Here is a 55,455-nt window from a genome sequence, read left to right as displayed (position 1 = left end):
TGGCGACGTGATCGGCGATTATCGCATGCCGGGACTGGCCGAGCCGGGGACGCGCTTCGCGTTCCTTGATCAGGCGCACTATTCGATGGTCAAGACCACGACTTTCAACGGCGTGCCGCTGCCCTCGATCTGGCTGTGGGACAGCGAGAGCGATGCCCTCGAGAAGGTGAAGGGTTTCACTTACGAGGACTTCCGCGACCGGCTTTCCTGAGGCATGCTGCCTGCCGATAATAATGTGGGCGGGAGAGTGCGATGGCGGGCGAGCTGCTCGATGGGGTGACCAGCGATCCGGTGCGAATGGGCTGGATGCAGGGTTCGCCCCCGCCGAAGGACAAGCTGCTGCTGGCCTCGCGCGCTGATCACATGCGCTTTCCGATGATCCGTTGGTCCTATTCCAACATGCGCCAGTTCGTGCCTTCGCGTCGGGTCGCTGCGGGTGGCGAGGGCCGGCCATTCGAGCGGGCGATTGACGAGCAGTTGGCGCAGGTCAGCTTCGTTCCACTGAATGACGAGGTGCCGGTTACGCTGGAGCAATCGCTCACGCAGGCTTTCACCGACGGCATTCTCGTCCTCCATCGCGGCAAGGTGGTGTTCGAGCGCTGGTTTGGTGTGACCGGGCCAGAGACGCGACACATCGCCTTCTCGGTGACCAAGAGCTTTGTCGGCACCATTGCCGAGATGCTGGTGGAGGAGGGCAAGCTCGATCCTGCGGCAATGGCGTCCGATTACCTGCCCGAACTTGTTGGCAGCGGGTTTGGCGATGCGACGGTCCGGCAGGTGCTGGACATGACCACCGCGCTCGATTTCTCCGAAGACTATGCCGATCCCAATTCGGGCATCGGCGCCTATAGCGCGGCGCTCGGGCTGACGCCGCGTCCGGCGGACTATGCCGGGCCGATCGATCTTGCCTCATACCTGCCAGCGATCGGAAATGCCGGGGAGCATGGGGTCGGCTTCACCTATCGCACGCCCAACACCGAAGTGCTGGCGTGGATGATCGCGCGGATCGAGGGGAAGCACTTTGCCGATGTGCTGAACGAGCGCCTGTGGCTGCCGCTGGGTATGCCCGGCGATGCCGATCTGATCGTCGATCAGGCGGGCACAGCCTTTGCCGGGGGCGGGCTGAACCTGCGGCTGGAGGACCTTGCGCGGTTTGGCGAGGCGATGCGGCTGGGCGGGCTGGGAGTCATTCCCGAAGCCGTGGTGCAGCGCGCGACGCACGGCGGAGATCCTGCGCATTTCGACCGCAATCGCTATCCGCAGCTGCCGGGCTGGAGCTATGGCAGCCAGTGGTGGATCAGCAACAACAACCGTGGCTGCTTCTCCGCGCGGGGCATCCATGGGCAGACCTTGTGGGTCGATCCGGCGGCGGAAATGACGGTTGCACGATTCGCATCGCACCCGACAGCCGCCAACGGCGCCAACGATCCGCTCTCGTTGCCAGCCTGGGCTGCGCTGGCTGAACGCTTAAGTTCCTGATTTTCCGCGATCTGTCTGGAATTGTTTCATTTTCCTGACAGGTCTTTTGGGCAGCGTTATTTTCACTTGAGATTCATGCGCAGGGCCTTATTTACCCCCTCTCGCTGCCCCATGGGGACTTCCAAACCGCAAGGCAGCTTCGTTCAACGTTCCGTTTGGGGGTCCCTTGAGTTGCACATCCATCCTGACGCACTGGCTGTAGTTCGCGCCTCCGCGCCTGAACAACCCGCCATTTTGAACCGTCCGCACGCCGCCGCGCGCGCTGCCCGCTTCTTCGTCGAGAAGTTTCCGGGCAAGTCGCTGTACGCGGTGAAGGCCAATCCGTCGGCTGATCTGCTCCGTGTCCTGTGGGATTCGGGCGTGACGCACTATGACGTCGCCTCGATCGCGGAAGTGCGCCTGGTGCGTGAGACGCTGCCCGAAGCCGTGCTGTGCTTCATGCATCCGGTGAAGGCTCCGGCGGCGATCCGTGACGCCTATCACAGTTATGGCGTGCGCGTGTTCAGCCTCGATTCGATCGAGGAACTGGAGAAGATCAAGGCAGCCACTGCCGATGCCGAAGGCAACGTTCCCGAAGATCTGACGCTGTGCGTGCGCCTGCGCGTCTCTTCGGAGTATTCGGAGCTGAGCCTTGCTTCGAAGTTCGGCTGTGATCTGGCCAATGCCGCGGAACTGCTGCAGGCGACCCGCCAGGTGGCGGACTCGCTGGGCGTGTGCTTCCACGTCGGCAGCCAGTCGATGAGCCCGCATGCCTATGTGCAGGCGCTGGAGCGCGTCCGCGCGGCGATCGTCGATGCTTCGGTTCTGGTCGACATCATCGACGTCGGCGGTGGCTTCCCGTCGATCTACCCGGGCATGGAACCGCCGCCGCTTGAGGACTACTTCGGCGTGATCGACCGTACCTATGAATCGCTGCCGGTTTCGTACTCGGCAGAGCTGTGGTGCGAGCCGGGCCGTGCGCTGTGTGCGGAATACAACTCGATGATCGTGCGCGTTGAACGCCGCCGCGGTGCCGAGCTGTACATCAACGACGGTGCCTATGGCGCGCTGTTCGATGCGGCCCATGTCGGCTGGCGCTTCCCGGTGCGCGTGCTGCGCGACGAGGTGGCCAACGATGTCGAGACCGAGATCGAGATGGAGCCGTTCAGCTTCTACGGCCCGACCTGCGACGACATGGACCACATGGAAGGTCCGTTCGAACTGCCGGTGGACATGAAGGTCGGCGATTACATCGAGATCGGCATGCTCGGCGCTTATGGCGCGGCGATGAAGACGGCGTTCAACGGCTTTGGCGCGACGGAAGTGTTCGAAGTGACCGATGAGCCGATGTCGAGCCAGTACCGTGGCGACCGCCGCGATCCGCGCGTGTCGGACAACGTGGTTTCGCTGCGCTGACATTGGCTGTGGTTGCGTGAATTGGAGAAGGCCCTGCCGCGAGGTGGGGCCTTTTTCGTTGCGTCAGAACCCGACGAACCTCGCAGCCTCCTCTACGCTCTTGCGGTTGCTCACCACGGCGTTGGCGGGGAAATCCGGATCGGGCCAGCCGAGGGCCACGGCCTTCATGATCACCTGATCGTCAGGGATGCCCGCGTGTTCGCGCACGACGGGGGATTGCATGATGCCTTGCGAGTTGATCACGCAGCCAAGGCCGCGCGACCAGGCGGCGTTGACGAGCGCAGTGGTGACCGCGCCGCAATCGAAGGCGGTGTCGTCGCTGCCGGACAGTTCGCGGTCGTAGGTGACGATCACGCAGACCGGCGCGTCGAACTGGCGGAAGCCGCGCAGGACCCAGTCCTGGCGAGCGGGGGCGTCGTCACGGGCAATGCCCATCGCGCCGAAAAGCTGCTTGGCAACTTCGACCTGCCGATCACGGTGGACGCCAGCGAAGGGGCTGCCCTTGCGGAATTCGCGGCTGTCGGGCTCGCCTGCGAGGATGCGTTCGGTGTTGCCCTTGCGAATGCGGTCGAGCGGCTCTCCGGTGACGACGTGGAAGTGCCAGGGCTGGGTGTTCATCGAGGTGGGCGAGCGCATTGCCATGGTCAGGATTTCCTCGATCAGCGCGCGCGGTACGGGCTTTTCGAGATAGCCGCGGATCGAGCGGCGACCGAGGACCACTTCGTCGTAGGACGGAACCGACATGCACTCTCCCGAAATTTAATTGGTCGGTTAAGGGTAGCGCGGCGCGTGTGAAAGGCAAGCCCAACGAAAAAGCCCTCCCGGACGAGGGGAGGGCTTTTCAGCTTCCGAAAGCGCCGGATCAGGCGGCCTTCCGGATTTCCAGTTCCATGCGCTGCCAGATCTCGACCAGCGCCTCGGTCAGCTCGTCCATCATCGCTTCGGTGTGCGAGGGGCCGGGGGTAAAGCGCAGGCGCTCCGTGCCACGCGGGACGGTGGGGAAATTGATCGGTTGCACGTAGACGCCGTATTCGGCGAGCAGGATGTCGGCGATCTTCTTTGCCCGCACCGGATCGCCGACCATCAGCGGGACGATGTGGGTCGTCGACGGCATGACCGGCAGGCCTGCTTCGGCAAAGGCCTGCTTGAGGTAGGCGGCGGCGGCCTGCTGGCCTTCGCGCTCCTCGCTCGAAGCCTTGAGGTGGCGGACCGAAGCGAGGACGCCTGCGACCAGCACCGGCGAGAGCGATGTGGTGAAGATGAAGCCGGGGGCATAGGAGCGGATCACGTCGATGATCTTGCGATCGGCCGCAATGTAGCCGCCCATGACGCCGAAGGCCTTGCCCAGCGTGCCCTCGATGATGTCGATGCGGTGGGCCGCTTCGTCACGATCGGTGATGCCGCCGCCGCGTGGGCCGTACATGCCGACGGCGTGGACCTCGTCGATGTAGGTGAGGGCGTTGTACTTCTCGGCAAGGTCGCAGATCGCGTGGATCGGAGCGACGTCGCCGTCCATCGAATAGACGGATTCGAACGCGATCAGCTTGGGCACGTTCGGATCGGTCTCGGCCAGAAGCTCCTCGAGATGCTCGACGTCGTTGTGACGGAACACCTTCTTTTCGGCGCCCGAATTGCGGATGCCCGCGATCATCGAGGCGTGGTTCAGTTCGTCCGAGAAGATCACGCAGCCCGGCAGGATCTTGGCGAGCGTCGACAGCGTGGCGTCGTTCGAGACGTAGCCGCTGGTGAACAGCAGCGCGCCTTCCTTGCCGTGCAGGTCGGCCAGTTCGGCCTCAAGCTCGATATGGTAGTGCGTGTTGCCGCCGATGTTGCGCGTGCCGCCCGAGCCGGCGCCGACGTTGTGCAGCGCCTCTTCCATGGCGGCGATGACCTTGGGGTGCTGGCCCATGGCGAGGTAGTCGTTCGAGCACCACACCGTGATCGGCTTCGGGCCGTTATGGCCGGCAAAGCAGCGCGCGTTGGGGTAGGCGCCCTTGTTGCGGAGGATGTCGATGAAAACGCGGTAGCGACCTTCGGAGTGCAGACGCTCGATCGCAGAATCAAAAATCTGATCGTAATTCACCCCGCCGCTCCTTCCTGCAACGAAAGCGCATCCGCGCTTCCGAGGCCCGATCCCGTTGGGCCACCGGCGAATGGGCGGCTTCTACGCCTGTTCAATTCGCATTGCCAGCAGGATTTGGGGTAACTGCCCGAAAGTCGGAGCTATTTGGTTTCGGCGAGCTGACGCAGTTCCTTTGCCATGGCGATCCCGTTTGCATCGCCGTTCGCTGCAAGCCAGTCCGCATCGTGCGACGGCACGATGACGAGGTCCGGGTTCTTTTCTTTCAGGGCCTTGAGGCCCTTGAGCCAGCCGATCACGGCGGGCCGGTCCTCGGGCGCAAGCCAGTCGGCGACAAGGCGCGAGCGTGGCGTGGGAATCTCCGCGTTGACCGAAAGCGAGACGGTATCGCCTGCGAACAGGTACTCGCGCCCCGATGCCAGCCGTACGTAGATCATTTCCGAAGCGGGCGTGTGTCCCGGCGCCTGGATGAGGACAACGCCCGGGGCGACCGCCTCGATCGGGCCAAGCTTGCGAGGCTGGTCGAGCAGGCGGGCGTTCTCGCGCCAGAGGCCGTTGATGTTGCCCACCATGCCTTCCGAGACGACCGCCTTGCCGACGATGCTCTCGAACCGGGGATGGTCGAGGAAGCCGCCGACGTGATCGACGTGGGCGTGGGTGAACAGGATCATGTTTGCCTGGTCCATCCACCGGTCGACCAGAGCGCGGGCGCGACGGTCATAGAACTTGAAGCCCATGCTGTGCGCGTCGGCCTCTGACAGGCCGGGGTCTATCACGATGCCGCCGCCAGCGGTCTCAAGCCGCCACGTGATCACGCCGGAGGTGACCTGGCGCAGCCCCGTCCCGGCTGCCAAGGCCGCACCCGGAATATGGCGCAGGGCCATCGGCGCGAATGTCACGGCGGTGGGCTTCTCGCCGGGAAGAGCATCGGCAGCGCGGCGGATCGCGGCAATGTCGATGGTCCGCGCGGGGGCGTTCGCCGGCCCTGCGTTGACCAGCAGCCAGTAGTAGCCGAGCGCCAGCAGTGCCAGCAGCACGATCATGAACTTCGAGATCTTACCCAAGGCGCGTCCCCCGATCGTGCATTGCGGTCAAAACGTCTCGACCCGTTCAAGTCCCTGCGCCGCCAGTGCAGGCCGGAGCGAGTCTACATCGTCCCCGCCGCGGGTGAACAGCGCAAGGTCCGGCTTGTCGCGCTGCCATTGCTGGCCCTCGGTGAGGTAGGCGATCCGGCGGGCGATACCGTCCGAGCCATCGATGAAGCGGACGCCGCGGCCGAACGCGCGGTCAAGCTCTTCCTGCACCAGCGGGAAGTGCGTGCAGGCCAGCACGACCGTGTCGATGCGGTCTCCGCCGGGCTGGTCGCGCAGGGCCTGTGCGGCCTGCGCGTAGATGGCTTCGTCGACGCTCTCGCCGCGCAGCTTGGCTTCGGCTGCGGCGACCAGTTCGGGCGCGCCGTGGCGCAGGAGCAGCTTGTCGTGCGCGAATTCTGCCTCGAGCCGGTCGACATAAGCCTGCCGAATGGTCGCCTTCGTGCCGAGCAGACCGATGACGCCGGTCCTGGTCATGGCGGCAGCCGGCTTGATGGCGGGAACCGTGCCGACGATCGGCACCTCCAGGACCTCGCGCACCGCAGCGAGCGCGATGGTCGATGCGGTGTTGCAGGCGATGCAGACGAGGCGCGGACGCAGGCGCTCGGTCAGGCGGCCGAGCAGGCCGGACACGCGCGCGGCGATCTGCGCCTCGGTCTTGTCGCCATAGGGCAGGCCGGCATTGTCGGCGACATAGATCACCGGGGCCTGGGGGAGGGCCTTGCGCACCTTGGCGAGCACCGACAGCCCGCCGACGCCCGAATCGAACAGAAGCAGAGGCGCGGCGGGATCAGGGGAAGGTGAAGGCGTCATTTACCGGGCTTGTATCGGGAATGGCGGCAAAATGGGAAGTGGCCTCTTTCGCTTTTGTGTCCGGAGAGGATATGAGCGGCCTGTGGAAACGCTTATGCCCTTGCTCGTCGGCTATCTGCTCGGCTCCGTGCCCTTCGGCCTGATCCTCACGCGCTTGACCGGAGGCGGCGATCTGCGCGCCATCGGCTCTGGCAACATCGGTGCGACTAATGTGCTGCGCACCGGCAAGAAGGGCGTGGCGGCGGCGACGCTGCTGCTGGACATGGGCAAGGGGCTGGCAGCGGTCCTGATCGCCCGCCATTTCTGGCCATCGGCAGAGCCGCTGGCGGCGCTCGCGGCGGTGCTGGGGCACTGCTTCCCGCTATGGCTCAAGTTCAAGGGCGGCAAGGGCGTGGCGACGATGATGGGGATATCGCTGGGCCTCGCCTGGCAGATCGGGCTTGCCTATGCGCTGGTGTGGCTCGGCGTGCTGTTCGCCAGCCGCATTTCCTCGCTTGGCGGGATGAGCGCGGCGGTTGCGGCGCCGATTGCAGCACTCGCCCTGGGCTTCACCGCCTATGTGCCGGTGCTGGCATTGCTGGCGCTGCTGGTGCTGTTCCTGCACCGGGAGAACATCGCCCGCCTTCGCGCCGGAACCGAACCCAAGGTCGGCAGCAAGAAGTGAGCGAGGCGGCGCAGGCCACGCTTTCGCGAGACGAGGCCTTCGCCCGCATCCGGCTGCTGCGTTCGCCCAATATCGGGCCGGTCAGCTACAACCAGCTTTTGCGCCGGTTCGGCACGGCGAGTGCGGCGCTCGAGGCTTTGCCCGATCTGGCAGCGCGCGGCGGGGCGCCGTACCGGCCTGCTCCGCCAGAGCGGATCGAGCGGGAGATCGCCGCGCTGCGCAAGGTGGGCGGGCGCTATCTGTTTCATGACAGCGCGGATTATCCCGTGCTGCTGGCTGAACTCGACAGTCCCCCGCCGATCCTGACCGTGCGGGGCGACACTGCGCTTCTGCAGCGCCCCTCGATCGCCGTGGTCGGCGCACGCAACGCCTCGGCCGCGGCGGTGAAGCTCTCGCGCGATTTTGCCACGGCGCTGGCGGGGCAGGGTTACGCCGTGATTTCCGGACTGGCGCGCGGGATCGATGCGGCGGCGCATCGCGGGGCACTGGCGGGGATGGGGGATGGCGGCGGCACTGTGGGCGTGATCGCCAGCGGCATCGACGTCAGCTACCCGCCCGAGAACGTCGAACTGCAGGAGCAGGTGGCAACCGAGGGCCTGCTGATCGCCGAAATGCCACCGGGGACCGAGCCTCTCGCGCGCCACTTCCCGCACCGCAACCGCATAATTGCCGGTCTCGCCACCGGCACGCTGGTAGTCGAGGCTGCGCCCAAGTCCGGCTCCTTGATCACCGCAAGGCTGGCGGCTGAGGCGGGGCGCGAGGTCATGGCCATTCCCGGCTCACCGCTCGACAGTCGCAGCCACGGCTGCAACCAGCTCATCCGCGACGGGGCGATTCTGGTGCAGCGGCCGGAGGACGTGGTGGAACTGCTTGTCGGCTTCACCGGCCAGCCACGCTCGACCTTCCGCGAACATGCGCCGGAGTATGGCGCGGGGGCAGAAGATGAGCCGGTGGATGTGGCCGGACTTCTGACGCTGGCTCCTGTCGCGGTAGACGAACTGATCCGGCAGAGCGGGGCAAGCGCAGGGGCGGTGCAGATGGCCTTGCTCGAATTGGAACTGGCGGGCAGGTTGGTCCGTCACGCAGCGGGACGCGTTTCGCTCGCGGGGTAGAACAGAGGACAAGGCACCGTATGCAAGGACAGATCAGGGTTTCGGCGGGCGAAATCTTCGGAGCCATCAGTGAGCTGGCCAGGCGCCACGTCGGAGTCTGCGCCCTGGCTGCGGGCTTCATGACGGTTTTGCAGGTCATCCTCGATCTCGTGCTGGGAGAGGGCGAAGGCGTGGCTTTCGGCACTTTCATTGCCGGCATCGTGAACTTCTTCGTCACCTATCGCGTGACCGAGCAGATCCTGCGCAGCGAAGGCCTGATGACCGTGTGGTCGCGGTCCTACGGCGCCATGTTCGGGGCGAACATCCTGACCACGCTGGGCGTCGGCCTCGGTTTTGTCCTGCTTTTCGTGCCCGGGCTCTATCTCCTTGCGCGCTGGTCGATGGTTTCGCCGATCATCGTGGCGGAGGGCGTGACGGCCAGCCAGGCTCTATCGCGCAGCTGGGAGGCGACGCGGAGCAGCGTGTGGTCGATTGCCGTCGTCTATCTCGCCTATGTCCTGTTTTTCGTGATGCTGCTTGGCGGGATCGGTGTGGCCTCGGCGGCGACGGGCGCTGAAGGGCAGGGGGTCGCCTCCTCGCTCGTGATCAACGGGGCGGGGAGCCTTCTGGGGATTGCCGGCATCCTGATCGCCGTGGCGGTCTATCGTTCGCTTGCTGCCGGCGGGGCGCAGTATGAGGACGTGTTCGCCTGACGCCACTTTCTTCGGCAGCCCGTCGTTACCCTTGACGAACCGCGCTGCCAGTCCCCACCCTCGCGCACACGTACACGTAAGGACTGCTTTTCATCGCCATGCAGCTTGTCATTGTTGAATCCCCGGCCAAGGCCAAGACCATCGAGAAGTACCTCGGCCCCGGCTACAAGGTTCTCGCCTCCTACGGTCACATTCGCGATCTTCCGGTCAAGGACGGTTCTGTCCGCCCGGACGAGGATTTCGCGATGGACTGGGAGCTTTATGGCGACAAGCAATCGCGGGTGAAGGCGATCAGCGACGCGGCCAAGGATGCCGACCGCCTGATCCTGGCGACTGACCCTGATCGCGAGGGCGAAGCAATTTCGTGGCATGTCAGGGAGTTGCTGAAGAAACGTAAGGCGCTTCCGAAGGAAGTGGAGCGTGTCACCTTCAACGCGATCACCAAGCAGACGGTGACCGAGGCGATGCAGCGGCCGCGTGAACTCGATCAGGATCTGATCGATGCCTACCTCGCCCGCCGCGCGCTCGATTACCTGTTCGGCTTCACCCTGTCGCCGGTGCTGTGGCGCAAGCTGCCCGGCGCGAAGTCGGCAGGTCGCGTGCAGTCGGTGGCGCTGCGCCTGATTGTCGAGCGCGAGCGCGAGATCGAGGCGTTCAAGGCTCAGGAATACTGGTCCGTCATCGCGCGGCTCGAGCAGGGCGGCACCGAGTTTGCCGCGCGCCTCGTCAAGTTCGACGGGCAGAAGCTCGACAAGCTGACGCTGGGCGACGAAGGCGCTGCAATGAAGGCCAAGGCCGTGGTCGAGGCCGGGACGTTCCGCGTCGAAGAGGTCGAAACCAAGCCGACCCGCCGCAATCCCTATCCGCCGTTCACCACCTCGACCCTGCAGCAGGAAGCGGCGCGCAAGCTTGGCTTCTCGGCCAGCCACACCATGCGGGTGGCGCAGACGCTCTATGAAGCGGGCGCGATCACCTACATGCGTACCGATGGCGTGCAGATGGACCCGAGTGCGATCTCGGCTGCGCGCAAGGCCATCTCGGACCGCTATGACGGGCATTACCTTCCGGAAAAACCGCGTCATTACGAGACCAAGGCCAAGAATGCTCAGGAGGCACATGAAGCGATCCGGCCCACCGATTTCTCGAAGGACCGCTATGGCTCGGGCGACGAGGCGCGGCTTTATGATCTGATCTACAAGCGCGCGATGGCCAGCCAGATGGCATCGGCAAACATCGAACGTACCAGCGTCACGCTGCGCGACGGCACCGGCAAGCACGAACTGCGTGCGACTGGGCAGGTGGTGAAGTTCCCCGGCTTCCTCGCCGTCTACGAGGAAGGGCGCGACCAGAAGGCCGATGGCGACGACGAGGACGGCAGCCTCCTGCCATCGCTGAACAAGGGCGACACTCCGGCCAAGCGCGGCGTTGACGCAACGCAGCACTTTACCCAGCCACCGCCGCGCTATTCGGAAGCCAGCCTGGTCAAGCGGCTCGAGGAGCTCGGCATCGGGCGTCCTTCCACGTATGCTGCGACGCTGCAGGTCCTGAAGGATCGCAACTACGTCCGGACCGAGAAAAACCGTTTCTTTGCAGAGGAATCCGGGCGACTTCTCACGTCGTTCCTTGAGCGCTTCTTCAACCGCTACGTGGCCTATGAGTTCACGGCGGGCATGGAAGAGGAACTCGACGACGTTTCCGGCGGCCGGGCCGAATGGAAGAAGGTGCTCGCCGAGTTCTGGCGCGACTTCAAGCCCAAGTCCGACGAGGTGATGGAGAAGAAGCCGAGCGAGGTGACCGCCGAGCTTGACGAATTCCTCTCCGACTATCTGTTCCCGCCGCGTGAAGACGGCAAGGATCCCCGCCTGTGCCCCAAGTGCGAGGCGGGCCGTTTGTCATTGCGCGGTGGCCGTTATGGCGCATTCGTCGCCTGCTCGAACTACCCCGAGTGCAAGTACACCCGCAAGTTTGCCCAGCCCGGCGGCACGGATGGCGACGGCGGTGAGGACGGGGTGCTTGGCAAGGACCCGGTGACCGGGGAAGACGTGGTGCGCAAGGCCGGGCGCTTTGGCCCCTACATCCAGCTGGGCGAGGGCAAGGAAGCCAAGCGTGCGTCCATCCCCAAGGATGTTCTGGAGCAGTTGGGGGGCGAACTCAATCTGGAGTGGGCGCTCAAGCTGCTTTCGCTCCCGCGCGAGGTTGGCACGCACCCGGAAAGCGGCAAGCCGATCACGGCCAGCATCGGGCGTTATGGCCCTTATCTAGCCCATGACGGCAAGTATGCCCGCCTGCGTTCGACGGCAGAGGTGTTCGAAACCGGCATGAATGCCGCCGTGATGCATCTTGCCGCTGCGGCGGCAGGGGCGGGCGCACGCGGGGCGCGCACGGCTGCGGAGCCGCTCAAGGTCTTCGGCGCCCATCCGACTTCGGGTGGCGAGATCAAGCTGATGGCCGGGCGCTACGGCCCCTACGTCACCGATGGCACGACCAACGCCACGCTGCCCAAGGACAAGCAGCCTGAATCGCTGACGCTCGAAGAAGCCATCGTGCTTATCGACGAACGTGCGGCCAAGGGCCCGGCCAAGGGCAAGAAGGGCGCGAAGAAGGCTCCGGCGAAGAAGGCAGCGCCCAAGAAGGACGCTACCAAAAAGCCGGCGGCCAAGAAGGCACCTGCGAAGAAGGCGGCAAAGTCCGCCGAATGAACGGCTGACCGGCCGCGCTCAACGGCGCGGCCGGTAGAGCCAGTATTCCTTGTTGCCCAGTGGTACGCGGGCGTAGCGTTCGTAGTTGCGGGCGAGATCGGCCTTGATCATCCGCCGCGTGTCCATGTTCGGCAGGTAGAGCTTCTTGTGCGGCCCGCGCATGACGATCACGTCGGGCTTGCTGGCGAGGATTTTCGCGAGTTCCGCTGACGGATCGACGCCGATTGCCGGGGCCTCGATGTAGGTGTTGAGGTGGTTCGGGAAGATGCGCGTCGTCGGCAGGCAGCTGTTGGTGGTGCGATAGAACGCCATCTCGCCTTCATAGATGAACAGGCAGCCGCCATGCATCTCCTGCGCGATTGCGGCGTTCATGGCTTCGTACTGCCGCGTGGTGCCGTGCTGGTTGTACTGATAGGCCATGACCACCACGCCGGCCACGGCGCCGAAGCCGAGCAGCAGGCGCCCATACCAGCGCTCGCCGTCCCTGGTGCGGGCGAGGGCCGGGGCGGCCAGAACGGCCAGGGGCATGAGCAGCGGCGAGACGTAATGATCGTACCACGTCCCCAGCAGCAGGAATCCGGAGACCGCAGCGATTGCCCACACGCGCAGGACGCGCAGGCTTGCCGCACTGGCGGAAGTGCCGGTATCGAACACCTTCGGTGCGCGGAAGATGGCCAGCCAGAACGGCGTCAGCACAACCACTTCCTTGGCGAGGCGCCACCACGATCGCCAGCCATCGGAACCGCGCTCGAAGATCGAGACGAAATTGGCATAGACGAAGGCGTCGAGCTGACCGAGCTTGGCATACCAGGCAAGCGCGGCCAGCGTCGGCAGCAGCGCGATGGCGATCCACAGCGCTGCGGTTCCCGCCAGCTTGCGCCATGACCACACATCGGCAAAGCCCCGCGCCAGAAGGATCAGGCCAAACGCCGCGCCTTCGAAGATCACGGTGTACTTGATCTGGATGGCGAGCCCGAGCAGCAGCATGACGAGGCAGCCGCGCCAGATCAGCGGCGGGTGTTCGGGGCGCTTGACGCTGTCGACCACGCCCCACGCCGCCATCGCCACGAGCAGGTTGTAGAATACCGGTGCCTGACCCATCCCGGCGTTGAAGATGGGCATGAACAGGATATAGGCCGCGCCAGCCTGCCACGCTGCCGCCGGTGTGGCGATCTCGCGGGCGATGCGGCTGATGACCATGGCGGTCAGCGTGAAGCTGAGCCCTGCGCCGATCTGGTAGGCGATCACCGGATCAAACGGCAGTGCTGCCAACCCTTCATAGAGCAGGAACAGCCCGATCGGCTTGCGGTCCCAGATATCGACATAGACCGTCGCGCCCTCGCGCATACGCTCCGCCACGAACAGGTAGAACTGCTCGTCGATATGGACGACGGGATTGCCGAACAGGAAGCTGCGGGTGATCAGGAACAGCGCAAGAAAGCCCAGTGCCTCGATCAGCCACAGCGGAATGGCGCCAAGCTTGCCGGAAGCAGTGGCAGAGAACCGGCCGTCCAGCGGGCCGGTTGCCACCGCCGCCGTCACGCTGCCAGTTTCGCTCATGCTCGCACTCCGTCCACCATTGCACCCGGGACGTTAACGGGCGAACTGCCCGTACCCTTCGCGCGAGCGACGCTAGAACGGCAATGTGAACGGCGAATTTCGGTTCCATGCCGCATTGCAGCAAGGATGCTGCATTGCGGCAAGTGGTCCGATTAAGGCGGTGAAGCGTTTTAAGTGCGGGGAAATCAGCTGAGGAACTTGGCCAGCCCCGCTGCTGCAGCCTCATGTCCCGCCCGATTGGGATGGATCGGAATGCCATCGCCCGCAGGCGCCGTCAGACCATTGCTCCAGGGTTCTGCCGAGCAGGGGGCATGGCTTTTCGACAGGGCAGAGAAGCGGAACACTTCGGCTCCTTCTTCGCGCGCGACTTTTGCAGTCAGCTTGACAAGACGCTTGGCTGCCGCCTGGCTCTGCTTCATGCGCTCATTGCTGATCGGCACGGCCGCGCATGTGCCCTTTGGCGGAAGCACGGTGATGTAGTCCACGAACACGACGCGGGCCTGAGGCGCGCGTGTCCGCACTTCGCGAACGATGCGGCGCATGCGCTCTTCATCGCCCTTCCACACGTCATCACCAATCTCGCGCCACTTCTGGCACCGCGCATCGGGCGTGGCCATCTGCTCGCAAGCAGCGGCAAAGATGTTGCCGACGAAGTTCACGTCATTGCCGCCGATGGTGACCGTTACCAGCCTGGTATCGGCAGTCACGCTTTCGATCTGTGGCGGAACTTCATTCCAGGGGCCGAGGACATGCTCGGTCGTGGCGCCGCTGCAGGTGGCGTCGATCAACGAGAGCTTCAGCCTTGCCGCGAGCAGGTTCGGGTAGTTCAGCGTGCCACGGCCGCAGCGCGGCGGTGTGCCCGGCGTGTTCGGTCCGACACCGGGTCCTGCGGCGAACGAACTGCCGAGCGCAACGTAACGCGCACCCTCTGGCAGTGGCGCGGGTTTGGCGAGGGCGGGAGTCGCGGCAAGCGCGAAGGCCGCCAGGGTCCAACGCATCACTTCACCCACTCCAGCCCGATCTCTTCGTAGATTTCCTTGGCGTCGGCCCAGCGCTCGTCCACCTTGACGTGGAGGAAGAGGTGGACCTTGGTTTCGAGCAACTGCGCCAGTTCCTTGCGCGCGGCCTCACCGATCGCCTTGATCTTGGCGCCGCCTTTGCCGAGCACGATCGGGCGCTGCGTCTCGCGGGCGATGACGATCTGCTGGTGGATCTCGATCGAGCCATCCTTGCGCGTCAGGTACTTTTCGGGCCGCACGGTGCTGTCGTAGGGCAGCTCGTCATGCAACTGGCGATAGAGTTGCTCGCGGGTGATTTCGGCCGCCATCAGGCGCTCGCTGGCGTCCGAAACCTGATCCTCGGGGTAATGCCACGCGCCTTCCGGCATGAGTGCGGCGAGGCGCTGCTTGAGTTCCGGCACGCCATCGCCGGTCAGAGCCGAAACGAAGAACACCTCGTCGAATTCGGCCTCCTGCGTCAGCGCCTCTGCCATTACGAGCAGCGGCTCCTTGGGCGTCGAATCCACCTTGTTGAGCACCAGCAGCTTGCGCTCCGGACGGCCTTTCAGGGTTTCGAGGATGGGCTCGAGATAATCGCGCTTCTTCTTGCGGGCATCGACCACCAGCAGGATCGCGTCAGCCTCGTGCGCGCCGTCCCACGCTGCGCTGACCATGGCACGGTCGAGCCGACGCTTCGGTTCGAACAGACCGGGGGTGTCGGCCAGGATGATCTGCGCTTCACCTTCGAGCGCTATGCCCATCAGGCGCGCGCGCGTCGTCTGCGCCTTGGCCGAGACGATCGCCACCTTCTGGCCGACGAGCGCATTGACGAGGGTGGACTTGCCGGCGTTCGGTGCGCCAAGGACGGCCACGAGGCCACATTTTTCGGTCATTATTCCAGTTCTTCAGAAGAGTTGCGGCCATCTTAGGCCAAAAGCGCGTTGGCCGCTAGTTGGGGGGGCAGGATCGGCTCAGCCGTAGGCTTGCATGAAGGCACGCGCAGCCGAGGTTTCGGCTTCCTGCTTGCTGCTGCCGGTAGCACTCGCGCTGCCCACGCCCTTGACTTCGACCGCCACGGTAAACTTGGCCGCATGGTCCGGCCCTTCGCGCGCGACCAGCGTGTAGACCGGCGGTTTGCGGCGATTGCCGGCCGCCCATTCCTGCAGCGCTGCCTTGGGATGCTTGCGCTGGCCGGTGCCGGAAGCCATCGGCTTGGTCCACAGCTTGCGCACGAAGGCGCGGGCTGCCTCGAAGCCGCGCTCGACGAACAGCGCACCGATCAGCGATTCCATCACGTCGCCAAGGATGTTATCGCTCCTGGCGCCACCATCGTCGCGCGCCTGCTTGCCAAGGCGGATATGGGCCGACAGGTCGATCTCGCGCGCAACGTCGGCGCAAGTCTCGCGGCTGACCAGCGCGTTAAGGCGCTGCGACAGCTTGCCTTCGGCGGCATCACTCTTTTCGTGCAGCCATTCGGCAATGACGAGGCCAAGTACGCGGTCGCCCAGGAACTCGAGCCGCTGGTAATCGCGGGCGACGCCCATCGAACCGTGCGTCAGCGCCTCCGCCCAGAGGTCGGGGCGGGCGGGCGCTTCGCCGGTCAGCGTGGTCAGATAGGCCAGCGTTTCTGGGGAGAGCGCGCTCAGAACGTGCCCCCGATGCGGTTCCAGCGTGCAGCGGTGAACCAGGTCCACGGCAGGAACCAGTTGGCGCTGCCATCGGTCGACCACATCATGATCGTGGCACGGCCGACCAGATTTTCCTGCGGGACGAGGCCGATGCCGCCGCCTTCCATTGCCGGGAAGCGGCTGTCCATCGAATTGTCGCGGTTGTCGCCCATCATGAACAGATGGCCTTCCGGCACGACCACCGGCACCGTGTTGTCGGCATCGCGCTGGCCAAGGTCGAGCACGTTGTAGCTCTTGCCGCCGGGCAGGGTCTCGCGGAACTGCGGGTAATGGCAGGTCTGGCTGCCATCGGCCTCGGTCACCACGAATTCCGGCGAGATGCAGTCGGTGTTGGGGCTCACCGGAATGACGAAGTCCTCGACCTTTACCTTCGGCACGGCCGTCCCGTTGAGGTGGAGGACACCGTCGATCATCTGCACCGTATCGCCCGGCAGGCCGATCACGCGCTTGATGTAATCGACGTCATTGCCGGGAGGCGCCTTGAAGATCGCGATGTCGCCGCGCTCGGGCTGGCGGGCGAAAATGCGCTTGGGCAGCAGCGGCGCGCTGAACGGCAGCGAATAGCTGCTGTAGCCATAGGGCCACTTGGCGGCGAGCAGGTAGTCCCCGTTCTCCAGCCGTGGCAGCATCGATTCCGACGGGATGTTGAACGGCGAGAAGATGAAGCTGCGGAAGATCGCGACGACCAGCACCAGCTTGATCAGGAAGACCGGGAAACTGTCCTCCTTCTTTTCCTTCTTTGCAGAAGGTGCAGGTGGCGCTTGGTCTGCCGGTGTCGGGCTGCTGGCTTCGGGCGTGTCGTTCATCGTCGCGGTCATGTTGCCAGCAAGGCCCTTCGTCAAGTGTGTTGTTGGTCTAATACAGTAGCCGAAATACGTCTGCGCAGCTTGCCGATGGATGAACAGCGTGCTTGGCGAGGGGCCTGCTAGCGGGCATTAGAGCCATTACGCAGTTGCGAAAGGATGAGGTTGGACATGTCGGCAGGCGAGGCAGAACAGTATTGGACCGCACTTCAAGGCCTGCCAAGGCCGACGCTGAAGGACCTGTTCGCTGACTCCGGGCGGCTTGCGCGCTACTCTACCACGATCGACCTGCCGGGCGGTCCGGTCATATTCGACTGGTCCAAAACGCACCTTTCGCTTGAAGTTGATGCCCTGCTCGGCGCCGTTGCGGCCGCGATGGACCTTGAAGGCCGCCGCGATGCGCTGATCTCTGGCGAGAAGATCAACAACACCGAAGGCCGCGCCGCCGAGCACACGGCACAGCGCGGCATCGGCAAGGATACCAGCGTCGAGGAAGCCGAGGCGCTTCACGCCCGCATGCGAATGCTGGTCGAGGCGATCCACGAGGGCGCGCTGGGCGAGGTGAAGAGCCTGATCCACATCGGCATCGGTGGTTCGGCACTAGGGCCGGCGCTGGCCATTGACGCCCTGACGCGCGATGGTGCCAAGGTTGCGGTCCATGTCGTCTCGAACATCGACGGTTGTGCGCTGGAAGCGGCGATGAAGGCCTGCGATCCCGAAACGACCCTGATCGCAGTGGCATCCAAGACTTTCACCACAACCGAGACCATGACCAATGCGCACTCGGCGCTGGAATGGTTGCGCGAGGGTGGCGTGGCTGATCCCTACGGCCGCGTGATCGCGCTGACTGCATCGCCCGAAAAGGCGGTCGAGTGGGGCGTGGACGAAACCCGCGTGCTGCCGTTCTCCGAGACTGTCGGCGGGCGTTATTCGCTGTGGTCCTCAATCGGTTTCCCGGTTGCCATGGCGCTAGGCTGGGACGGTTTTGCCGAATTCCTCGACGGCGCCGCGGCGATCGATCGCCATTTCATTGACGTCGATCTGGCCGAGAACGTGATTGTCCGCGCCGCCTTTGCCGACCTCTATTACACGCAGGTCCGTGGCTGCCAGACGCGCGCCGTCTTCGCCTATGACGAGCGGTTGAAGCTCCTGCCCGACTATCTCCAGCAGCTCGAAATGGAATCGAACGGCAAGCGCGTCCTGGCCGATGGTACGCCGCTGACCCGCCCGAGCGCGCCCGTGACGTGGGGTGGCGTTGGCACCGATGCCCAGCACGCCGTGTTCCAGCTGTTGCATCAGGGCACGCATCTGATCCCGGTCGATTTCCTTGCGGTGAAAACGCCGGGCCATGACCTTGATCCGGCGCATCATGAGATTCTGCTGTCCAACTGCTTCGCCCAGGGCGCCGCGTTGATGGCGGGCAAGGCCTCCGATGATGGCGCGCGCGCCTATCCGGGTGATCGTCCTTCGGCGACGATCCTGTGTGAGGACCTCAATCCCGCCACGCTGGGCGCGCTGATTGCATTCCATGAACACCGCACCTTCGTTTCGGCGGCGATGCTCGGGATCAACCCGTTCGACCAGTTCGGCGTCGAACTCGGCAAGGCAATCGCCAAGCAGATTGAGGCCGGTGGCGGCGAGGGCTTCGATCCTTCGACCGAGGCCCTGCTGGCCGCGGCGGGCATTGGGGGCTGATCGTTCGGTCAGCTAACAATATCGCCGAAATGCCTCTGGTCTTGCGCAAGGCCAGAGGCCATATGCTCCTGCGATACAAGGAGTGCATATGGTAAAGCAGGTATCCGGGCGGGACTTCGACTACGATCTCTTCGTGATTGGCGCAGGTTCGGGCGGCGTCCGCGCGAGCCGCATCGCGGCCAGCCATGGTGCGCGGGTTGCCGTGGCCGAAGAATATCGCGTCGGCGGGACCTGCGTGATCCGGGGCTGCGTGCCCAAGAAGCTGCTCGTCTACGGTTCGCACTTCGCCGAGGAATTGCAGGACGCGGCCAACTACGGCTGGACTGTCGAGAAAATGACTTTCGACTGGCCGACGTTACGTGACGCGGTCCTCAAGGATGTCGACAGACTCAATACCGCCTACACGAACACCCTGGAAAACAACAAGGTAGAGCGCTTTCTCGAGCGTGCCACCGTTGCCGGACCGAACCTCGTGCGCCTCGCCTCGGGCCGTGAGATCAGCGCGAAGTACATCCTCATCGCCACCGGTGCCTGGCCGGTCATGCCCGAGTTTCCGGGCAGCGAGCATTGCATTACCTCGAACGAGGTATTCCATCTCGAGAAGCTGCCCAAGCGCGTGGTGATCTCCGGCGCGGGCTATATCGCGATGGAATTCGCAGGCATTTTCAACGCGCTGGGCTGTCACGTAACGGTGGTCAACCGCAGCGAGACGATCTTGCGCGGCTATGACGAATCCCTGCGCGATCGCCTGCTCCAGATCACCATGGCGCGCGGGATCGAGTACAAGTTCAATTGCCCGTTCGACCGCGTCGAGAAGCGCGAGGATGGTTCGATCGACGTGTTCCTCGGCAAGCAGCCCGATCCGATCCACGCCGACGTGGTGCTGGTAGCGACTGGGCGTCGGCCCAAGACCGATGGTCTGGGCCTTGAAAATGCTGGAGTTACATTGGGTTCGGCGGGCGAAATTCCGGTCGACGATCATGGCAAGACATCGTGTGACAGCATCTACGCCGTCGGTGACGTAACGAACCGGGTGCAACTGACCCCCATCGCGATCCGTGAGGGGCAGGCTTTTGCCGACCGTGTTTTCGGGGGCAAGGAGACGTCGGTCAGCTATGATTGCATCCCCAGCGCGGTGTTCTCGCAGCCGCCGCTGGCGGGCGTGGGCCTCACGGAAAGCCAGGCGCGTCAGGCATTTGGCAGCAATATCAAGGTCTACTCGTCCGACTTCCGCCCGATGAAGAACATCTTCGGCCATCGTCCGGAGCGCGGGCTTTACAAGATGATCGTTGATGCCTCGACCGAGAAGGTGCTGGGGATCCACATGATCGGGCCGGACAGCCCGGAGATCCTGCAGGCGACGGCAATCGCGGTGAAGGCGGGGCTGACCAAGGCGGATTTCGATGCGACGGTGGCCTTGCACCCCTCGATGGCGGAAGAGCTTGTTCTGATGCGATAATCCGTAAAGTTGCCCGTTTTCCAACTCTCGCAGGCAAACGGGCAACTCCCCCCTGACTCACCGGCAACTCTGCCGGACTTGAGGTCAACTGTCGGGGGGTAGAACGGTGGCGATTTGCAACCGGACGCGTTGACGCTATCCTCTGGCCAAATCGGTCGGTGGGGAGAGCGGAAAAATGGCAGGCACGGTCCTCGTTTCAGGTGGCAGCGGCTACATCGCCGGGTTCCTCATCCGCCAGCTTCTGGCCGAGGGCTGGACCGTCCACGCCACCGTCCGCTCGCTCTCTCGCGAAGCGCAACTGCGGCCGCTGTTGGGCGGGTCCGCGGAGACGCTGCGCTTCTTTGCCGCGGACCTGACAGCGGACGCCGGGTGGGCCGAGGCGATGGCCGGGTGCAGCCATGTTGCGCATGTCGCCTCGCCGTTCACCACGACGGCGCCCCGCCACGAGGACGACCTGATTGTCCCGGCGCGCGAAGGGGTGTTGCGGGCGTTACGTTACGCTCGCGATGCCGGGGTGACGCGGTTCGTGCAGACCTCTTCCGTCGCCGCGATTGCCTATGGCCATGGCAAGGGCGTGTTCGAGTTTACCGAGCAGGACTGGACCAATCTCGAGGGCGAGGATGTCTATGCCTATGTGAAGTCCAAGACCCTTGCCGAGCGCGCGGCGCGGGAGTGGGTGGCGGCGCAGGGTGGGGGCATGGAGTTCGTCTCGGTCAACCCGGCGGCGGTGCTGGGGCCGGTGTGGAGCGATGACTTCTCGCCATCGATCGAGGTGGTCAAGCAACTGCTTTCCGGGGCTTTGCCGGGTTGTCCGGACCTGGGCTTCGGGCTTGTCGACGTGCGTGACGTTGTGGACCTGCACGTGCGGGCGCTGACCACGCCGGGGATCGCAGGCGAGCGCTTCATTGCCTCGGGACCGTTCCTGAAGATCGTGGATGTTGCCAAGGTGCTGAAGGAACACCTCGGGCCGCAGGCGCGCAAGGTGCCGACGCGCCGGCTGCCCGACTGGCTGGTGCGGACGGTGGCCCTGTTCAATCCGGTGATCCGTCAGGTAACGGGCGAACTCGGCAACGTGCGCGGCGCGAACTCTGCCCACGCGCAGGAGCGGCTGGGCTGGGCGATGCGACCGGTGGAGGAATCGATCCTCGACTGTGCCCGGAGCCTGATCGAGCGGGGCGTGGTGAAGGTCTAGATCCCGGCGAACCACTGGTAGCCGGAATGATCCTCCCAGTAGCCGCCACCGCCGCCGTAGAGTCCGGCCAAGGTTTCGACCGCCTCGATCTTCATGACGTACTTTGCCTGCTTGTACCCGAGTGCGCGCTCGACGCGCAGGCGGATCGGTGCGCCATGGCCGACGGGCAGGGGCTGGCGGTTCATGGTGTGGGCGAGGATGGTCTGCGGGTGCAGGGCATCGATCATGTCGATGCTCTCATAGTAGGGCTTGCCTGAGAAATCGTCTGCACAATGGAAGACAATGTATTGTGCAGATGGGGAAACTTGTGCCTGACGCAAGAGCAGGCCGAGCGGTACTCCGGTCCATTCGCCGATCGCGCTCCACCCTTCGACGCAATCGTGGCGGGTGATCTGGGTGCGCTGCGGTGCGGCCTTGAGCTGGGCAAGGGTGAGGCTGAACGGGCGGGCGACCTTGCCGCCGATCTCCAGCCTCCAGTCGGCGAAGTTGCTGGCCATGTGCGCCTGATATTCGGGCGAACCCGGCAGGCGATTGCCATTCATGCGGAACTTCGGGGAGATGTCAGCGCGGGTGAACTCGGGCGCCAAGGCGTTGCGATCGGTGACCAGCCGCTGGCCGGACAGCGTGGCTTTTTCGCCAAGAGTCAGCACTTTGCGCACCGTGGGCGAGGTGGTGATCTTCTCGCAACCGGCGAGCAGCAGGCCACTTGCGCCAACGAGCGCGGTGCGCCGCGTGATGATCGTCATGGCTTTGGCCTCCGCTCGGCGGGCAATCGGTACCAGCCGGTGATGATCGAGCGCAGTTCATTGAACGGCCCTGCGAGCAGGACCATCAGAAGATGGATGAAGATGAAGGCTAAGAAGCCTGTTGCACAAAGGAAATGTATCGAACGAGCAGACTGCCGCCCCCCGAAAATGTCGAGAAGCCACGGGAAGGCGGCGTTGAGCGTGGGCGACATGGTCATGCCGGTCAGCACCACCAGCGGGATCAGCACGAAAATCACGCTGAGGTAGGCGATCTTCTGCAACGGGTTGTAGGCCTTGGCCGCTTCGCCAGTGGGGAAGCGCAAGTGGGCGTGTTCCTTGATGTCATGCCACAAGTGGGAGAGCTTGCGCTCTTCACGCGTCAGCGCAAGATCATGCGACAGGTGTCTGGAAAACAATGCATAAATTACGAAACCGGCAATCGAAACGACCAGCACCCACGCGAAGAAGAAGTGCCATTGGCGGCCCTCGGCGAGGCTGTAGTAGTTGGGGATGGTGACCAGCGGCGGGAAGGCTCTGGTCGAATGCTCGGTAAGACCGAGAAAGCCGGTCGTATCGAATTGCAGCGAGCCGAGGCGCAGGAAGCCCTGCTGGCCCTGCCGCCCGATCTCCAGCCAGGGCGTTTCGAAAGTGGCGCCGTACTTGCCCCAATAGAGCCGGGGATGGGCGTTGAAGATCGTCGCGCCGCTCATCAGCATGACGAAGATCGTCAGCGCGTTGGTCCAGTGCCAGATCCTGACCGGTAATCGCGTGCGATAGACCAGGGGCCGCGTTTCGACCGTTGTAGCGGATTCCTGTAACGTAACGGAAGCGGTCGCGGCATCCACGGCGAGGTTCCTGCTGCTGTTCGGGAACCAGTGTGCCACAACTTGTGGCCACGCGGAAGTAAAGGCTTACCGCCGCGCCTTCAGGCGGGATGGCGCGCCGCGAGCGCGATCAGGTCAGCGCGGGAGAAGCGGCGCTCGCTGGCCTTGGCGATGCTGGAGCGCGGGACGGGGCGCAGCGCCGCCCATGCCGCCTTGCCGACAAAGCCGAGCTTGCGGGCGTTGGTGACGACGGTGCGGTGGTCCCAGGCGTGGTCGCCGCGCTTGGCGACTTCGCGAGCGATTTCGCCATAGATGCCCGCGGCGGCGAGGATGGCCCAACGCTGGCGGCCCTTGAGGCGGGCCGCGCCGATGCGGGCCGAGCATTCGTGGATTTCCGCTGTCTCGCACATCCGCGCGACAAGGCGGGTGAGCGCGGGGCGATAGTGCGGCTTCATCTGCTCGCCCGGCGGGATATCGAGTTCCGAGAGCCAGTCGAGCGGGATGTAGCAGCGGTCGGCGGCGTCATCCTCCTCGATATCGCGGGCGATGTTGGCGAGCTGGAAGGCAAGGCCGAGGTCGCAGGCGCGGTCGAGCGTGTCGTCGTCGTCTGGCGAGACGCCCATGACCACGGCCATCATCACACCCACGGCCCCGGCGACATGCCAGCAGTAGCGCATCAGGTCGGCCTCGGTGTGGGGCTGCCATTCGGCGGCATCGAGCGCGAAGCCATCGATCACGGCGCGGGCCATCTCGATCGTCAGGCCGGTTTCGCGGGCGACGAGGCCGAGCGCGTCGAAGGCCGGATCACCGGTTTCGCGACCTGCGAAGGCGAGCGCCGTTTTTTCGCGCACAAGGGCCAGGCGTTCGGCAGCGCCCTCCTGAGCGCCCAAAGCGCCGCCGTGGTCCTGAGCGTCGACGATATCGTCGCAGCGGCGGCACCAGGCGTAGAGCAGCCAAACGCGTTCGCGGGTCTCGCGATCGAACAGGTGGCTGGCGAGGGCGAAGCTTTTCGAGCCCTTCAGGATCGACGTGCGGGCGTTAGTAACGAGAGAATTGCGATCCAGCATTGCTCAGAGATCTTCGGCCTTCATCGCGAAGATCGGCTTGTGCGGAACGTGGGCTTCCATGCGCGCCAGCAGGATATCGAGATCGGGTTCGGCGATGATGATGCCGGCATGGGCTTCGCGGATGAAGCCGACCTCGATCATGTGGCGGTTGAAGGCGAGCAGGTGGTCGTAGAAGCCATAGGCGTTGAGCAGGCCGACCGGCTTGGCGTGATAGCCCAATTGCGCCCAGCTGACAGCTTCCCACAGTTCGTCCATCGTGCCGACGCCGCCGGGGATGGTGAGGAAGCCGTCCGAGAGGTCGGTAAAGGCCTTCTTGCGTTCGTGCATGCCTGGGACGACGTGCAGTTCGGTGCAATCGTGGTTGGCAACCTCGCTGCCGACGAGGGCTTCGGGGATCACGCCGATCACTTCACCGCCAGCATCAAGCGCGCCATAGGCTACCGCGCCCATCAGGCCGAGGCGTCCACCGCCATAGACCACGCCGATGCCGCGCCGGGCGAGTTCGGCGCCGATCTGGCGGGCGAGAGTTACGTAACGGGTATCGGCAGGCGAGGCGGAGCCGCAGTAGACGGCAATACGTTTCAAAGAAGATCCTCCAGCATCAGTTTCGCGGTGGCCTTGGCCGAGCCGACCACTCCGGGAATCCCGGCGCCCGGATGGGTTCCCGCGCCGACCAGATACATGTTCGAAATGGCATCGTCACGGTTGTGCGCGCGGAACCAGGCGCTCTGTGTGAGGAGCGGTTCGAGACTGAATGCGCTACCGAGATGGGCCGAGAGGTCGGTCTTGAAGTCTGCCGGAGCGTAGTGGAACTTCGTTACGATACGCGAATGGATGTCCGGGATGAGCCGGCGGCCTACCTCGTCGAGGATGCGCTTCTCAAGGATCGGGCCGATTTCGTTCCAGTCGACCGGGAGCTTGCCCATGTTGGCTACGGGGACGAGCGCGTAGAAGGTGCTCATGCCTTCCGGGGCCACCGACGGGTCAGTGACGGTCGGGTGGTGGAGGTAGATCGAGAAGTCTTCGGGCAGGACGCCGTGCTTGTAGATGTCGTCGAGCAGGCCCTTGTAGCGTGGGCCGAACAGGATCATGTGGTGCGGAATGCCGGGCCAGGTGCCTTCGATGCCGAAGTGGACGACGAAGAGGCTTGGCGAGAATTTCTTTTTGGTCAAAGCCTTTGCGCGGCGTTGTGCATGTGGATTGTCAGGCATCAGGTCGCGGTAGGAATGGACGATGTCGCCATTGGAGGCGACGGCGTCGAACTTCTCTGACCAGCCGCTTTTCGTCTTCACACCAGTGACGCGGGTGCCGAGCGTTTCGATGTGGGTGACCGGATCGCCCATGCGCACTTCGCCGCCGAGACGCTGGAAGTGGGTGAGCATGCCCTGGATCAGCTTGTTGGTGCCGCCCTTGGCCCACCACACGCCGCCGTCCTTCTCGAGCTTGTGGATCAGGGCGTAGATTGAACTGGTGTTCATCGGGTTGCCGCCGACGAGCAGGGTGTGGAAGCTGAACGCCTCGCGCAGGCGTTCGTCCTTCACGTAGGACGAGACCATCGAATAGACCGAGCGCCAGGCCTGGTAACGGGCAAGCGCAGGGGCGGCCTTGAGCATCGAGGCGAAATCGAGGAACGGGACCGAACCCAATTTGACGTAGCCTTCCTCGAACACGCCTGCGGAGTATTGCAGGAAGTCGTCGTACCCGGCGACGTCAGCGGGGTTGAGCTTGGCGATCTCGGCGCGGAGCTGGGTTTCGTCGTTGGAATAGTCGAAATTGGTGCCGTCGGGCCAGTTGAGGCGGTAGAACGGCATGACCGGCATGAGTTCGACATCGTCGGACATGCGGTGGCCCTTCAAGGCCCAGAGTTCCTGCAGGCAGGCCGGATCGGTGACCACGGTGGGGCCGGCATCGAAGGTGAAGCCGTCCTTCTCCCAGTGGTAGGCGCGGCCGCCGGGCTTGTCGCGCGCTTCGATCACGGTGGTCTGGATGCCGCCGGACTGCAGGCGGATGGCGAGGGCAAGGCCGCCGAAGCCGGAGCCGATTACGCAAGCGCGCTTCATCGTGGAGTTCCTGCAAAGGTAAGAGGCTTGGGCCGCGCGCCGAGGCCGGTCAGCACGCCCAAGGCGCGGGTGATCGGGAGCGGCGGCTTGCCCGCGAGGATGCGGGCCTTGTCGAACATGGTGGTCTTGCCTGCGTAGAAGCGCTCGATCAACCCGTGGCGCAGGCTGTAGAAGCGTTCGAGGACGCGGTAACGCTTGTCGGGCTCGGCCCCTGCAAAGAGCAGGGCCGAGAGCTGGCGCAAGTAGGCGGACTGCGCCCAATGCTCGCGCGCCCAGTACTCGCTGAACTGGGCGAGGGCTTCGCCGGAGAGATCCTGCTGCCGGGCGAGGGCGAGGGCATACTTCACGGCTTCGGGAAGCGAGTAGCTGGTGACGGCCTGGAAGAGGCCGGCCCGGACCCCGGCGCGGGCGACGGGTCCACCGCTGGCGCGCCAGAAGGCATCGAAGTTGCCCCCGGCGACGACGGGCAGGACGCCTTGTTCTTCCTCCAGCACTTCGGCGATCTGCCAGCCCTTGGCGGCGGCATAGGCGTCGATGCGGGCGCGGATGGCGTCGGCATCGAGGGCGGGGCCATCGGAGTAATAGGTATCCTCGACGAAGATCTCGTCGGCTGTGAAGGGGAGGGAATAGACGAAGCGGTATCCGTCGATCTGCTCGACCGTGGCGTCCTTGACGATCGGAGCGTCGAGGCCGTGGGGCGCGGAGAGGCGGAAGCGGCGGCCGACGAACTTCTGCCAGCCGCCGGTCAGGTCCGTAACGTTACGCAGGCCGCGGGCGTCGATCACGCCCTTGGCTTCGAGGCGGGTGCCGTCGGACAGGGTGGCGTTCGTGGCGCTGCAGGCGAGAGCGCGGACGCCGGTAAGGATCGACTGCTCGCCGAGGCGCTGGCGCACGACCTTGTCGAAACGGTGGGAGTTGATCGAGTAGTAGCTGGTTTTCAGCCGCCGTTCGTAGCGCGGGAAATGCACGGTGTATTCGGGCCATGCCGCGACGACCATGCCGTCGAGCAACTCGCGCCCGGCCTTGTTCACGTCGGTGCCGAAGAACGACCAGACATGGTTGCCACCAATCGTCTCACCCTGTTCGACGAGGACGATATCGAGCTCCGGGCGGGCGTGACGCAGGGCGAGGGCGACGAGGCCGCCGGCCAGCCCTCCGCCGAGGATCGCGATGTCGCAGTTCCGCACACTCATGCCTAGCGCTTAGGGGGATGCGGTTGCCGGTGCAACCATGGGCTTGTGACTGGCAGTGAGACCCGTCAGAAAGGGCATGGATCGGGGGGCGTTTTGCATGATGGCAGGAATTTCGTTGCGACCGGGCAAGGCAGGCTGGATTGCCGCTATCGGCGTGGCGCTGGGGATCGTGGTGATCCTGCTGGGCATGGCACGGCCGCCAATCTGCCCATGCGGGACGATCCGGCTGTGGCAGGGTGTGGTGGAATCGGCGGAGAACAGCCAGCAGATTTCCGACTGGTACAGCTTCAGCCACGTGATCCATGGGTTCCTGCTCTATGGCGCAGCGCATCTGTTGTGGCGAAAGATGGGCCTCAAGGCGATTTCACCACAGTGGGCGCTGGCGCTGGCGGTGCTGGTGGAGGGATCTTGGGAGATTCTCGAGAACTCGCCGATCATCATCGACCGCTATCGCGCCGTGACGATCTCGTTCGGCTATTCGGGCGACAGCGTACTCAATTCCTTCTGTGACATGGCGTTCATGGCCTTCGGTTTTGTCTTCGCCAGCCGGGCACCCGCGCTGGTAACGGCGGTCGTCGCCGTCCTGTTCGAGCTGTTCACGCTCGCGATGATCCGTGACAACCTGACGCTCAACGTGCTGATGCTGGCATGGCCGGTGGAGGCGGTGCGGCAGTGGCAAGCGGCTGGCTGATCAACCGATTTTCTTGACCGAATGCCTCAATGACAGGGGCACTCGGTTGCCAATTGATATGCATCAATGTCACCTTTCCCGATGAGCCGAGAACGGCCGCATATGGCGTCAGACCATGGAGAGGCATGATGAGCGAGCAGGCAGCATCGGGCGGCGACTTTGACGTGTTGATCGTAGGCGCCGGGATTTCCGGCATTGGCTCTGCCTGGCACCTGCAGGAGCAGTGCCCCGGCAAGACCTATGCGATCATCGAGAGCAAGGACACGTTCGGCGGCACGTGGGAGACGCACAAGTATCCCGGCGTGCGTTCGGATTCAGACCTCTACACTTTCGGCTATCGCTTCAAGCCGTGGGTCGGTGCACCGATTGCCAGCGCGCAGGCGATCCTCGACTACATGGGCGAGGTGATCGAGGACGGCGGTATCGACCAGCATATCCGCTATGGCCACACGATCACCAGCGCCAAGTGGGACAGCGCGAGCAATCGCTGGACCTTGGAGGCAACGACGAAAAACGGCAGCACGGCGATCTTCACCGCGAACTTCCTGTGGATGTGCCAAGGCTACTACGACCATCAGGTGCCATACATTCCCAAGGAATGGCAGGGCGTCTCCGACTTCAAGGGCCTGTTCGTCCACGCCCAGCTGTGGGACCCGGCGACCGACTGGGAAGGCAAGCGCATCCTGGTGATCGGATCGGGTGCGACGGCGGCGACGGTGGTGCCGGCCTTTGCCGAAAAGGCGCAGGTGACGATGCTGCAGCGCTCGCCCACCTACTTTTACTGCCACCCCAACCAGAACGAACTGGCCGACCGCCTGCGCCAGATCGGCATCGACGAGCCGACGATCCACCGCGTGGTGCGCGCGCAGATCATGCATGACCAGGCGCTGATGGACAAACGCTGCGTCGAGGAGCCCGACGTGGTGTTCGAGGAGCTGAAGATGGCGGCGCGCGCCTATGCCGGCGAGGACTTCGCGTTCGAACCGCACTTCACGCCGAAGTACCGGCCGTGGCAGCAGCGACTGGCTTTCTGCCCGGACGGCGATCTGTTCCGCGCTGCCGCCGAGGGCAAGGTCAAGGTCGTGACCGATACAATCGACCGCTTCACCGAGAAGGGCGTGTTGACCAAGAGCGGCGAACTGCTGGAGGCCGACATCATCGTTGCCTGCACCGGTTTCCACCTGAAGGTGCTGGGCGACATTCCGTTCGAGGTGGACGGCAAGGCGGTGAACTGGGGCGATACCGTGACCTATCGCGGCATGATGTTCACCGGGGTGCCCAACATGGCCTGGGTGTTCGGCTACTTCCGTGCAAGCTGGACCTTGCGCGTCGACATGATGGGCGATTTCGTCTGCCGCCTGCTCAATCACATGGACGAGCGCGGCGCGCACAAGGTGGAGGTCGCCTTCCGCGATGAGGATGCCGGCATGGAGATCCTGCCATGGATCGAGGCCGACAACTTCAACCCCGGCTACCTGATGCGCGACATGGACAAGCTGCCCCGGCGTGGCAACAACGAGGTCTGGCGACATAACCAGAGCTACTGGCTGGAGCGCGAGGCCTTTCCGGCGATCGATCTTGACGGCCAGGAGTTCGTCTACGACGGTGTGAGCCGGGGCGCGCAACTGGCGGCGGCGTAAGCGCAGCGGGACTGCGGTCTTTCGATCTTCCGTACCGGGAAAGAACCACTAGAACCCCGTCAATCGGCGGGCGCGAATCCGTGGCCGGTCGAATCAGCCGGCTTGTGGTTGCGAAGGTGCCTGAGCCGACAGTTTCATAATTGGCTGTCATGATTTCGACAGTGCTGCGCCACTTCCGTGGACCTCGTTCTCGATCGTCTGGAAAGCATCGTCGACATTGCGGATTGCGGTTTCCTGCGGGAATTCGCCGCGCTGAAGTCATGGCCTCTGAGGCCCATTAGCCCAAACCGCGCAGATGCACGCGGTGAACATCTGATTACTTATTAAATACAATTGCTTAGAGGTATATCGATCTATCCGGAAGCCAGCCTTTCCCGGCATTTCCCCCGTACTTTCGGGGTCAGGCGGGGTTCGGGTTGGTGGTGGATAGCGGTGTTGCCGGTGGCTTTTCTGCGCGGTGGGATCACGGTTTAAATCGCAGGTCGTTTCTGGGTGGGGCGGCGATGACTTTCGCGCTTTCAGCCTGCGGTGGCGGCGGACAAGGCAGCAGCGCGCCGGTCCTGTTGCCGACGACTACGACCGGGCAGCAGCCGCAGGCATCGGCAACGCAGTCAGCGCCCGACGCCCATGCCCTTTGGCCAGCTGCAGGATGGACCGGGACGGCAGGATCCGGCTTCTCGGCATTGCCGACCGATCCGGTGCGCCAGACGGCCAAGCCGGCAATGCGGCTGATCGTGCCGCCCAATCAGGCCTATACCGACAACTTGCTGGTGGGCGTTGCGGCTTTCGCCAACGATGGCGGCTCGATGCTCGAGAACCAAGGATTGAAGTCGGTCGTCGTCCATTACGAGGGCAACCGTATCGAGATTGCCGAGCCATCGTATCAGACGTTCAATGACGCCAACGGAAGGGCGGTCCGATACCTCGGCTGGTGGGTTTGCCTCAAGCATGACGGTCGGCACGGCGATGCCAACCTGTTCTTCGAAGCGGTGCCGCGTGATCCGAACATGCAGAACAGGGTCATGGGGCCTTACCTGTTCATGCCTTCACAGAACTTGCACGATCTTGAAATGACGGTCGCGCCATCGCAGCCGGAGATCTCGGGTTCGCGCTATTGTTCGATCCGCAATGCGCTGGCCTATGCAGCGGCGCAGGGCCGCCACCGGCCGCGCATCACTCTTGTCGAGCAGCGCAACGACTATGCTCTGGACGCGATCGGGACGCGCTACACCACCGCGAAGGGATACGCGACGATCGACGCGAACGTGCCGGTGACGATCAGCGCCAGCCAGTTCGTCCCCGGAGCTCCCCGGACCGGGTATGACGGGCTGCATTTCCGCGGCCGGAACATCACGATCAACCATCGCAACATGGACACGATCTACCATGAAGGACGCGGCAACCAGCACTGGTTCGATGGGGTGACGATCATGGTCACTGGCGGTTCGGGCTATGTCAATCCGGCGACGCGTGGACCAAAGGCCTTCGCGGTGGCGCGCAACAACCCGTGGTTCACCGAAAGCGACATCAGCGGAATGTTCAACACCGCCTGCGGTGCCAGCCTGGTGCGGGGGTGCAGGCTTTCGGACGGTCTGGGCGATGCTTTGACGGATGCCCGCTGCGTCATCGGCACTCTCGTCGAGAATTTCGACGGGTGCTCGACCTGGGCAAAGGAGATGCCCGCCTTCACAGTCACTTACACGGGGGACGGGGCAACGGCGACGCTGGAGCTATCGGACTTTTCGGATGCGGCAAAGCGCACGTTCACCGCCCGCGTGAATGGTGGGATCGTCGGGACGTTCGAGGCCAGCAAGAGCTCCAGCACCGCCACTTCCTGCGCCGAGGTGGTCGACTGGCTCAACCGGCTGCCCGGTTTCTCCGCCGTGCTGCAGGACAATACGCGCCGGGCTACAATGTGTTCGCTGACCAAGCTGAAGGGGGGAGCGTTCGGACCGACCCCTGTCAAAGGTGTGGCTCTGCCTGTGGTTACGATGTTCGACATTCATGCCGACTTCTGGCAGCACCTGTTCCAGGGCATCGAGGAAAACGTCATCGTCGCCGACAATGTGGTGCGCGAGTTCGTCGGCCAGTGCTTCTTCATTTCCTCGCCGGCTCAGGCGCGGGACTTTGTCTTCGTCAACAACTGCTTCGCGGCCAAGAACGTCTACGTCCAGTACGGGCGGAAAGACTACCTGTTCAGCCAGATCGGGCGTGCCGGGCGGAAGTCGCATCTGGTTTTCGCGCATAACTCCATGACGCAAGGTTGGGCTTTCAGGACCGAGGATGGCATGGAGATCGACAGGTATTGCCTGTTTGCGAACAACGTCTCGCCCAACGTGGTCTGGTCAGGCCCACCGAGCGAGCAGATGAAGGTCACGAACAACCACTTGTTCGCGATGAGCGCGCCGCCCGCTGGTTCCACGGGGACGACGACCGGAGGCACCGAGGCCGAAATCTGGCCGGGGGAAGCAACGGGGGACTTCACGCCTGCGGGCACGCTTGCTGCCTCCGTCAGCCAGCCAAGTCTGGCGTGGGATGCCAAAGGGCGCAGGCGCGGGGTTGCCGACGCAGCGGGAGCGATCGCCCGATAGAGGCTCAGTCCCTGGTCATCACGACGGGCATCGCGGTGAAGCCATGGAGGAACGGGCTGGCGAGGCGCGTGGGCGCACCTTGCGGGGTGATGCGCAAGCGGCGGGTGGCAATTTCCTCGATAACCGCAGCGATCTGCACTTCGGCAAGGCGTGCACCGACGCAGCGGTGAATGCCGTGGCCGAAGCCGATGTGGCGGCGGGCGTTCTCGCGGGTCACGTCGAAGCGTTCGGCATCGGTGAACACGCTCTCGTCGCGATTGCCGGATATGTACCACATGACGATCTTGTCGCCTTCGGACAGGCGCTGGCCGCCAAGCTCGGCATCGCGGGTAAGAGTGCGGCGCATATGGGTGACGGGCGACTGCCAGCGGATGATTTCCTGCGCGGCATTGGCGGAAAGCGCGGGATCGGTGCGCAGCTTGTCCAGTTCGTCGGGATAGCGGTGCAGCGCCTCGATCAGGCCGCTCATCGAATTGCGCGTTGTGTCGTTGCCGCCGACGATCAGCAGGGCGATGTTGGCGATGCGCTCGGGTGGGCTGAGGTGGCCCATCGCGTCGGAGTGGACCATGCGGCTGAGGAGGTCGTCGCTGGGCGGCAGGGCGCGGCGGGCCTCAAGCTCGCGGTCGAAGCGCATCAGCATCTGGCCCATCTGCTGAACGAATTCGGCGCGGTAGGCATCGTTGAGGCTGTCTTCGGAGACGCCGCTGGCCCAATCCGACCAGCGCTTGATGTCGCGCCATTCGTCGAAGGGCATATCGAACAGGATCAGGAGCATGCCGAGGGTGAGGGGTATCGAGACGCGCTCGACCCAGTCGAATTCCTCGCCGAGCGGGAGTTCATCCAGCAACCGGGTGGTGCGTTCGCGCACGAGGCGTTCGAGCTTGATCATCTGGCTCGGGCCGAAGGCCGGGGCGATGACCTTGCGCTGGGCGGTGTGGATCGGCGGGTCCTGGGCGATGAAGTTGGGAAACTCGGTTTCGTTGACCGAATCCGCGATGGTGATGTTGCCGCGCTGCCAAGACGAGGAATAGGTGGCCGGATCGAGCTCGACCTGCTGGATCAGGTCATGGGTGACGACCGACCAATAAGGGCCGAACGGGCTTTCGCTGCGATAGCTGACGGGCATGTTCTCGCGCAGCCAGCGGAATGGCTCGCGCCAGCGATCCTCGGTGTAGAGCGCGTTGAGGCTGACGTCGTGCGGATTGAGGGCGCGTTCGGAAACCAGCGTGACGGTCATGATCCTGCTCCGGTGCCCGCCGCCGTGCAAGGTTCGGCGCGGGCTTGAACCGGACTATCCCCAGCCAGACGGTCCAAGTCCAGTGGGGAGGAATGATCGGTCAAGTGTTCGCCCTGCATCAAAGGCTGGTTGCTACGGTTGCGAGACGGCTTTAGAAGGGCGCCATACCCCGGGGAGCCAGTGTGGCTGAGAGGGGCTGGTCACGCAGCCCGACCCGTCGAACCTGAACCCGTTAGCACGGGCGGAGGGAAGGGCAGTGCCAGAGGCTTGAGGCCGGGCACCCGCGCTCCCGATGCCCGACAAGAGGAGCGCTTGAATGGCCGACATCAACTCCAAGCTGGAAATCGGCGTGACCACCGGGCCGATCCGCGGCAGCCGCAAGATCCATGTCGAAAGCGCGCGCTTTCCCGGACTGACCGTGGCGATGCGCGAGATTTCGCTGGAGCCTTCGAGCGGTGAGCCGCCGGTGCGGGTCTATGATACGTCCGGGCCTTACACCGACACCAACGCCATGATCGACATCGCGGCGGGCCTGCCCAAGCTGCGCCGTGACTGGATCATGGCGCGCGGCGACGTCGAGGAATACGACGCGCGTGAGGTGAAGCCGGAGGACAACGGCTTGAAGGGGCCGGATCGCTCGGCGGGCGTGCCTGCATTTCCGAACGTGGTCAAGCGCCCGCTGCGGGCCAAGGCCGGCGGGAATGTCAGCCAGATGCACTATGCGCGGCAGGGCATCATCACGCCCGAGATGGAGTACGTGGCGATCCGCGAGAACCTTGGCCGCAAGCAGGCCAAGGAAGCGCTGATCCGCGACGGGCAGGACTGGGGTGCCTCGATCCCGGACTATGTGACGCCGGAATTCGTGCGCGATGAAGTGGCGCGCGGTCGGGCGATCATTCCTTCGAACATCAACCACCCCGAGAGCGAGCCGATGGCGATCGGGCGCAACTTCCTCGTGAAGATCAATGCCAACATCGGCAATTCGGCGGTGGCATCGGACGTCGCCAGCGAAGTCGACAAGATGGTCTGGTCGATCCGCTGGGGCGCGGATACCGTCATGGACCTCTCGACGGGCCGCAACATTCACGACACCCGCGAATGGATTCTGCGCAACTCTCCGGTGCCGATCGGCACGGTGCCGATCTATCAGGCGCTGGAGAAGGTCGGCGGCGTGGCCGAGGACCTGACCTGGGAGATCTTCCGCGACACGCTGATCGAGCAGGCCGAGCAGGGCGTGGACTACTTCACGATCCATGCGGGCGTGCGCCTGCCCTACATTCCGCTGGCAGCAAAGCGCATGACCGGCATCGTCAGCCGCGGTGGTTCGATCATGGCAAAATGGTGCCTGGCGCATCACAAGGAATCGTTCCTCTACGAACGTTTCGACGAGATCACCGAGATCATGAAGGCCTATGACGTGGCCTATTCGCTCGGCGATGGCCTGCGTCCCGGCTCGATCTACGACGCCAACGACGAGGCGCAGTTCGCCGAACTCTACACGTTGGGCGAGCTGACCAAGCGGGCCTGGGCGCAGGACGTGCAGGTGATGATCGAAGGCCCCGGGCACGTGCCGATGCACAAGATCCGCGAGAACATGACCAAGCAGCTCGAGGCGTGCGGCGAAGCGCCGTTCTACACGCTCGGGCCGCTCGTGACGGACATCGCGCCGGGTTACGACCACATCACCAGCGGCATCGGCGCGGCGCAGATCGGCTGGTACGGCACGGCGATGCTCTGCTACGTCACGCCCAAGGAGCACCTTGGCCTGCCCGACCGTGACGACGTGAAGGTTGGCGTGGTGACCTACAAGCTGGCGGCGCACGCGGCTGACCTTGCCAAGGGCCACCCGGCAGCGCAGGTGCGCGACGACGCACTGAGCAAGGCGCGCTTCGAGTTCCGCTGGCGCGACCAGTTCAACCTGTCGCTCGATCCCGACACAGCCGAGCAGTATCACGACCAGACGCTTCCAGCCGAAGGCGCGAAGTCGGCCCACTTCTGCTCGATGTGCGGGCCGAAGTTCTGCTCGATGAAGATCAGCCAGGAAGTGCGCGACTTTGCCGCCAAGCAGAACCAGCCGATCGAGACCTTCGTCGCGGCTGATGAAGCCGAGGCGGAAGCGGGCATGAAAGCGATGAGCGCCAAGTACGACGAGATGGGGCGCGAGCTTTACATTGGCGCGGGTGGCCGCGAACACGATTGACGGCGCAATCTTATCCGGCTTGCCTTACGTCGTGGGGTAAGCCGGATTGGCAATCATCAGACCGAGCCAGCTATGCTGCTTCACGCAGCAGGCCCTGCAGCAGCATGCGGATCTGGCTGGGGGTCTGATTGCTGGTCACCTCCACATAGCCAATACCGGCTCGACGCAGGGCTTCTTTCTTGATCGCATCGCGCGCTGCCGTTTCTGCGCTCATGTGATGACCGCTCCCTTGGAACTCCACAGCATGTACCGGGCGGCAATCGTGATCGACGATCAGCAGATCCACGCGCTTGGAATTGATGGCCCAGAACGCGTCGTTATCGTCGCTGGCAAGGATTTCGCCGAGCGAGACCTGGCCCATGGTCCGCCAGCCGGGCTTTTCCTCATCCAGCGTCTTGTCGACGACTGCCAAAAGACGCCGTTCCGACTGGTTGAGAAGCGGCCTGCTCTTGAAGTCCGCCTCCATCACTTTGCGCAACTGCTCTGCGGCGACTTGGGTCTGGCTCTTGTGACCCATTCCGGGCGCCTGGTGCGCGCGCGTCTTGCGTTCCGCAGATTTCCGCCCTTGCCAGAAAGCTCTCCGTTCCGCGCGCTTGAGGCCTTCGGCAAACCGCTCCACCGCAATGCCTATGGCGGCTCCTAGCGCAAGTAAAATGGCCAGAAGATGTGGCTTGTCGATGAGACTGATGATTTCGGACGGCATGTCTCAAGCGATACAACGCGTAAGTAATCGGATTCTTAATGCGGCGAAGGGGGGCAGAGTCTTCACCATCTCATGCTCGAGCAACTCGGTGCCGGTTGCGCACACCTCGGTAAGCGATAGCAAAGGTCATGAAGAAGGCCTGATTTACCGTGACAGTTTCGTAAGCGCCTCGTCCAGAGCTGACAGGAAGCGCGAGCGGTCTGTTTTCGAGAATGGGGCGGGGCCGCCGATCACGTCGCCTCCGGCGCGCAGGTCCGCCATGATCGCGCGGCTGGCGATCTGGCTGCCGATCGAACTGGTGGTGAAGGGCTTGCCTGCGGGCGAGATGACCGTGGCGCCCGCCTTGAGGCAGCGATCTGCGAGCAGGATATCGGCGGTCACGACGACGGTTCTGGCATTGGCTGCTTCGGCGATCCAGTCATCTGCCGCGTCGAAACCGTCGCTGACCACGAGGCGCCGGACGAGCGGGTGGACGGGCACGCGGAAGGGGGAATTGCTGACGACGATGACGGGAACGTTGCGGCGGAAGGCGACCTTGTAGATCTCTTCCTTGACCGGGCAGGCATCGCCATCGACGAGGATTTGCAGCGCTTCAGACATCGCGGACCCTTAGCCGGGCGATCACGCGAATGCCACCTTGCGCGAATACGTTCGCCAAAGTGGCGCCATGGTGCTACACCGCCCTCGCTGACGTCGAATTTTGCGACGGACTTCGGCCTAGACTACCGCCCGTCCGCCTCGCGCGCATTTGCGGCCTTCGACGACGATTTCCTTTCAATTGACGAACCACGCACGGCCCGGCGGCATTTCCGCTTCCGGGCAACAATCGTTCTTGGAAGGAACATCCCATGCCAGTAGGCACCGTAAAATTCTTCAACACCGAAAAGGGCTATGGCTTCATCCAGCCCGACAACGGCGGCGCTGACAGCTTCGTCCACATCTCGGCCGTCCAGGCTGCCGGCATGGCCACGCTCGATAAGGACCAGCGCCTGAGCTACGAGATCGAGACCGGCCGCAATGGCAAGGCCTCGGCCGTGAACCTCGTTTCGGCCTGAAGCTGAAAGTGCATCGGTTGCGGGGCTTTGCAAAAGGCCCGATCCCTGCCATCGCGCGGGGATGATCAACGCTTCCGATGCCGAACTGCAGGTCCGCCTCCGCCGCGCGGCGTTCAACCGCGCGCTGGCGGAGGGGGATCTGGCGGCCATAGGGCCGATCCTGTCGCCCGATGTGGTGCTGGTCACCGGAAGCGACAGTGCAGTCATCGCCGGTCGCAAGGCGCAACTCGCGGCGTGGAAGCGCGAGTTTTCACAGGCTCCCCGGACTGTCTACCTGCGGACTACCGAGAGCGTCACAGCGTCGAGTGTCGAGCTGATCGCCATGGAGCAGGGGCGCTGGAGCGGACGCGACGAGGCTACAGGAGCAGTGCTGGCCGAGGGCACTTACGCCGGAAAGTGGCGGCTTGCGGGCGGGCTCTGGGTGCTGATCGCGGAAATCTTCGTTACCTTGAAGTGATATGGGAAACTGCGCAGGGCACGGTTGTTCCGATCTTCACCATGGCCGCGCGATTGTGGCGTCATGCTGATCAAGCCCGCCACGTCCCATACGCTGACCCAGTGCTGGTACACCCGGATGCATCATCCGGGGCATGGCCGCACGCGGGATGAAGCTGGTGTGCTGCACGCATATTGTCGTCATTGCGCAAGGCCGATCCGATCGCAAGGCGGCAAGGCGTGGACCTTGGCCGACGGCATCGATCTTGACGAGCTGGCCACGCGATCGAGCATCAGGTTCATTTGCGTGACCAGCGTGGCGGATGGAATGGTCATTGCCCGCTATCCGCTTGACCGCGAGGCCGATGATGCTGCGGTGAAGGCTAGAATGACCGAAATCGTTGCGTTCCACCATGCAGATGAGGCGGGATCTGGCCTCGACGTCAGGCTTATGGGTGGTCCGCGAGCGTGAGTTCGACCGGCTCGACAGGAACTTCGTCGACTGGACTGGCCCTGCCGTCAGCGCTTTCGTAATCCTCTTCGACCTGAGGGTCCGCTACAGCGGTATCGCCGTCATAATCGATATCCTCGGGCAGAGGGTATGCCTCGTCGCGTGCGGGCGGTTCAAGCCACGGCTTTTCCCATGAGGCAAGCCGCATCGGGCCGCGGTGGAACAGTGGCACCGTCGCCACCGGATAGCTCTCGTAGCTGACCGCTGTGATCTCAGGATAATCGGCGGCATTTGCCGATGGCAGCAGCCGCTCTGGCGCGTGGGCGCTTGTTGGCACAAGGCTGGTGACGGCCAGGCCGAGCCCGGCGCCGGCGGCGATCATGGCAGTGGCAAAGCGATCGAAGGACACGGGTCCGGCTCCTGTTTCCCTCCTCGGGGGAAGGAATGCAGGACGGCAGACCCGGTTCCGGCGTCAGTTGCCGGTGGCTTTGGCGACCTTGCCTGCGGAATCGTCCAAGCTGCTGGCCGTGGTCTCGACCGTGCCGCGCACCTTGGACACAGTCCCGGTGCTGTCGGCCTTCTCGACATAGTCTGCTGCGGAATCAACCGCTTGCGAGATCATCGAGTCCTTCGCGCCGTCTTCGGCCTGGGCCACGACTGGCTGGGCGGACCAGGGATCGGCGGGCTTGTCCTTCTCGGACTGGCCCATCGCCAGAAAGCCGATGACGCCGACAACGCAGACGACCGGTAACGGATGGCGCACGACCGCGCGGGCAATGGCAAACATGTGATCCTCCCTCTCGAACCCGGGAGAACCATAAGGGGAAATGCTTAGCGTTTGTTTATCGACAGCAGAAAGGGCGCTCCCGCGATGGAAGCGCCCTTCCTGTCTATCGGTGCAGCACGAAGCTGGCCTTGCTCACGGGTGAGCCGCTGGTGGCAAGCTGGCGCTGTAGCGCCGGGCTACCGGGCCTTCCCGTGTTGCGGGGCAGTCAATCGTTGGCAGCGGCCTTGCTCGTGATCTTCTTGACGTCCTTGACGTCGAAGGTGACCGGGCGACCGTTGAAGCGGCCGGTGACGGTGCGCTTGGTAACCTTCAGTTCGAAGGGCACCTTGCCGGCATAGGCCGAGCCCTTGAGAACCTTGATGTCGCCCTGCTGCTCGGCGGTGTAGTCGTACTTCACGCCCTGGTAGGTGAACGAGCCGGTTTCGGGTTCGGCAGCGAACACCGGGGTGGCGACGAGGACAGCGGCAGCTGCGGCGAGGAAAGTCTTGAACATGGCAATGTCTCCTGGAAGATAAGGAAAAATTGCCTTCAGCACCCTTATCTTGTTGCGGTGCAGCATACTAATCGTGTGCAGTGCGGCAATTGTATTTGCCGTCCTGTCAGTTGCAAGATATGCAATCGGGATGGTTTCCTCGATTTAACAAGGCGTTGGCGAGGGGAGAGGCCGGGTGACCTGCCCGTTCATACGTAATCATGCATAACATTTTATAAGCCGCGCGCTCGACTCGACCGGACTTGGCGGCAGTTCATCCCGGATCGGGAACGGCGACGTGGCCTGCTGCTTCCGGCTGTCCCGATGGCAGGCGTGTTGCGCCCGGCCATTTCGTGATCCGGAGTATGCCATGGCTGTTCGTGCCCCCTTGTTCCTGCTGCCCGCCCTTCTGCTGGGCGCGTGCAGCAATCGTGATGATGATGCCTCGGCACCGTCCACAACGGCAGCTGACGACAGTGCGGCGGCAACGGCCAGCATAGCACCGCCGGATGCGTCTGGCGCGGTGGCGGGCACGGAACTGCCACTCACCGGGCAGGCCTTTGCCGACGCCATGGCGGCGAGCGACCGCTTCGAACTGGAAAGCGCAAAGACCGTCCAGTCGGCCGGCGCAACCGGCGCTGTGCGCGACTTTGCGCAGATGATGATCAAGGACCACCAGGCATCCTCGAACGATCTGCGCAAGGCGATCGGTCAGGTCGACAAGGTGAAGCTGGACGACACGCCCGACATGACGGCGGATCAGCAGGCGATGCTGGCCGAACTCAAGGCGGCGCCGAAGGCTCAGGCAGCAGATGTCTATGCCCGCCAGCAGGTGGCGGCGCACGAGAAGGCCCTGGCGATGCTCCAGACCTATTCGCAAAGCGGCGATGCCAAGCCGCTTATGGATCTTGCGGGCAAGACGGCGCAAGTCGTGAGCCAGCATCTGGAACACGCGCGCCGCTTGCCGTGATGGCTCAACGCTTGCGCACGAATTCCGCGCGCAGGACGAGGCCCTTGATGCCGGGGTACTTGCAGTCGATCTCCTGCGGGTCCCCGGTGAGGCGGATCGACTTGATCAGCGTACCCTGCTTGAGCGTCTGCCCCGCGCCCTTGACCTCGAGGTCCTTGATCAGCGTGACCTGATCGCCATCGGCAAGCAGGTTGCCCACGGCATCGCGCACTTCAACCGTGCTTGCCGCAGCCTGCTTTGCCGCGAGTTCGGACGCCGGCATCCATTCACCGCTGTCCTCGTCATAGACGTAATCGTCGTCGCTCATGCCCAATACCCCGTTGCGTTCCCTTGTCGGGTCCCCGTGGCAGGTTGCGTGGATTAAAGCGAGTCGATCATGAGTTTGCCGCCGAGCATGACCATGAGCAGGTAGATGATGGTGTAGAAGCGCTCCGGCTTGAGCACGCGGACCACGCGGACCGAGATCAGGGTGGTGACGATGGCGAGGGGGACGAGCAGGGCTGCGGCGACCAGCACGTCATGGGTGAAGGCGCCAAGCATGACGTAGCTCGGCACTTTCAGCCAGTTGATCGCGGCGAAAAGAATGCTATTGGTGCCGGCGTAAGTCAGATGCGGCAGCTTGCGGGGTGTGACCCACATCTGGAACGGCGGGCCTCCGGCGTGGGCGACCTGGCTGGTGAAGCCGGTGGCCATGCCGAACAGCGCACCGACCCACCCCGGCGACGTTGACGCTGCGACGACGCGATTGCCGCGCTCGATCCACAGGCGATAAAGGCCGAACAGCAGGGTGATGCCGCCGAGTACGCCCATCAGCGCTTTCTCGTCGACGCTCGCGGCTATTGCCCAGCCGATGCCGATGCCGACAACCGCGCCGGGCAGCATCCAGCCGACGATCCACTTGTCCCACGCATGGCGGAAGGACCACACGCTGACCACGTCCTGCACGATCAGGATGGGCAGGAGGATGGCTGCGGCAATCGATGGCGGCAGGACTAGCGCGGCGACGGGCGTGCCAAGGGCGCCGAGGCCGGAAAAGCCGCCCTTGGCCATGCCGACGAGAATAACAGCCACCGCGCAGGCGGCGAGAGTTGCAGGATCGGAAAGGAGCATGGGGTCTATCGGGTCCGCGGCTGCCACGGCCAATCGGTGACGCCACCGGTCCACAGCGCGAGCCAGACGAGCAGCGGTTGCGCGAACATGCGCGGGACGTGATAGGCGAGGCCTGCGCCGTGGCCGGGCTTGGCCATGTCGAGCGCAAAGTGGTTGATGTTCGCCGGAAAGACACAGACGGCGTAGAGCGCGAGGCCTGTCGCCGCCGCGCGGCGCAGCGGCAGGGACATGCCTTGGGCGAGGCCGATGGCGCCGAGCAGTTCGGCTATGCCTGTCCAAAACACCACCGCTTGCGGTGCGGGAACCCACGACGGCGTGATCGTCAGGAACGGCGCGGGAGCGGCGATGTGAATGATGCCCGCGGCAAAGTAGAACAGCGCCAGTATCCAGCGGACGACTTGCCGGGTCATGCGCCCGGCTCCCAGCCCGGCGGGGCGAGCGTGAACCCGCTGAAATCGAACCCGGGCGCGACGATGCACGATACGAGCGCGTAACCATGATCGCCCGGGAGCGGTTCGGCAGCCTGCCATTGGCCTGCGGGGACGACGCCCTGAAAGCTGTGGGTTGCAGGATTGCTGCCCAGATGATGCGTGGTCGGCGCTGTCGCTTCATCGGGCGCGATGTGTAGCGCCAGCGGGTCGCCCGACTGCCAGATCCAGATCTCGTCGGCATCGACGGCGTGCCAGTGCGAGCGTTCCCCCGCTGGCAACAGGAACAGGATCGCGGTGCTGGGGGCGCGTTCGCCATCGGCTGCAGAAGCGCGCCAGGTCTCGCGAAACCAGCCGCCTTCGGGGTGTTGCGACAGATTCAGCGCGGCGATGATGTCTTGCGCGGTTGGCATCGGCGGACGGTTGCGCGGCAGGGGGGCTGTGTCAATCACCAGTGCGCGGGCGTAAGCTTGAGGGAGATCGCAGGAACGCTGGTCCAGCCCAGCGCTGCGATGACGTCGTTGCTTTCCTTTGCCGCGCGGCCTTCGGCAAGGGACCAGGTAATGTGCCATGTGCCGCCGCCAGGGCGGTGCGTGGTTCCGTCGATGGCGACGACATAGGCTTCGACGCCTGAGCCGTCATCGGCACGTCCGATGATTTGTGCTGTCGACACCGGATCAGGAAGGCCGGTTCCCGAGACTGACAAGGTTACATGGTCCGCCACCGCGATCTCATAGCGCGGGGGAAGGGCGGCAAGCAGGGTGTCGCGCTGGTCCCGGTCCAGCTTCCATCCCAGTGTCATGCCGCCCCCGATAATGCGGTTACTGGGGCGTCGTGAGTGCCCCGGTGACCCAGATGATCGTCAATGCACCGATCGCGAGGACCAGGCTGATCAGCAGGACCCAGCGAACCACGTTGAGGCCTTCGCCGCCGCGCGCCTCGTTTGTGGTGATGTGCGTTTCTTCGCCTTGGCGTTCCATGGCGCTTCTCCTTTCGGTAGAACCGTGATTGCGGAGTCTACGCGCGGGGAAGCGGCACGTTCCGGTCTTGCCCGCATGGACAGGACCGGAATGAGGGTTAACCTGGGTGAATCAATCGCGCAGGAGTTCGTTGATCCCGGTCTTGCTGCGGGTCTGCGCGTCGACCGTCTTGACGATGACGGCGCAGTAAAGCGAGGGGCCGGGGGTGCCATCGGGCAGCGGCTTGCCGGGCATCGCGCCGGGGACGACGACGGCATAGGGCGGGACGCGGCCGATGTGGACTTCGCCCGTGGCGCGGTCGACGATCTTGGTCGACGCGCCGAGGTAGACGCCCATCGACAGCACCGCGCCTTCGCCGACGATCACGCCTTCGGCCACTTCCGAACGGGCGCCGATGAACGCGCCGTCCTCGATGATGACCGGGCCAGCCTGAAGCGGTTCGAGCACGCCGCCGATGCCGGCGCCGCCCGAGATGTGGACGTTCTTGCCGATCTGGGCGCAGGAGCCGACCGTCGCCCAGGTGTCGACCATCGTGCTTTCATCGACGAAGGCGCCGATGTTAACGAAGCTCGGCATCAGCACCACGCCCTTGGCGATGTGTGCGCCCTTGCGCGCCACGGCGCCGGGGACGACGCGGAAACCGGCATCGCGGAAGCGGGCATCGTCCCAGCCGGCGAACTTCGAGGGCACCTTGTCAAAGGCAGGTGCGCCGCCCGAGCCGTTCTCGATCACGGCGTTGTCATTGAGACGGAACGAGAGCAGGACGGCCTTCTTGAGCCACTGGTTGACCTGCCATTCGCCGTTCACCTTCTCGGCGGCGCGGGCCTTGCCGCTGTCAAGCAGCTCGAGCGCGGCTTCGACCACTTCGCGCACGGCATCGCTGGCCGGGGTGACATTGGCGCGGTCTTCCCAGGCGGCTTCGATGGCGGCTTGCAGCTGGGCGGTCATGGCGTTTCTCCGTGGCGGTCGGGTATGGAACAAAGTTGCGTGGCGACTAGCCCAGCGATGCCGGATCGGCAAGCGCCGCAATCGTATGATCGAGCCACGCCGCGACGTCATCGCTGACTACGTCGATGGCGGCGTCGTCCTTGGCGCGATCGCCCCAATCGGTGGCGAGATCCAGCCACACCGTCTGCATGCCGAGCGCCTTGGCCGGGGCGAGGTTGCGGGCCATGTCCTCGACGAAGACGGAGGTTTCGGGGGTAATGCCAAAAGCCTCGATCATGCCGGTGTAGGCGGACAGTTCGGGCTTGGGCTTGTAGGCCATCGCATGGATGTCCCACATCGCTTCGAAGCTGCCTGAAAGATCGAGCGCTGCCAGCACCTTGGCGGCATAGGCATCGTCGCCGTTGGTGAAGAGGACCTTGCGGCCCGGCAGCGCGGCGAGCCTGTCGGCAAGGCGTGGCGCTGCGGCCAGCGGGCTCATGTCGATATCGTGGACGAAGCCGAGGAAATCGTGCGGATCGGTGGCGTGGTAGTGCATCAGGCCGGACAGCGTGGTGCCGTGATCATGGAAGTACAGCTTCTGCACGCGCCGCGCTTCCATGGCGTCGCATCCGAGCAACTGCTGGATGAACAGGCCCATCCGCTGGTCGATCTGGTCGAACAGGCGGGTGGAGGGCGGATACAGCGTGTTGTCGAGATCGAAGATCCAGCAATCGACGATAGTGGGATCGAAGGCCATTTGCGTATTCCAGTCCGGAACTGTGTCATTCGGCATTTACCCCTCCGGCGTTATCAGCAAGACTTGGACAAGGCTACCGAAGCTAAGGTGCGGTGATGGCGGGATTTCGCGGGGTGGGCCACGTGGCTGTTGTCGCGCTGGCCTTCGGGTTGACGGGGTGCGGAGGAGGCGGGGGTGTTTCGAGCACGCCCGCGCCGGCACCAGCTCCGACTCCAACGCCCACACCTGCCCCAGCGCCCACACCCACGCCAACCGCGACGAACTTCGACACGGCCGAGTTTCGCAGATCCGATGGGCCTTCGCTCCACAATGCGATTACGGCATGGCAAGCGGGCGCTTCCGGTGCGGGTACGACGATTGCTGTCGTCGATTCCGGAATCAACACCGCGAATACCGAGTTTGCCGGTCGGATTTCATCAGCCTCCCGCGACGTTGCCGGCTCGCGCGGGCTGGTCAATGCCGATGATGACCACGGCACCCAGGTTGCGCTGACGGCGGCGGCGGCGCGCAACAATTCAGGCATGATGGGCATCGCCTGGGGCGCGACGGTGCAGATGCTGCGGGCGGACACGCCGGGATCGTGCTCCGGCACCGACGGCTGCAGCTTCTCGGACGAGAACATTGCTGCGGGCATCGATGCCGCGGTGGCGGCAGGCGCGCGGGTGATCAACCTTTCGCTGGGGGGCGATCCGGGCAACGCGACCTTGCGGGCCGCCGTGGGGAGAGCCGCCTCGGCGGGCGTGGTCGTGATCGTCTCGGCAGGGAACGAGGGCCAGAGCACCGATCCGGCGATTGATCCTGCCAATCCCGATCCGTTCGCGGTCTCCGTGCTGCAGGCAGGTAGCGGCAACGTGATCATCGTCGGCTCTGTCAATTCGAGCGGCGCCGCATCCGATTTCAGCAACAAGGCCGGGACGTCGGCCGCATCGGTGCTGATGGCACAGGGCGAGGAGATCTGCTGCGTCTATGAAGGCAGCACGATCAAGACGACGACCAATGCGCAGGGGACGTTCGTTACCGTCGTCAACGGCACGAGCTTTGCCGCCCCGCAGGTATCGGGTGCGGTGGCGTTGCTGGCACAGGCCTTTCCGAACCTCACGGGCACGCAGATCGTCGACCTGCTGCTGCGCAGCGCGCGCGATGCCGGGGCGACGGGTACGGACGCGATTTACGGGCGCGGCATTCTGGATATTGCGCGGGCCTTTGCGCCGCAGGGATCGACAGGGCTGGCAGGGACGCAAGTGGCGGTTCCGCTTGATAGTCTTGCGGGCACGACCAGCGGGGCGATGGGGGATGCCTTGAGCGGGGCATCGCTCGGCACGGTGATGCTGGACGGATACCAGCGGGCTTACAAGCTGAACCTCGCGGCGGGCTTGCGCGTCGGGCAGTCTCGCCTGCCGTTACACGAGGCGCTGGCCGGTGGGGGCAGGCCGGTGGCGATGGACGCTTCAGGTTTTGCGCTGGCGTTCACGGTGGACCGGCGCTTCGGCGCGGTGCCCTTGCGGCTTGCGCTGGGCGAGCGTCAGCAGGCGCGGGTTCTGGCGTCGTCGGTGGTTACGCGGCTTGATCGCTCGCTCGATCTGGCGCTGGGTTGGAAGGTCAGCGCCGAGAGCCTCACTGCGCGGTTGCAGCAGCGACACGAGCCGGAGTTCCTTGTTGCGGGCGTGGCGAGCGGGGTGTTCACCCGGCCCGAGACGGGGATGGCGGCGCGCTATCGGCTTGGACGCCTCGGACTGACGGTTTCGGCGGAGCGCAGCGTGCTGGTGCGGCCTGATCCGTTGCGCGAACGGCGCGAGGATCGGATGACGCAGATCGGCTTTGCGCTCGATGGCGGGCAGGATGGGGCGCTCGATTGGCGGCTCGGCCTTGGCCTGATGCGCGAGGAGCGCACGGTGCTGGGCGCGCGCTTTGCCGATGCGCTGGGCGGCGGCGGGGCGACGACGGCGACAGTTTCGCCGGGGTTTGGCTGGCGGTTCGGCCGTTCAAAGGCCGGAGGGGGCTGGGCGCTGGGGGCGACGGGCAGTCTCGGCTTCACGCGGATCGACCGCGGTGCGGTGGCGACAGGCGGTTCAAGGCTGGTCTCGTCATCGTGGAGCGTCGATCTTTCGCGCGAGGGCGTGCTGGCGGGTGGAGACCGACTGGCCTTGCGCGTCTCACAACCGCTGCGGGTGGAGCGCGGCGGGCTGGAACTGAACCTGCCAGTGGCGTGGGACTATGCGACGCAGAGCGCCACTTTCGCTCGCGTGCCGCTGTCGCTGGCGCCGAACGGGCGTGAGCTTGACGCCGAGCTGGCCTGGGCGACGGCGCTGTGGGGCGGCGATGCCTCGGCCAGGGTGTTCTTCCGCCGGGAGCCGGGGCATTTTGCCGGTGCGCCGGATGATGGTGGGGTTGCGGTGAGGTGGTCGCGGGGGTTTTGAGGGAGCTAGGGAATTTGGGCCAAAGACCATTTAACGACCGGATTGGGTGGTTGGCAGCCGTTCAACCACGAGCCCTATCGCTAAGCACTGCCGCTTCCAAAAACCCCTTTGGGTCTTGCACGAAGCGAGTAGCGGGAGACTGCATTATTGCGCGAATTACGGCTTCGTCGGTAGGTTGAACGATGCCACATTCGCTGCTTGCGAAAACACACCCGAGTTTCCGGGCGATAGCACAGATGCCGCTAATCAAATGGATAGATAGATCAGCGGCGTTCAACCGATATTGGACAGACTCGATGCCGTGACTGCTCAAGAATACCTTCACGTCATCTTTTCGAACATCGCCCCAAATGCGCAGACTGTCGCTCCACGAAACAGCTTCCGGGAGCAGTCTGTTGAGCCAACCGAATAATCTCCCAGCATCTTCGCTCGACAGATCCAATGGAATTGCATCCAGTTGGTCTCGACGTAGCCGGATCACCGCGGTCCCTTCGACGGTGGCAGCCGATGCGGGAATTAGATCAAGGGAGAACTGCCACAGCGCCATTACCGAAGCTTACCATTACACAGGATGTCCACAAGTGGGCGTTAGCGGCCGTCCGTCCGGCTTGCATGAACCAATGTCCGCTTTCGGCAAGCGACAGCGAAGGTTGTAGCGGCTGCTTTGGTGTGGGAAGCTGTCGGACCAGCTCTGACGAAGAAACTACTGCTACCGGCCTGCTTTGAGTGGGTCGCTGCGGCGACAACGGAGGGGAAAGTGACTGTGATCACCGCACCCAAAGCAGTTTGGCGTCTTGAACGATGAACCGGCGACCTGAATAGAAAGTCCAGTCGACTCCGATACATTCGCAAATCAACCTCTCTCCAAGGTGTTTTGCAAGCACTTCGTTGTTATACTCTGCGTCAAACGATGTCCTAACCGACGTGTTCATCAAATCAGGGGTGACCATCTTCGTTAGATCGTGCTCTTCGAGCAAATAGTAGCCGTAGTGCATTTCCCACCCAACGACAAAGCGCATCGTTACGGGCGGTGTAATCCGCAGCGCCTCTTTGCGAGCTCGATTCAACTTGCGCGACAGGCTGGTACGAAACGCCGTAGAATCTGGATCGACGATGGCTGGGGGACGCGGTGGAGGAGGAACACGAGCAATTCCGGTGTGCGCCGCCATCAGAAGCAGCGCTAAGCCCAAGAATGATCGATAAGGTTTTCCTTCCATCAGGTCAGACTACCTATCTCAAGAAGTGTCTGCAACTGGGCGAAAGCGGCCATTGAATGCTTTCAGGCCCAAGGACATTGTCACCGACGCCGTCGCCTATCCTCACCCCTTCGGCACCAAATGCCTTAACTTCGCGCCCTCGCCGTCTTCCAGCACATAGAGCGTCCCATCCGGCGCCTGCTCGATTTCACGGATGCGGTTGCCGAGGTCTATGCGTTCGAGTTCCGTCGCCTTTTCGCCGTCGATCTTGACGCGGACGATACCGCCTGCGCCAAGGGCGGCGATCAGGGCCTGGCCTTGCCATTGGGGGAAGGCTCTGCCGGTGTAGAAGATCATGTCGCCCGGCGCGATGACCGGGTTCCAGCTGATTGCGGGCTGGGCGAGGTCGGGGCGGGTCTTGTTGCGGGGGATCGGCTTGCCGTCGTAGTGGTCGCCGTCTGACACAAGCGGCCAACCGTAATTCTTGCCGGGTTCGACGTGGTTGATCTCGTCACCACCGGCGGGGCCGTGTTCGATGTCCCATAGGCGGCCATCGGGCGAAAAGGCGAGGCCGAGCAGGTTGCGGTGGCCCCAGGACCAGATCTGCGCCGCAACGCCGCCCTTGCTTTCGAATGGATTGCCAGGGGCGGGGGTGCCATCGGGCAGGAGGCGGATGACCTTGCCTAGGTTGGCGTTCAGGTCTTGTGCAGGCGTGAACTTCTGCCGCTCGCCCGAGGAGATGAACAGGTACTGCCCGTCCGGCGAGAAGGCGATGCGGTGTGAGTAGTGGCCGCGCCCGGTGACCTTGGGGAACTGCCGCCATATGACGCTCAGCCCTTCGAGGCGGGGCGCATCGCCCATGACCAGCTTGGCGCGGGCAACAACCGCACCGCGCGTGTCGTTTGCGCCCGCCTCGGCCCAGCTGAGATAGACCATGCCGCTCTGCGCGAAATCGGGCGCGGCGACGACATCGCCGAAGCCGCCCTGTCCGCCGTAATCGACGGTGGGCGAGCCGGAGACATCGACGGTCTTGCTTGTGCCTTCGGTCCAGAGCTTGAGCTTGCCCTTCTTCTCGGTGATCAGCGCCTTGTCGGTGCCGGGCAGGAAGGTCATCGCCCAAGGCTCGTCAAAGGTCGCGACATCGGTGATCGCGATGCCCGCTTCCGCCGGATCGGCCCCTTTGGCGGAACAGCTTGCGAGGAGCAGGGCGAGAGGCGATAGCGAGCGCAGGATCGGATTCGTCATGCAGGCCACAATGCCCTCAGATGCCAGTTGTGCCACCTCCTTTTCGTCCATGGTCACCATCGGCGTGGACGAGGCGGGGCGTGGGCCATTGGCGGGGCCGGTGGTGGCGGCGGCGGTGGTGCTGTGCAAGCCGCGGCCTTCGGGCCTCGATGACTCCAAGAAGCTGAGCGCGGCGCGGCGGGCGGAGCTGGAAGACAAGATCAAGCGGCGCTGCCGCTGGGCGGTTGGCGTCGTCGAGCCCGACGAGATCGACCGCCTCAACATTTTCGGCGCAACCATGCTGGCGATGACGCTGGCAGTGCAGGCGCTGTGTGAGCAGATGGCGCATGACGAAGGCGTGGGCGAGGTGCTGGTCGACGGCAACCTGACGCCGTATGGTCGCCGTCCGGAATGGTGCTGGCCCGCGCGACCGATCGTTGGCGGGGATGCGCTGGAGCCGTGCATTTCTGCGGCCTCGATCATAGCCAAGGAACACCGCGACCGGATCATGCGCGAGGCAGCGCTGGCGCATCCGCACTACGGGTGGGAGCGCAATGCGGGGTACGGCACGCCCGAGCATCTGGCAGCGCTGCGCGAACATGGACCGACGCCGCTGCACCGGCGCAGCTTTGCCCCGGTGGCGCAGTTGCAGTTGCTCTGACGAAAAAATTTGGCGCTGAGTCCGTCCGGGCACACCACTAGATGTTGAGTCTTGTTGCGACTCCTAGACTCAACATGTCGAAAAAGACTCTTTCTGTTCTCATCCTGAACCCCGCGCGACTCGCCGGATTCTGGCGAGTCGCCGCTTGACGGCGAGTCTCCGATGACTCAAACGGTGGCCTTATCCACAAGGGGTCAGGGACTAGATATGGCAGTTGCAGTCAAGGAACGCGCTAAGGCTCTTCGCGCGGCGCCGGCAAAGGTGCTGAAGGCGGATGTCGCGCTTCCGGTGAACCAGATCCTGCGTGGTGATTGCATTTCGGAGATGCGCAAGCTGCCCGATGCCTCGATCGACATGATCTTTGCCGATCCGCCCTATAACCTGCAACTCGGTGGTGATCTGGCGCGTCCCGATGGCAGCCATGTCGATGCGGTGACCAACGACTGGGACAAGTTCTCCAGCTTTGCGGTCTACGACCAGTTTACCCGCGAATGGCTGACCGAGGCGCGGCGCCTGCTCAAGCCCGATGGTTCGATCTGGGTGATCGGCAGCTATCACAACATCTTCCGCGTCGGCACGATCCTGCAGGACCTGGGGTTCTGGATTCTCAACGACATCATCTGGCGCAAGGCCAACCCGATGCCCAACTTCAAGGGCACGCGCTTCACCAACGCGCACGAGACGCTGATCTGGGCGTCGAAGAGCGAGAAGTCGAAGTACACCTTCAACTATCGCGCGATGAAGACGCTGAACGACGAGTTGCAGATGCGCTCGGACTGGGTGCTGCCGATCTGTTCCGGCCCGGAACGCCTGCGCCGCAATGGCACCAAGGCGCATCCGACCCAGAAGCCCGAGGCGCTGCTCTATCGCGTGATGCTGGCGACGACCAATAAGGGCGACGTGGTGCTCGATCCGTTCTTCGGCACCGGCACGACCGGCGCGGTGGCCAAGCGCCTTGGCCGTGACTGGATCGGCTGCGAGCGCGAGGACGATTACATCGAGGTGGCGCAGGAGCGCATCGAACTGGCGCTCCCGCTCGACGAAAGCGCGCTGACGACGATGCAGTCCAAGCGCAGCGCGCCCAAGGTGGCGTTCGGGGCGCTGGTCGAGAGCGGGATGCTCACGCCGGGCACTCGGCTGACGGCCAAGAAGGGCAAGTTCGAGGCGGTGGTGCGCGCCGACGGTTCGCTTCAGGCCGGCGCCGAGATCGGCTCGATCCATGGCCTTGGTGCGAAACTGCAGGGCGCGCCTTCGTGCAATGGCTGGACGTTCTGGCATGTCGAGCATGAGGGCGAGGTCAAGCCCATCGATGCGCTGCGGCAGCTTTATCTGCTGGCCGTCGAGGACTAGGCTCTGAGGTAGCAATGCGCCCCCGCGCAGGCGGGGGCCTCGGTGTTCTGGCGGAACATCTCGCGCATGATCGCACGAGGTCCCCGCCTTCGCGGGGACGCAAACAATGAAGGTTTACATCCGCCCGATCGGCCTGACCGACAGTCCGCAGTCGGAAGAGGGCGAGGCGATCCGGTTGGGCGGCGGGCTGGTCTATGCCAGCCGCTTTGCGCTGATCGTACGCGACGGCGGGAGGGTCATTTCCCGCCAGCGCTTTGGCGCGCCTGAAATGCAGGCGGCGATTGCGGCGCTTCCCGATGCGCTTGCGGCCGATGCCGCCGAACAGTGGGCCAGCCTGCGTGCCATCCATTCGCCGATTGCCTGCGGGCAGCGGATGTTGCGGCTCGACCAGCCGGTGGTCATGGGCATTCTCAACGTGACGCCGGACAGCTTTTCGGACGGTGGCCAGTTTCTCGACAAGCCTGATGCGGCGTTGGAACATGCCCATGCGATGCTTTCTGCAGGCGCGGCGCTGATCGACGTGGGCGGGGAATCCACTCGTCCCGGTGCGGCTGCGGTTTGGGAAGGCGACGAGGTCAAGCGGGTTGTGCCGGTGATCGAGCAACTGGCGGCGGCAGGTGCCGCGATTTCTATCGACAGCCGCCGTTCGACGGTTATCGAGGCGGCGCTGGCGGCGGGGGCGCATATCGTCAACGACGTATCAGCCATGCGCCATGATGCGCGGACGGCGGAAATCGTGGCGCAATCCGGGGCGCCGGTCATGCTGATGCATGCGCCGGGGACCGATGGCGATCTCCATGCCGATGGCAGTTATGTCGACGTCGTGCTCGACGTGTTCGACGCCTTGCGCGAGCGGCGTGATGCGGCGCTGGCGGCGGGGATCGCGCGGGAGAAGATTATGCTCGATCCCGGCATCGGCTTCGGCAAGTCGCTGGCCGAGAACCTTGCGCTGATCAACGCCTTGCCGCTGTTCCACGCGCTTGGGCAGCCCATCCTGTTCGGAGCGAGCCGCAAGCGGATGATCGGGGCTCTGTCAAACGAAGTTCCTGCGCACCAGCGCATGGCGGGCTCGGTGATGCTGGCGCTTAAGGCGATGGATGCCGGGTGCCAGATGGTGCGTGTGCACGATGTCGCCGAGACGGTGCAGGCGCTCCACGTATGGCGCGGCCTGCGCGATGCGGCGTTGACAGACTTCAGCCAGCTTGTCTGACCGTTTCGCCTAGAGCGAAACACCGCCGTCGCTGACGAGGCAAGTGCCGGTGATCGTGGCGGCGGCATCGGACAGCAGAAAGCCGATCTGCGCGGCGACTTCATCGGCGCTGGCGAAGCGTCCCAGCGGCGTTGCATCCTTTGCCATGGCGGCCAGAGCTTCGGCACGTCCGCCGTGTTGCTCGACAAGCGGCGCGAACCATTCGGCGCGATCCCAGATACCTGTGTCGACGCCGCCCGGCGCGATGGCATTGATGCGCACGCCGTACTTGGCGGCCTCGGCGGCGGCGACCTTGGCCAACTGGATCGTCGCGGCCTTGGAGGCGGAGTAGGCCGCGGTTCCGGCGGCAGCCTTGATGCCCGAGACCGAGGCCGTAAGCACGACTGCGCCACTTTGTGCCCTTTTCATTGCGCGCAGGGCTGTGCGCAGCGACAGGAACATGCCGTCGAGATTGACCGACAGCGTCTTGCGCCAGGCGGCGATGTCGAGGTCGGTGATCTCGCCGTTGGTGGCGATGCCGGCGTTGAGCACGGCGAAGTCGATCTGCGGTACCTCGCGTTCGAGCAGCTTCCACAGTGACGGATCGGACACGTCTCCGCCGATTGGTTTGACCTTGCAGCCGAGGTTGAGGTGGTCGAGCGCAGGCCGGTCTATGTCGACCAGCACCAGTTCGCCGATCCCTTGCGCGTCGAGCCAGCGTGCGGCAGCAGCGCCGATGCCCGAGGCAGCGCCCGTTACGAGCGCGACGCGCCCGGCGAATTCCTTGGTTCCCGTCATGCCGTCAGGCTAGCGCGGGTCAGGCGGCGTTGTCGATGCCCAGTTCCGAAAGCTTGCGGTAAAGGGTGGAGCGGCCGATGCCGAGGCGACGGGCGACTTCGGTCATGCGTCCGCGATAGTGCCCGATAGCGAGGCGGATCACGTCGGCCTCGATTTCCTCGAGCGGTCGCAAGTTGCCATCGGCGGCAAACAGGGTGATGCCAGCGCCATCGGTGACGCTGGGTGCGGGGCGGCTCGATTCCCCGATCATGCTGGAAAGGTTGGGGAAGTCCTGCGCGGTGAGGGCTTCGCCATCGCAGAATACGGCGGCGCGGAACAAGGTGGCCTGCAACTGGCGCACATTGCCCGGCCAGTCATAGGCGGAAAGTAGTGCCAGCGCGCCGTCGGTGATGCCAAGTGGCCTGAGACCGGGCTGCTCGCCGATCCGCGCAAGGAAGTGCCGGGCGAGGGCAGGAATATCGCCCGAGCGTTCGCGCAAGGCCGGCAGCAGGACCTGCGTGTGGCTGAGCAGTGCATGCAGATCCGCGCGGAAATCGCGGGTCTCGACGAGATCGCGAAGACCGGCGTTGGCGCAGGCGATTATCCGCACGTCCACCCGGAAGGAATGGCGCGCGCCGATGGGCTGGACGTCGCCACGCTCGAGGAAGCGGATCAGGCGTTCCTGCACGGTGTCCGGCAGGCGATCCACTTCGTCGATCACGAGCGTGCCCCCATCGGCGTGTTGCAGCAGGCCGACGTGCCGTTCGAATGCCCCGGCGAAGGCACCTTTTTCGTGCCCGAACAGGGCCGATTCGACCTGGTTGGCAGGCATGCCGCCGATGTTGACTGTCCTGAGTGCGGTGCGGCTGCGGGGGCTCGCGGCGTGCATTGCGCGGACCAGCATTTCCTTGCCGGTCCCGCTTTCGCCTTCGATCAGGACATTGCCGTGCGTGCGCGCAGCCTTGGCCGCAACGGCGAGCGCGGCGCGGAAGGCAGGCGCAGCGCCGATCATCGAATCGAAATCCAGCGCGGCGCCGAACTTTTCGGTCAGAGGCTGAAGTTCGACGGCATCGCTCTCCCGCGAGGTCGCGCTGCGCAGCGCCTGCAGCAGGCGTTCGGGCGCAACCGGCTTGATCAGGTAATCGGTCGCGCCAGCGCGCATTGCCTCGACCGCGAGTAGCGGCGAACTGCTGGTGGTCAGCATCAGGATGGGCAGGGCAGGGCGGCGGGCCTTGAGTTCTGCGATGAGAGCGCAAGCATCATCGCCTGGCACCCATTGATCCAGAATGATCGCGCCGAGCTGCATGCCCTGGCGCGTGCCGAGCGTCGCGATGGCGCTTTCCGAATCGCGGGCGATGACCGTGCGCCAACCCTCCCGCGAAGCCAGCGCCGAAATCAGGCGGCACTGGGCGGGTTCGTCGTCGATCAACATGAGAAGGCGCTGTTCGGGCTCGTGCATGACCTAGTACTTTGACTCCCCCGCAATAACGTCAGGAGCCATGCACTAGCCGGATTGGGTAAAGAGCCGATTAAGCGCGATGAAGCCGCTCTGCACTTGAGCGCAGGGGCGGCCATCGCTAGAGCATGCGCGTCGCGCCCGCAGTGGCGCATGGATTTGGGGAAGAAAATGGCTCCTGCAAACGACATCAAGGCCGCAAAGGCCACCTACAGCGGTTTCGTGAACATGGTGAAGTGGGCCACGCCGGCGATTTGCGCGCTGGTTTTCGTGGTCATCCTGGTGATCCAGTAAAAGCGCCGTGGCGGGGGCAATGAAGATCGCCGTCCTTCGGGAACGGGCGACGGGGGAGAGCAGGGTTTCGGCATCGCCGGAAACCGTGAAGAAGTTCATTGCCCTCGGGGCCACGGTGGCTGTCGAGACCGGGGCGGGCATTACCGC

The 55,455-nt window shown here is 64.3% G+C and carries 57 protein-coding genes, 1 pseudogene and 1 riboswitch (1 of these 59 only partly in view); of the genes and pseudogenes, 24 read left to right on the top strand and 34 right to left on the bottom strand.

The window, feature by feature from the left end:
* The 3 genes from I2488_RS10365 to I2488_RS10355 all read left to right on the top strand — a co-directional run.
* A protein-coding gene (locus I2488_RS10365; RefSeq protein ID WP_196275730.1) for a carboxynorspermidine decarboxylase crosses the window boundary here: on the top strand, positions 1-211 show its 3' end. It extends 989 nt beyond the left edge of the window; only the last 211 of its 1,200 coding nucleotides appear in the window; its start codon lies off the left edge, out of view; its stop codon occupies positions 209-211.
* Positions 212-252: 41 nt separating this feature from the next.
* Positions 253-1,479: a serine hydrolase domain-containing protein gene (locus tag I2488_RS10360; RefSeq protein WP_196275729.1), complete on the top strand. Its 1,227-nt coding sequence runs from the start codon at positions 253-255 to the stop codon at positions 1,477-1,479.
* Between the two features lie 171 nt (positions 1,480-1,650).
* On the top strand, positions 1,651-2,874 hold the full coding sequence (locus I2488_RS10355; RefSeq protein ID WP_196275728.1) for a type III PLP-dependent enzyme: 1,224 nt from the start codon (positions 1,651-1,653) through the stop codon (positions 2,872-2,874).
* 63 nt (positions 2,875-2,937) lie between these two features.
* On the opposite strand, the gene I2488_RS10350 is transcribed toward I2488_RS10355, so the two are convergent.
* From I2488_RS10350 to murI, 4 genes are all read right to left on the bottom strand, one after another.
* Positions 2,938-3,618: a nitroreductase gene (locus tag I2488_RS10350; protein ID WP_196275727.1), complete on the bottom strand. Its 681-nt coding sequence runs from the start codon at positions 3,616-3,618 to the stop codon at positions 2,938-2,940.
* Between the two features lie 118 nt (positions 3,619-3,736).
* The gene (gene hemA / locus I2488_RS10345) at positions 3,737-4,957 is read right to left on the bottom strand and encodes a 5-aminolevulinate synthase (protein WP_196275726.1); all 1,221 of its coding nucleotides are present in this window, start codon (positions 4,955-4,957) and stop codon (positions 3,737-3,739) included.
* Between the two features lie 140 nt (positions 4,958-5,097).
* Complete coding sequence (locus I2488_RS10340) at positions 5,098-6,018, bottom strand: MBL fold metallo-hydrolase (protein ID WP_196275725.1); 921 nt, start codon at positions 6,016-6,018, stop codon at positions 5,098-5,100.
* A gap of 27 nt (positions 6,019-6,045) precedes the next feature.
* Positions 6,046-6,858 carry a glutamate racemase gene (gene murI / locus I2488_RS10335; protein WP_196275724.1) on the bottom strand — a complete coding sequence of 271 codons (813 nt, stop codon included), beginning with the start codon at positions 6,856-6,858 and terminating at the stop codon, positions 6,046-6,048.
* A 94-nt stretch (positions 6,859-6,952) separates the two neighbouring features.
* Between murI and plsY the strand changes: the two genes are divergently transcribed.
* The 4 genes from plsY to topA all read left to right on the top strand — a co-directional run bounded on the left by plsY (position 6,953) and on the right by topA (position 12,025).
* A complete protein-coding gene (gene plsY / locus I2488_RS10330) occupies positions 6,953-7,522 on the top strand; it encodes a glycerol-3-phosphate 1-O-acyltransferase PlsY (protein ID WP_196275899.1) in 570 nt (189 codons plus the stop codon).
* A complete protein-coding gene (gene dprA / locus I2488_RS10325) occupies positions 7,519-8,634 on the top strand; it encodes a DNA-processing protein DprA (RefSeq protein ID WP_196275723.1) in 1,116 nt (371 codons plus the stop codon). Before plsY ends, dprA begins: the two co-directional genes overlap by 4 nt.
* A 20-nt stretch (positions 8,635-8,654) precedes the next feature.
* Positions 8,655-9,326, top strand: coding sequence for a glycerophosphoryl diester phosphodiesterase membrane domain-containing protein (locus tag I2488_RS10320; protein ID WP_196275722.1), 672 nt, complete (start codon positions 8,655-8,657; stop codon positions 9,324-9,326).
* 98 nt (positions 9,327-9,424) lie between these two features.
* The gene (gene topA / locus I2488_RS10315) at positions 9,425-12,025 is read left to right on the top strand and encodes a type I DNA topoisomerase (protein WP_196275721.1); all 2,601 of its coding nucleotides are present in this window, start codon (positions 9,425-9,427) and stop codon (positions 12,023-12,025) included.
* Positions 12,026-12,043: 18 nt separating this feature from the next.
* Here the strand turns inward: topA and I2488_RS10310 are convergent, their stop codons facing one another.
* From I2488_RS10310 to lepB, 5 genes are all read right to left on the bottom strand, one after another.
* Positions 12,044-13,585, bottom strand: coding sequence for a hypothetical protein (locus I2488_RS10310; RefSeq protein WP_196275720.1), 1,542 nt, complete (start codon positions 13,583-13,585; stop codon positions 12,044-12,046).
* Positions 13,586-13,770: 185 nt separating this feature from the next.
* Positions 13,771-14,583 carry an SGNH/GDSL hydrolase family protein gene (locus tag I2488_RS10305; RefSeq protein WP_246465620.1) on the bottom strand — a complete coding sequence of 271 codons (813 nt, stop codon included), beginning with the start codon at positions 14,581-14,583 and terminating at the stop codon, positions 13,771-13,773.
* On the bottom strand, positions 14,583-15,476 hold the full coding sequence (era, locus tag I2488_RS10300; protein ID WP_196275718.1) for a GTPase Era: 894 nt from the start codon (positions 15,474-15,476) through the stop codon (positions 14,583-14,585). Before era ends, I2488_RS10305 begins: the two co-directional genes overlap by 1 nt.
* A 78-nt stretch (positions 15,477-15,554) precedes the next feature.
* Positions 15,555-16,271, bottom strand: a complete 717-nt coding sequence (rnc, locus tag I2488_RS10295) for a ribonuclease III (RefSeq protein ID WP_425492394.1) — start codon at positions 16,269-16,271, stop codon at positions 15,555-15,557.
* Entirely contained in the window at positions 16,226-17,089 is an 864-nt protein-coding gene (gene lepB, locus I2488_RS10290; protein WP_246465601.1) for a signal peptidase I, read from the bottom strand. Before lepB ends, rnc begins: the two co-directional genes overlap by 46 nt.
* Positions 17,090-17,245: 156 nt before the next feature.
* Between lepB and pgi the strand changes: the two genes are divergently transcribed.
* The 3 genes from pgi to I2488_RS10275 all read left to right on the top strand — a co-directional run bounded on the left by pgi (position 17,246) and on the right by I2488_RS10275 (position 21,420).
* Positions 17,246-18,769, top strand: a complete 1,524-nt coding sequence (gene pgi, locus I2488_RS10285) for a glucose-6-phosphate isomerase (RefSeq protein ID WP_196275717.1) — start codon at positions 17,246-17,248, stop codon at positions 18,767-18,769.
* 88 nt (positions 18,770-18,857) lie between these two features.
* A complete protein-coding gene (gene gorA, locus I2488_RS10280) occupies positions 18,858-20,228 on the top strand; it encodes a glutathione-disulfide reductase (protein WP_196275716.1) in 1,371 nt (456 codons plus the stop codon).
* 175 nt (positions 20,229-20,403) lie between these two features.
* On the top strand, positions 20,404-21,420 hold the full coding sequence (locus tag I2488_RS10275) for an NAD-dependent epimerase/dehydratase family protein (RefSeq protein ID WP_196275715.1): 1,017 nt from the start codon (positions 20,404-20,406) through the stop codon (positions 21,418-21,420).
* Here I2488_RS10275 and I2488_RS10270 read toward each other — a convergent pair.
* The 6 genes from I2488_RS10270 to crtY form a co-directional block, all read right to left on the bottom strand.
* Positions 21,417-22,166 carry a molybdopterin-binding protein gene (locus tag I2488_RS10270; RefSeq protein ID WP_196275714.1) on the bottom strand — a complete coding sequence of 250 codons (750 nt, stop codon included), beginning with the start codon at positions 22,164-22,166 and terminating at the stop codon, positions 21,417-21,419. The genes I2488_RS10275 and I2488_RS10270 overlap by 4 nt on opposite strands.
* A complete protein-coding gene (locus I2488_RS10265) occupies positions 22,163-23,011 on the bottom strand; it encodes a cytochrome b/b6 domain-containing protein (protein WP_196275713.1) in 849 nt (282 codons plus the stop codon). Before I2488_RS10265 ends, I2488_RS10270 begins: the two co-directional genes overlap by 4 nt.
* 80 nt (positions 23,012-23,091) lie before the next feature.
* The gene (locus tag I2488_RS10260) at positions 23,092-24,057 is read right to left on the bottom strand and encodes a phytoene/squalene synthase family protein (RefSeq protein ID WP_196275712.1); all 966 of its coding nucleotides are present in this window, start codon (positions 24,055-24,057) and stop codon (positions 23,092-23,094) included.
* A 3-nt stretch (positions 24,058-24,060) separates the two neighbouring features.
* Positions 24,061-24,642, bottom strand: coding sequence for an LOG family protein (locus I2488_RS10255; protein WP_196275711.1), 582 nt, complete (start codon positions 24,640-24,642; stop codon positions 24,061-24,063).
* A complete protein-coding gene (locus I2488_RS10250) occupies positions 24,639-26,117 on the bottom strand; it encodes a phytoene desaturase (RefSeq protein WP_196275710.1) in 1,479 nt (492 codons plus the stop codon). The genes I2488_RS10255 and I2488_RS10250 overlap by 4 nt, the downstream gene beginning before the upstream one ends.
* On the bottom strand, positions 26,114-27,310 hold the full coding sequence (gene crtY / locus I2488_RS10245) for a lycopene beta-cyclase CrtY (protein ID WP_196275709.1): 1,197 nt from the start codon (positions 27,308-27,310) through the stop codon (positions 26,114-26,116). Before crtY ends, I2488_RS10250 begins: the two co-directional genes overlap by 4 nt.
* Positions 27,311-27,407: 97 nt before the next feature.
* Here crtY and I2488_RS10240 point away from each other — a divergent pair, with 97 nt between their 5' ends.
* The 3 genes from I2488_RS10240 to I2488_RS10230 all read left to right on the top strand — a co-directional run bounded on the left by I2488_RS10240 (position 27,408) and on the right by I2488_RS10230 (position 32,232).
* Positions 27,408-28,001 carry a DUF2585 domain-containing protein gene (locus tag I2488_RS10240; RefSeq protein ID WP_196275708.1) on the top strand — a complete coding sequence of 198 codons (594 nt, stop codon included), beginning with the start codon at positions 27,408-27,410 and terminating at the stop codon, positions 27,999-28,001.
* Positions 28,002-28,129: 128 nt separating this feature from the next.
* On the top strand, positions 28,130-29,641 hold the full coding sequence (locus tag I2488_RS10235) for a flavin-containing monooxygenase (protein ID WP_196275707.1): 1,512 nt from the start codon (positions 28,130-28,132) through the stop codon (positions 29,639-29,641).
* 503 nt (positions 29,642-30,144) lie between these two features.
* A complete protein-coding gene (locus I2488_RS10230; protein WP_196275706.1) occupies positions 30,145-32,232 on the top strand; it encodes a hypothetical protein in 2,088 nt (695 codons plus the stop codon).
* A 4-nt stretch (positions 32,233-32,236) separates the two neighbouring features.
* Here I2488_RS10230 and I2488_RS10225 read toward each other — a convergent pair whose 3' ends face one another.
* Positions 32,237-33,469: a cytochrome P450 gene (locus I2488_RS10225; RefSeq protein WP_196275705.1), complete on the bottom strand. Its 1,233-nt coding sequence runs from the start codon at positions 33,467-33,469 to the stop codon at positions 32,237-32,239.
* Positions 33,470-33,629: 160 nt separating this feature from the next.
* A riboswitch (TPP riboswitch) is annotated at positions 33,630-33,737 on the top strand.
* Between the two features lie 48 nt (positions 33,738-33,785).
* Between I2488_RS10225 and thiC the strand changes: the two genes are divergently transcribed.
* Positions 33,786-35,669, top strand: a complete 1,884-nt coding sequence (thiC, locus tag I2488_RS10220; protein WP_196275704.1) for a phosphomethylpyrimidine synthase ThiC — start codon at positions 33,786-33,788, stop codon at positions 35,667-35,669.
* Between the two features lie 70 nt (positions 35,670-35,739).
* Here the strand turns inward: thiC and I2488_RS10215 are convergent, their stop codons facing one another.
* Entirely contained in the window at positions 35,740-36,372 is a 633-nt protein-coding gene (locus I2488_RS10215) for a DUF2726 domain-containing protein (protein ID WP_196275703.1), read from the bottom strand.
* 144 nt (positions 36,373-36,516) lie between these two features.
* Positions 36,517-36,960, bottom strand: coding sequence for a YaiI/YqxD family protein (locus I2488_RS10210; RefSeq protein WP_196275896.1), 444 nt, complete (start codon positions 36,958-36,960; stop codon positions 36,517-36,519).
* 260 nt (positions 36,961-37,220) lie between these two features.
* Between I2488_RS10210 and I2488_RS10205 the strand changes: the two genes are divergently transcribed.
* The 3 genes from I2488_RS10205 to I2488_RS10195 all read left to right on the top strand — a co-directional run bounded on the left by I2488_RS10205 (position 37,221) and on the right by I2488_RS10195 (position 38,334).
* On the top strand, positions 37,221-37,427 hold the full coding sequence (locus tag I2488_RS10205; protein ID WP_196275702.1) for a cold-shock protein: 207 nt from the start codon (positions 37,221-37,223) through the stop codon (positions 37,425-37,427).
* A 61-nt stretch (positions 37,428-37,488) separates the two neighbouring features.
* The gene (locus tag I2488_RS10200) at positions 37,489-37,884 is read left to right on the top strand and encodes a YybH family protein (protein WP_196275701.1); all 396 of its coding nucleotides are present in this window, start codon (positions 37,489-37,491) and stop codon (positions 37,882-37,884) included.
* A gap of 63 nt (positions 37,885-37,947) precedes the next feature.
* Positions 37,948-38,334 carry a hypothetical protein gene (locus tag I2488_RS10195; protein WP_196275700.1) on the top strand — a complete coding sequence of 129 codons (387 nt, stop codon included), beginning with the start codon at positions 37,948-37,950 and terminating at the stop codon, positions 38,332-38,334.
* Here I2488_RS10195 and I2488_RS10190 read toward each other — a convergent pair.
* The 3 genes from I2488_RS10190 to I2488_RS10180 all read right to left on the bottom strand — a co-directional run bounded on the left by I2488_RS10190 (position 38,312) and on the right by I2488_RS10180 (position 39,593).
* Positions 38,312-38,722 (bottom strand): hypothetical protein, encoded by a 411-nt coding sequence (locus tag I2488_RS10190; protein WP_196275699.1) that lies wholly within the window; start codon positions 38,720-38,722, stop codon positions 38,312-38,314. The genes I2488_RS10195 and I2488_RS10190 overlap by 23 nt on opposite strands.
* A 63-nt stretch (positions 38,723-38,785) precedes the next feature.
* Positions 38,786-39,100, bottom strand: coding sequence for a hypothetical protein (locus I2488_RS10185; RefSeq protein WP_196275698.1), 315 nt, complete (start codon positions 39,098-39,100; stop codon positions 38,786-38,788).
* A gap of 205 nt (positions 39,101-39,305) precedes the next feature.
* Positions 39,306-39,593 (bottom strand): hypothetical protein, encoded by a 288-nt coding sequence (locus I2488_RS10180; protein WP_196275697.1) that lies wholly within the window; start codon positions 39,591-39,593, stop codon positions 39,306-39,308.
* A gap of 349 nt (positions 39,594-39,942) precedes the next feature.
* On the opposite strand from I2488_RS10180, the gene I2488_RS10175 reads away from it, so the two are divergent.
* Positions 39,943-40,542 carry a DUF4142 domain-containing protein gene (locus I2488_RS10175; RefSeq protein WP_196275696.1) on the top strand — a complete coding sequence of 200 codons (600 nt, stop codon included), beginning with the start codon at positions 39,943-39,945 and terminating at the stop codon, positions 40,540-40,542.
* Between the two features lie 4 nt (positions 40,543-40,546).
* Here I2488_RS10175 and I2488_RS10170 read toward each other — a convergent pair whose 3' ends face one another.
* The 8 genes from I2488_RS10170 to I2488_RS10135 all read right to left on the bottom strand — a co-directional run bounded on the left by I2488_RS10170 (position 40,547) and on the right by I2488_RS10135 (position 44,744).
* Complete coding sequence (locus tag I2488_RS10170) at positions 40,547-40,849, bottom strand: alkylphosphonate utilization protein (protein WP_196275695.1); 303 nt, start codon at positions 40,847-40,849, stop codon at positions 40,547-40,549.
* Positions 40,850-40,902: 53 nt separating this feature from the next.
* Complete coding sequence (locus tag I2488_RS10165) at positions 40,903-41,652, bottom strand: sulfite exporter TauE/SafE family protein (RefSeq protein ID WP_196275895.1); 750 nt, start codon at positions 41,650-41,652, stop codon at positions 40,903-40,905.
* Positions 41,653-41,657: 5 nt separating this feature from the next.
* On the bottom strand, positions 41,658-42,062 hold the full coding sequence (locus tag I2488_RS10160) for a DoxX family protein (protein WP_196275694.1): 405 nt from the start codon (positions 42,060-42,062) through the stop codon (positions 41,658-41,660).
* Complete coding sequence (locus I2488_RS10155) at positions 42,059-42,493, bottom strand: cupin domain-containing protein (protein WP_196275693.1); 435 nt, start codon at positions 42,491-42,493, stop codon at positions 42,059-42,061. The genes I2488_RS10160 and I2488_RS10155 overlap by 4 nt, the downstream gene beginning before the upstream one ends.
* A gap of 35 nt (positions 42,494-42,528) precedes the next feature.
* Positions 42,529-42,882 (bottom strand): hypothetical protein, encoded by a 354-nt coding sequence (locus tag I2488_RS10150; RefSeq protein ID WP_196275692.1) that lies wholly within the window; start codon positions 42,880-42,882, stop codon positions 42,529-42,531.
* A gap of 19 nt (positions 42,883-42,901) precedes the next feature.
* On the bottom strand, positions 42,902-43,060 hold the full coding sequence (locus I2488_RS10145; RefSeq protein WP_196275691.1) for a hypothetical protein: 159 nt from the start codon (positions 43,058-43,060) through the stop codon (positions 42,902-42,904).
* Between the two features lie 111 nt (positions 43,061-43,171).
* Positions 43,172-44,008 carry a 2,3,4,5-tetrahydropyridine-2,6-dicarboxylate N-succinyltransferase gene (gene dapD / locus I2488_RS10140; RefSeq protein ID WP_196275690.1) on the bottom strand — a complete coding sequence of 279 codons (837 nt, stop codon included), beginning with the start codon at positions 44,006-44,008 and terminating at the stop codon, positions 43,172-43,174.
* 46 nt (positions 44,009-44,054) lie between these two features.
* Complete coding sequence (locus I2488_RS10135) at positions 44,055-44,744, bottom strand: pyrimidine 5'-nucleotidase (RefSeq protein WP_196275894.1); 690 nt, start codon at positions 44,742-44,744, stop codon at positions 44,055-44,057.
* 95 nt (positions 44,745-44,839) lie between these two features.
* Here I2488_RS10135 and I2488_RS10130 point away from each other — a divergent pair, with 95 nt between their 5' ends.
* A complete protein-coding gene (locus I2488_RS10130; RefSeq protein WP_281390057.1) occupies positions 44,840-47,161 on the top strand; it encodes a S8 family serine peptidase in 2,322 nt (773 codons plus the stop codon).
* 61 nt (positions 47,162-47,222) lie between these two features.
* Here the strand turns inward: I2488_RS10130 and I2488_RS10125 are convergent, their stop codons facing one another.
* The 3 genes from I2488_RS10125 to I2488_RS10115 all read right to left on the bottom strand — a co-directional run bounded on the left by I2488_RS10125 (position 47,223) and on the right by I2488_RS10115 (position 49,602).
* Positions 47,223-47,708 (bottom strand): hypothetical protein, encoded by a 486-nt coding sequence (locus I2488_RS10125; protein WP_196275689.1) that lies wholly within the window; start codon positions 47,706-47,708, stop codon positions 47,223-47,225.
* 220 nt (positions 47,709-47,928) lie between these two features.
* A complete protein-coding gene (locus tag I2488_RS10120) occupies positions 47,929-48,378 on the bottom strand; it encodes a hypothetical protein (RefSeq protein ID WP_196275688.1) in 450 nt (149 codons plus the stop codon).
* A 102-nt stretch (positions 48,379-48,480) separates the two neighbouring features.
* Positions 48,481-49,602: a PQQ-dependent sugar dehydrogenase gene (locus I2488_RS10115; protein ID WP_196275687.1), complete on the bottom strand. Its 1,122-nt coding sequence runs from the start codon at positions 49,600-49,602 to the stop codon at positions 48,481-48,483.
* A gap of 49 nt (positions 49,603-49,651) precedes the next feature.
* Between I2488_RS10115 and I2488_RS10110 the strand changes: the two genes are divergently transcribed.
* From I2488_RS10110 to folP, 3 genes are all read left to right on the top strand, one after another.
* On the top strand, positions 49,652-50,242 hold the full coding sequence (locus tag I2488_RS10110; protein ID WP_196275686.1) for a ribonuclease HII: 591 nt from the start codon (positions 49,652-49,654) through the stop codon (positions 50,240-50,242).
* Between the two features lie 207 nt (positions 50,243-50,449).
* A complete protein-coding gene (locus tag I2488_RS10105; protein WP_281390056.1) occupies positions 50,450-51,592 on the top strand; it encodes a site-specific DNA-methyltransferase in 1,143 nt (380 codons plus the stop codon).
* 106 nt (positions 51,593-51,698) lie between these two features.
* Positions 51,699-52,802 (top strand): dihydropteroate synthase, encoded by a 1,104-nt coding sequence (folP, locus tag I2488_RS10100; protein WP_196275685.1) that lies wholly within the window; start codon positions 51,699-51,701, stop codon positions 52,800-52,802.
* Positions 52,803-52,811: 9 nt separating this feature from the next.
* Here the strand turns inward: folP and I2488_RS10095 are convergent, their stop codons facing one another.
* The gene (locus I2488_RS10095) at positions 52,812-53,579 is read right to left on the bottom strand and encodes an SDR family NAD(P)-dependent oxidoreductase (RefSeq protein ID WP_196275684.1); all 768 of its coding nucleotides are present in this window, start codon (positions 53,577-53,579) and stop codon (positions 52,812-52,814) included.
* 19 nt (positions 53,580-53,598) lie between these two features.
* Positions 53,599-55,017 (bottom strand): sigma-54-dependent transcriptional regulator, encoded by a 1,419-nt coding sequence (locus I2488_RS10090; protein WP_196275683.1) that lies wholly within the window; start codon positions 55,015-55,017, stop codon positions 53,599-53,601.
* A gap of 168 nt (positions 55,018-55,185) precedes the next feature.
* Here I2488_RS10090 and I2488_RS10085 point away from each other — a divergent pair, with 168 nt between their 5' ends.
* Together I2488_RS10085 and I2488_RS10080 are read left to right on the top strand one after the other, a co-directional pair.
* Complete coding sequence (locus I2488_RS10085; protein WP_196275682.1) at positions 55,186-55,308, top strand: aa3-type cytochrome c oxidase subunit IV; 123 nt, start codon at positions 55,186-55,188, stop codon at positions 55,306-55,308.
* Between the two features lie 19 nt (positions 55,309-55,327).
* Positions 55,328-55,455: pseudogene (locus I2488_RS10080) on the top strand (NAD(P)(+) transhydrogenase (Re/Si-specific) subunit alpha); the annotation flags it as partial.

The sequence above is a fragment of the Novosphingobium jiangmenense genome (assembly GCF_015694345.1).
Taxonomy (GTDB): Bacteria; Pseudomonadota; Alphaproteobacteria; order Sphingomonadales; family Sphingomonadaceae; genus Novosphingobium; species Novosphingobium jiangmenense.
This window is presented reverse-complemented; position numbering and strand designations above follow the sequence as displayed.

Excerpts from the sequence above, each read along its gene's own strand:
- I2488_RS10360 (WP_196275729.1), top strand. The coding sequence starts at position 253 with ATGGCGGGCGAGCTGCTCGATGGGGTGACCAGCGATCCGGTGCGAATG.
- I2488_RS10350 (WP_196275727.1), bottom strand. The coding sequence starts at position 3,618 with ATGTCGGTTCCGTCCTACGACGAAGTGGTCCTCGGTCGCCGCTCGATC.
- murI (WP_196275724.1), bottom strand. The coding sequence starts at position 6,858 with ATGACGCCTTCACCTTCCCCTGATCCCGCCGCGCCTCTGCTTCTGTTC.
- plsY (WP_196275899.1), top strand. The coding sequence starts at position 6,953 with ATGCCCTTGCTCGTCGGCTATCTGCTCGGCTCCGTGCCCTTCGGCCTG.
- I2488_RS10320 (WP_196275722.1), top strand. The coding sequence starts at position 8,655 with ATGCAAGGACAGATCAGGGTTTCGGCGGGCGAAATCTTCGGAGCCATC.
- topA (WP_196275721.1), top strand. The coding sequence starts at position 9,425 with ATGCAGCTTGTCATTGTTGAATCCCCGGCCAAGGCCAAGACCATCGAG.
- I2488_RS10310 (WP_196275720.1), bottom strand. The coding sequence starts at position 13,585 with ATGAGCGAAACTGGCAGCGTGACGGCGGCGGTGGCAACCGGCCCGCTG.
- I2488_RS10305 (WP_246465620.1), bottom strand. The coding sequence starts at position 14,583 with ATGCGTTGGACCCTGGCGGCCTTCGCGCTTGCCGCGACTCCCGCCCTC.
- era (WP_196275718.1), bottom strand. The coding sequence starts at position 15,476 with ATGACCGAAAAATGTGGCCTCGTGGCCGTCCTTGGCGCACCGAACGCC.
- lepB (WP_246465601.1), bottom strand. The coding sequence starts at position 17,089 with ATGACCGCGACGATGAACGACACGCCCGAAGCCAGCAGCCCGACACCG.
- pgi (WP_196275717.1), top strand. The coding sequence starts at position 17,246 with ATGTCGGCAGGCGAGGCAGAACAGTATTGGACCGCACTTCAAGGCCTG.
- gorA (WP_196275716.1), top strand. The coding sequence starts at position 18,858 with ATGGTAAAGCAGGTATCCGGGCGGGACTTCGACTACGATCTCTTCGTG.
- I2488_RS10275 (WP_196275715.1), top strand. The coding sequence starts at position 20,404 with ATGGCAGGCACGGTCCTCGTTTCAGGTGGCAGCGGCTACATCGCCGGG.
- I2488_RS10270 (WP_196275714.1), bottom strand. The coding sequence starts at position 22,166 with ATGACGATCATCACGCGGCGCACCGCGCTCGTTGGCGCAAGTGGCCTG.
- I2488_RS10260 (WP_196275712.1), bottom strand. The coding sequence starts at position 24,057 with ATGCTGGATCGCAATTCTCTCGTTACTAACGCCCGCACGTCGATCCTG.
- I2488_RS10250 (WP_196275710.1), bottom strand. The coding sequence starts at position 26,117 with ATGAAGCGCGCTTGCGTAATCGGCTCCGGCTTCGGCGGCCTTGCCCTC.
- crtY (WP_196275709.1), bottom strand. The coding sequence starts at position 27,310 with ATGAGTGTGCGGAACTGCGACATCGCGATCCTCGGCGGAGGGCTGGCC.
- I2488_RS10240 (WP_196275708.1), top strand. The coding sequence starts at position 27,408 with ATGATGGCAGGAATTTCGTTGCGACCGGGCAAGGCAGGCTGGATTGCC.
- I2488_RS10235 (WP_196275707.1), top strand. The coding sequence starts at position 28,130 with ATGAGCGAGCAGGCAGCATCGGGCGGCGACTTTGACGTGTTGATCGTA.
- I2488_RS10230 (WP_196275706.1), top strand. The coding sequence starts at position 30,145 with ATGACTTTCGCGCTTTCAGCCTGCGGTGGCGGCGGACAAGGCAGCAGC.
- I2488_RS10225 (WP_196275705.1), bottom strand. The coding sequence starts at position 33,469 with ATGACCGTCACGCTGGTTTCCGAACGCGCCCTCAATCCGCACGACGTC.
- thiC (WP_196275704.1), top strand. The coding sequence starts at position 33,786 with ATGGCCGACATCAACTCCAAGCTGGAAATCGGCGTGACCACCGGGCCG.
- I2488_RS10215 (WP_196275703.1), bottom strand. The coding sequence starts at position 36,372 with ATGCCGTCCGAAATCATCAGTCTCATCGACAAGCCACATCTTCTGGCC.
- I2488_RS10205 (WP_196275702.1), top strand. The coding sequence starts at position 37,221 with ATGCCAGTAGGCACCGTAAAATTCTTCAACACCGAAAAGGGCTATGGC.
- I2488_RS10200 (WP_196275701.1), top strand. The coding sequence starts at position 37,489 with ATGATCAACGCTTCCGATGCCGAACTGCAGGTCCGCCTCCGCCGCGCG.
- I2488_RS10195 (WP_196275700.1), top strand. The coding sequence starts at position 37,948 with ATGCTGATCAAGCCCGCCACGTCCCATACGCTGACCCAGTGCTGGTAC.
- I2488_RS10185 (WP_196275698.1), bottom strand. The coding sequence starts at position 39,100 with ATGTTTGCCATTGCCCGCGCGGTCGTGCGCCATCCGTTACCGGTCGTC.
- I2488_RS10180 (WP_196275697.1), bottom strand. The coding sequence starts at position 39,593 with ATGTTCAAGACTTTCCTCGCCGCAGCTGCCGCTGTCCTCGTCGCCACC.
- I2488_RS10175 (WP_196275696.1), top strand. The coding sequence starts at position 39,943 with ATGGCTGTTCGTGCCCCCTTGTTCCTGCTGCCCGCCCTTCTGCTGGGC.
- I2488_RS10170 (WP_196275695.1), bottom strand. The coding sequence starts at position 40,849 with ATGAGCGACGACGATTACGTCTATGACGAGGACAGCGGTGAATGGATG.
- I2488_RS10165 (WP_196275895.1), bottom strand. The coding sequence starts at position 41,652 with ATGCTCCTTTCCGATCCTGCAACTCTCGCCGCCTGCGCGGTGGCTGTT.
- I2488_RS10160 (WP_196275694.1), bottom strand. The coding sequence starts at position 42,062 with ATGACCCGGCAAGTCGTCCGCTGGATACTGGCGCTGTTCTACTTTGCC.
- I2488_RS10155 (WP_196275693.1), bottom strand. The coding sequence starts at position 42,493 with ATGCCAACCGCGCAAGACATCATCGCCGCGCTGAATCTGTCGCAACAC.
- I2488_RS10150 (WP_196275692.1), bottom strand. The coding sequence starts at position 42,882 with ATGACACTGGGATGGAAGCTGGACCGGGACCAGCGCGACACCCTGCTT.
- I2488_RS10145 (WP_196275691.1), bottom strand. The coding sequence starts at position 43,060 with ATGGAACGCCAAGGCGAAGAAACGCACATCACCACAAACGAGGCGCGC.
- dapD (WP_196275690.1), bottom strand. The coding sequence starts at position 44,008 with ATGACCGCCCAGCTGCAAGCCGCCATCGAAGCCGCCTGGGAAGACCGC.
- I2488_RS10135 (WP_196275894.1), bottom strand. The coding sequence starts at position 44,744 with ATGGCCTTCGATCCCACTATCGTCGATTGCTGGATCTTCGATCTCGAC.
- I2488_RS10130 (WP_281390057.1), top strand. The coding sequence starts at position 44,840 with ATGGCGGGATTTCGCGGGGTGGGCCACGTGGCTGTTGTCGCGCTGGCC.
- I2488_RS10125 (WP_196275689.1), bottom strand. The coding sequence starts at position 47,708 with ATGGCGCTGTGGCAGTTCTCCCTTGATCTAATTCCCGCATCGGCTGCC.
- I2488_RS10120 (WP_196275688.1), bottom strand. The coding sequence starts at position 48,378 with ATGGAAGGAAAACCTTATCGATCATTCTTGGGCTTAGCGCTGCTTCTG.
- I2488_RS10115 (WP_196275687.1), bottom strand. The coding sequence starts at position 49,602 with ATGACGAATCCGATCCTGCGCTCGCTATCGCCTCTCGCCCTGCTCCTC.
- I2488_RS10110 (WP_196275686.1), top strand. The coding sequence starts at position 49,652 with ATGGTCACCATCGGCGTGGACGAGGCGGGGCGTGGGCCATTGGCGGGG.
- I2488_RS10105 (WP_281390056.1), top strand. The coding sequence starts at position 50,450 with ATGGCAGTTGCAGTCAAGGAACGCGCTAAGGCTCTTCGCGCGGCGCCG.
- folP (WP_196275685.1), top strand. The coding sequence starts at position 51,699 with ATGAAGGTTTACATCCGCCCGATCGGCCTGACCGACAGTCCGCAGTCG.
- I2488_RS10095 (WP_196275684.1), bottom strand. The coding sequence starts at position 53,579 with ATGACGGGAACCAAGGAATTCGCCGGGCGCGTCGCGCTCGTAACGGGC.
- I2488_RS10090 (WP_196275683.1), bottom strand. The coding sequence starts at position 55,017 with ATGCACGAGCCCGAACAGCGCCTTCTCATGTTGATCGACGACGAACCC.
- I2488_RS10085 (WP_196275682.1), top strand. The coding sequence starts at position 55,186 with ATGGCTCCTGCAAACGACATCAAGGCCGCAAAGGCCACCTACAGCGGT.